Annotated in this window: 56 protein-coding genes, 2 tRNA genes and 3 pseudogenes (2 of these 61 only partly in view); 31 read left to right on the top strand and 30 right to left on the bottom strand. The window is 59.5% G+C overall.

Going from position 1 to position 55327, the window contains the following annotated elements:
• Together puuE and ACOQOQ_RS03880 are read left to right on the top strand one after the other, a co-directional pair.
• Positions 1–1132: the 3' portion of an allantoinase PuuE gene (gene puuE / locus ACOQOQ_RS03885; RefSeq protein ID WP_420568824.1), read on the top strand. Its footprint begins 281 nt before the window's first position; only the last 1132 of its 1413 coding nucleotides appear in the window; the start codon falls outside the window, past its left edge; its stop codon occupies positions 1130–1132.
• The gene (locus tag ACOQOQ_RS03880) at positions 1129–1614 is read left to right on the top strand and encodes an ureidoglycolate lyase (RefSeq protein ID WP_420568823.1); all 486 of its coding nucleotides are present in this window, start codon (positions 1129–1131) and stop codon (positions 1612–1614) included. The genes puuE and ACOQOQ_RS03880 overlap by 4 nt, the downstream gene beginning before the upstream one ends.
• On the opposite strand, the gene ACOQOQ_RS03875 is transcribed toward ACOQOQ_RS03880, so the two are convergent.
• The 7 genes from ACOQOQ_RS03875 to ACOQOQ_RS03845 all read right to left on the bottom strand — a co-directional run bounded on the left by ACOQOQ_RS03875 (position 1611) and on the right by ACOQOQ_RS03845 (position 8006).
• On the bottom strand, positions 1611–2429 hold the full coding sequence (locus ACOQOQ_RS03875) for a bifunctional allantoicase/(S)-ureidoglycine aminohydrolase (protein ID WP_420568822.1): 819 nt from the start codon (positions 2427–2429) through the stop codon (positions 1611–1613). The two genes, ACOQOQ_RS03880 and ACOQOQ_RS03875, sit on opposite strands and share 4 nt — an antisense overlap.
• Before the next feature lie 147 nt (positions 2430–2576).
• Positions 2577–3035 carry a globin family protein gene (locus ACOQOQ_RS03870; RefSeq protein WP_420568821.1) on the bottom strand — a complete coding sequence of 153 codons (459 nt, stop codon included), beginning with the start codon at positions 3033–3035 and terminating at the stop codon, positions 2577–2579.
• A gap of 4 nt (positions 3036–3039) precedes the next feature.
• Positions 3040–3477 carry a c-type cytochrome gene (locus tag ACOQOQ_RS03865; RefSeq protein ID WP_420568820.1) on the bottom strand — a complete coding sequence of 146 codons (438 nt, stop codon included), beginning with the start codon at positions 3475–3477 and terminating at the stop codon, positions 3040–3042.
• Positions 3477–4046 carry a Tll0287-like domain-containing protein gene (locus tag ACOQOQ_RS03860; protein WP_420568819.1) on the bottom strand — a complete coding sequence of 190 codons (570 nt, stop codon included), beginning with the start codon at positions 4044–4046 and terminating at the stop codon, positions 3477–3479. The genes ACOQOQ_RS03865 and ACOQOQ_RS03860 overlap by 1 nt, the downstream gene beginning before the upstream one ends.
• A gap of 50 nt (positions 4047–4096) precedes the next feature.
• Positions 4097–5584, bottom strand: a complete 1488-nt coding sequence (locus ACOQOQ_RS03855; RefSeq protein ID WP_420568818.1) for an ammonia-forming cytochrome c nitrite reductase subunit c552 — start codon at positions 5582–5584, stop codon at positions 4097–4099.
• 13 nt (positions 5585–5597) lie between these two features.
• Positions 5598–7604, bottom strand: a complete 2007-nt coding sequence (locus ACOQOQ_RS03850) for an FAD-dependent oxidoreductase (protein ID WP_420568817.1) — start codon at positions 7602–7604, stop codon at positions 5598–5600.
• Positions 7605–7929: 325 nt separating this feature from the next.
• Positions 7930–8006: transfer RNA gene (locus tag ACOQOQ_RS03845), tRNA-Arg, on the bottom strand.
• Between the two features lie 94 nt (positions 8007–8100).
• On the opposite strand from ACOQOQ_RS03845, the gene ACOQOQ_RS03840 reads away from it, so the two are divergent.
• Positions 8101–9123: a LacI family DNA-binding transcriptional regulator gene (locus tag ACOQOQ_RS03840; RefSeq protein ID WP_420568816.1), complete on the top strand. Its 1023-nt coding sequence runs from the start codon at positions 8101–8103 to the stop codon at positions 9121–9123.
• A 5-nt stretch (positions 9124–9128) separates the two neighbouring features.
• Here the strand turns inward: ACOQOQ_RS03840 and ACOQOQ_RS03835 are convergent, their stop codons facing one another.
• Both ACOQOQ_RS03835 and ACOQOQ_RS03830 read right to left on the bottom strand, forming a co-directional pair.
• Complete coding sequence (locus ACOQOQ_RS03835; protein WP_420568815.1) at positions 9129–9833, bottom strand: winged helix-turn-helix domain-containing protein; 705 nt, start codon at positions 9831–9833, stop codon at positions 9129–9131.
• The gene (locus tag ACOQOQ_RS03830) at positions 9805–10098 is read right to left on the bottom strand and encodes a hypothetical protein (RefSeq protein WP_420568814.1); all 294 of its coding nucleotides are present in this window, start codon (positions 10096–10098) and stop codon (positions 9805–9807) included. Before ACOQOQ_RS03830 ends, ACOQOQ_RS03835 begins: the two co-directional genes overlap by 29 nt.
• Before the next feature lie 184 nt (positions 10099–10282).
• On the opposite strand from ACOQOQ_RS03830, the gene ACOQOQ_RS03825 reads away from it, so the two are divergent.
• From ACOQOQ_RS03825 to ACOQOQ_RS03780, 10 genes and pseudogenes are all read left to right on the top strand, one after another.
• Complete coding sequence (locus ACOQOQ_RS03825; protein WP_420568813.1) at positions 10283–10771, top strand: hypothetical protein; 489 nt, start codon at positions 10283–10285, stop codon at positions 10769–10771.
• A 221-nt stretch (positions 10772–10992) separates the two neighbouring features.
• Positions 10993–11385: pseudogene (locus ACOQOQ_RS03820) on the top strand (transposase); the annotation flags it as partial.
• 399 nt (positions 11386–11784) lie between these two features.
• A complete protein-coding gene (locus ACOQOQ_RS03815; protein ID WP_420568812.1) occupies positions 11785–13188 on the top strand; it encodes an aldehyde dehydrogenase family protein in 1404 nt (467 codons plus the stop codon).
• Positions 13189–13263: 75 nt separating this feature from the next.
• Positions 13264–14274, top strand: coding sequence for a GlxA family transcriptional regulator (locus tag ACOQOQ_RS03810; protein ID WP_420568811.1), 1011 nt, complete (start codon positions 13264–13266; stop codon positions 14272–14274).
• Positions 14275–14292: 18 nt separating this feature from the next.
• Entirely contained in the window at positions 14293–14976 is a 684-nt protein-coding gene (locus tag ACOQOQ_RS03805; protein WP_420568810.1) for a DJ-1/PfpI family protein, read from the top strand.
• A 3-nt stretch (positions 14977–14979) separates the two neighbouring features.
• The gene (locus ACOQOQ_RS03800) at positions 14980–15339 is read left to right on the top strand and encodes a nuclear transport factor 2 family protein (protein WP_420568809.1); all 360 of its coding nucleotides are present in this window, start codon (positions 14980–14982) and stop codon (positions 15337–15339) included.
• 298 nt (positions 15340–15637) lie between these two features.
• Complete coding sequence (locus ACOQOQ_RS03795) at positions 15638–15778, top strand: hypothetical protein (protein WP_420568808.1); 141 nt, start codon at positions 15638–15640, stop codon at positions 15776–15778.
• Between the two features lie 251 nt (positions 15779–16029).
• Positions 16030–16662, top strand: a complete 633-nt coding sequence (locus ACOQOQ_RS03790; protein ID WP_420568807.1) for a TetR/AcrR family transcriptional regulator — start codon at positions 16030–16032, stop codon at positions 16660–16662.
• A 45-nt stretch (positions 16663–16707) separates the two neighbouring features.
• On the top strand, positions 16708–17541 hold the full coding sequence (locus ACOQOQ_RS03785; protein WP_420568806.1) for a CPBP family intramembrane glutamic endopeptidase: 834 nt from the start codon (positions 16708–16710) through the stop codon (positions 17539–17541).
• 4 nt (positions 17542–17545) lie between these two features.
• Positions 17546–18718: a serine hydrolase domain-containing protein gene (locus ACOQOQ_RS03780; RefSeq protein WP_420568805.1), complete on the top strand. Its 1173-nt coding sequence runs from the start codon at positions 17546–17548 to the stop codon at positions 18716–18718.
• 104 nt (positions 18719–18822) lie between these two features.
• Here ACOQOQ_RS03780 and ACOQOQ_RS03775 read toward each other — a convergent pair.
• Positions 18823–19453, bottom strand: a pseudogene (locus tag ACOQOQ_RS03775) (tyrosine-type recombinase/integrase).
• An 89-nt stretch (positions 19454–19542) separates the two neighbouring features.
• Complete coding sequence (locus tag ACOQOQ_RS03770; protein ID WP_420568804.1) at positions 19543–19767, bottom strand: hypothetical protein; 225 nt, start codon at positions 19765–19767, stop codon at positions 19543–19545.
• 110 nt (positions 19768–19877) lie between these two features.
• On the opposite strand from ACOQOQ_RS03770, the gene ACOQOQ_RS03765 reads away from it, so the two are divergent.
• Positions 19878–20801 (top strand): LysR family transcriptional regulator, encoded by a 924-nt coding sequence (locus ACOQOQ_RS03765; RefSeq protein WP_420568803.1) that lies wholly within the window; start codon positions 19878–19880, stop codon positions 20799–20801.
• Positions 20802–21357: 556 nt separating this feature from the next.
• Here the strand turns inward: ACOQOQ_RS03765 and ACOQOQ_RS03760 are convergent.
• From ACOQOQ_RS03760 to ACOQOQ_RS03750, 3 genes are all read right to left on the bottom strand, one after another.
• Positions 21358–22557, bottom strand: a complete 1200-nt coding sequence (locus tag ACOQOQ_RS03760; RefSeq protein ID WP_420566739.1) for an IS91 family transposase — start codon at positions 22555–22557, stop codon at positions 21358–21360.
• A 12-nt stretch (positions 22558–22569) separates the two neighbouring features.
• Positions 22570–23457, bottom strand: a complete 888-nt coding sequence (locus ACOQOQ_RS03755) for a tyrosine-type recombinase/integrase (protein ID WP_092465131.1) — start codon at positions 23455–23457, stop codon at positions 22570–22572.
• A gap of 317 nt (positions 23458–23774) precedes the next feature.
• Positions 23775–23850: transfer RNA gene (locus ACOQOQ_RS03750), tRNA-Lys, on the bottom strand.
• Positions 23851–24056: 206 nt separating this feature from the next.
• Here ACOQOQ_RS03750 and dapF point away from each other — a divergent pair.
• From dapF to ACOQOQ_RS03715, 7 genes are all read left to right on the top strand, one after another.
• A complete protein-coding gene (gene dapF, locus ACOQOQ_RS03745) occupies positions 24057–24854 on the top strand; it encodes a diaminopimelate epimerase (protein ID WP_420568802.1) in 798 nt (265 codons plus the stop codon).
• Positions 24851–26110 carry a tRNA (N(6)-L-threonylcarbamoyladenosine(37)-C(2))-methylthiotransferase MtaB gene (gene mtaB, locus ACOQOQ_RS03740; RefSeq protein WP_420568801.1) on the top strand — a complete coding sequence of 420 codons (1260 nt, stop codon included), beginning with the start codon at positions 24851–24853 and terminating at the stop codon, positions 26108–26110. Before dapF ends, mtaB begins: the two co-directional genes overlap by 4 nt.
• A 30-nt stretch (positions 26111–26140) precedes the next feature.
• Positions 26141–26761 carry an FMN-binding negative transcriptional regulator gene (locus ACOQOQ_RS03735; RefSeq protein ID WP_420568800.1) on the top strand — a complete coding sequence of 207 codons (621 nt, stop codon included), beginning with the start codon at positions 26141–26143 and terminating at the stop codon, positions 26759–26761.
• Positions 26762–26828: 67 nt separating this feature from the next.
• On the top strand, positions 26829–27431 hold the full coding sequence (locus ACOQOQ_RS03730; protein ID WP_420568799.1) for a glutathione S-transferase: 603 nt from the start codon (positions 26829–26831) through the stop codon (positions 27429–27431).
• A 268-nt stretch (positions 27432–27699) separates the two neighbouring features.
• Positions 27700–28260 carry a ubiquinol-cytochrome c reductase iron-sulfur subunit gene (gene petA, locus ACOQOQ_RS03725; protein WP_420568798.1) on the top strand — a complete coding sequence of 187 codons (561 nt, stop codon included), beginning with the start codon at positions 27700–27702 and terminating at the stop codon, positions 28258–28260.
• A gap of 12 nt (positions 28261–28272) precedes the next feature.
• Positions 28273–29586: a cytochrome b gene (gene petB / locus ACOQOQ_RS03720; protein WP_420568797.1), complete on the top strand. Its 1314-nt coding sequence runs from the start codon at positions 28273–28275 to the stop codon at positions 29584–29586.
• Between the two features lie 16 nt (positions 29587–29602).
• Positions 29603–30394 (top strand): cytochrome c1, encoded by a 792-nt coding sequence (locus tag ACOQOQ_RS03715; RefSeq protein WP_420568796.1) that lies wholly within the window; start codon positions 29603–29605, stop codon positions 30392–30394.
• A gap of 136 nt (positions 30395–30530) precedes the next feature.
• On the opposite strand, the gene ACOQOQ_RS03710 is transcribed toward ACOQOQ_RS03715, so the two are convergent.
• Positions 30531–31748, bottom strand: a complete 1218-nt coding sequence (locus ACOQOQ_RS03710; RefSeq protein WP_420568795.1) for an FAD-dependent monooxygenase — start codon at positions 31746–31748, stop codon at positions 30531–30533.
• 81 nt (positions 31749–31829) lie between these two features.
• Here ACOQOQ_RS03710 and ACOQOQ_RS03705 point away from each other — a divergent pair, with 81 nt between their 5' ends.
• From ACOQOQ_RS03705 to ACOQOQ_RS03690, 4 genes are all read left to right on the top strand, one after another.
• Complete coding sequence (locus tag ACOQOQ_RS03705) at positions 31830–33164, top strand: amidase (protein WP_420568794.1); 1335 nt, start codon at positions 31830–31832, stop codon at positions 33162–33164.
• A 118-nt stretch (positions 33165–33282) separates the two neighbouring features.
• On the top strand, positions 33283–34464 hold the full coding sequence (locus ACOQOQ_RS03700; protein ID WP_420568793.1) for an aminotransferase class I/II-fold pyridoxal phosphate-dependent enzyme: 1182 nt from the start codon (positions 33283–33285) through the stop codon (positions 34462–34464).
• A 17-nt stretch (positions 34465–34481) separates the two neighbouring features.
• Positions 34482–37358 (top strand): DNA translocase FtsK 4TM domain-containing protein, encoded by a 2877-nt coding sequence (locus ACOQOQ_RS03695; RefSeq protein WP_420568792.1) that lies wholly within the window; start codon positions 34482–34484, stop codon positions 37356–37358.
• A gap of 82 nt (positions 37359–37440) precedes the next feature.
• Positions 37441–38043 (top strand): LolA family protein, encoded by a 603-nt coding sequence (locus ACOQOQ_RS03690; protein WP_420568791.1) that lies wholly within the window; start codon positions 37441–37443, stop codon positions 38041–38043.
• A gap of 21 nt (positions 38044–38064) precedes the next feature.
• On the opposite strand, the gene ACOQOQ_RS03685 is transcribed toward ACOQOQ_RS03690, so the two are convergent.
• Entirely contained in the window at positions 38065–38655 is a 591-nt protein-coding gene (locus ACOQOQ_RS03685) for a transglycosylase SLT domain-containing protein (protein WP_420568790.1), read from the bottom strand.
• Positions 38656–38727: 72 nt separating this feature from the next.
• Positions 38728–39609, bottom strand: a complete 882-nt coding sequence (locus ACOQOQ_RS03680; protein WP_420568789.1) for an AEC family transporter — start codon at positions 39607–39609, stop codon at positions 38728–38730.
• An 85-nt stretch (positions 39610–39694) separates the two neighbouring features.
• Between ACOQOQ_RS03680 and hspQ the strand changes: the two genes are divergently transcribed.
• The gene (gene hspQ, locus ACOQOQ_RS03675) at positions 39695–40021 is read left to right on the top strand and encodes a heat shock protein HspQ (protein ID WP_420568788.1); all 327 of its coding nucleotides are present in this window, start codon (positions 39695–39697) and stop codon (positions 40019–40021) included.
• On the opposite strand, the gene ggt is transcribed toward hspQ, so the two are convergent.
• From ggt to ACOQOQ_RS03660, 3 genes are all read right to left on the bottom strand, one after another.
• Positions 40018–41595, bottom strand: coding sequence for a gamma-glutamyltransferase (gene ggt / locus ACOQOQ_RS03670; RefSeq protein WP_420568787.1), 1578 nt, complete (start codon positions 41593–41595; stop codon positions 40018–40020). The genes hspQ and ggt overlap by 4 nt on opposite strands.
• Before the next feature lie 168 nt (positions 41596–41763).
• Entirely contained in the window at positions 41764–42246 is a 483-nt protein-coding gene (locus ACOQOQ_RS03665; RefSeq protein ID WP_420568786.1) for an ATP-binding protein, read from the bottom strand.
• Positions 42247–42277: 31 nt separating this feature from the next.
• Complete coding sequence (locus tag ACOQOQ_RS03660) at positions 42278–42622, bottom strand: STAS domain-containing protein (RefSeq protein ID WP_420568785.1); 345 nt, start codon at positions 42620–42622, stop codon at positions 42278–42280.
• An 89-nt stretch (positions 42623–42711) separates the two neighbouring features.
• Between ACOQOQ_RS03660 and ACOQOQ_RS03655 the strand changes: the two genes are divergently transcribed.
• Positions 42712–43884, top strand: coding sequence for a thiolase family protein (locus ACOQOQ_RS03655; protein WP_420568784.1), 1173 nt, complete (start codon positions 42712–42714; stop codon positions 43882–43884).
• A gap of 51 nt (positions 43885–43935) precedes the next feature.
• On the opposite strand, the gene ACOQOQ_RS03650 is transcribed toward ACOQOQ_RS03655, so the two are convergent.
• Entirely contained in the window at positions 43936–44115 is a 180-nt protein-coding gene (locus ACOQOQ_RS03650; protein WP_420568783.1) for a hypothetical protein, read from the bottom strand.
• A gap of 308 nt (positions 44116–44423) precedes the next feature.
• Between ACOQOQ_RS03650 and rarD the strand changes: the two genes are divergently transcribed.
• Positions 44424–45320 carry an EamA family transporter RarD gene (rarD, locus tag ACOQOQ_RS03645; RefSeq protein ID WP_420569728.1) on the top strand — a complete coding sequence of 299 codons (897 nt, stop codon included), beginning with the start codon at positions 44424–44426 and terminating at the stop codon, positions 45318–45320.
• Here rarD and ACOQOQ_RS03640 read toward each other — a convergent pair.
• Positions 45313–45722 (bottom strand): annotated as a pseudogene (locus tag ACOQOQ_RS03640) (nuclear transport factor 2 family protein). The gene rarD and the pseudogene ACOQOQ_RS03640 sit on opposite strands and share 8 nt — an antisense overlap.
• 97 nt (positions 45723–45819) lie before the next feature.
• On the opposite strand from ACOQOQ_RS03640, the gene ACOQOQ_RS03635 reads away from it, so the two are divergent.
• Positions 45820–46473 (top strand): RluA family pseudouridine synthase, encoded by a 654-nt coding sequence (locus ACOQOQ_RS03635; protein ID WP_420568782.1) that lies wholly within the window; start codon positions 45820–45822, stop codon positions 46471–46473.
• Here ACOQOQ_RS03635 and ACOQOQ_RS03630 read toward each other — a convergent pair.
• Positions 46470–47495, bottom strand: coding sequence for a phosphotransferase (locus ACOQOQ_RS03630; protein ID WP_420568781.1), 1026 nt, complete (start codon positions 47493–47495; stop codon positions 46470–46472). The two genes, ACOQOQ_RS03635 and ACOQOQ_RS03630, sit on opposite strands and share 4 nt — an antisense overlap.
• A 73-nt stretch (positions 47496–47568) precedes the next feature.
• Positions 47569–49008 carry an aldehyde dehydrogenase family protein gene (locus ACOQOQ_RS03625; protein ID WP_420568780.1) on the bottom strand — a complete coding sequence of 480 codons (1440 nt, stop codon included), beginning with the start codon at positions 49006–49008 and terminating at the stop codon, positions 47569–47571.
• Between the two features lie 265 nt (positions 49009–49273).
• Between ACOQOQ_RS03625 and ACOQOQ_RS03620 the strand changes: the two genes are divergently transcribed.
• Complete coding sequence (locus ACOQOQ_RS03620; RefSeq protein WP_420568779.1) at positions 49274–49927, top strand: peroxiredoxin; 654 nt, start codon at positions 49274–49276, stop codon at positions 49925–49927.
• Positions 49928–50008: 81 nt separating this feature from the next.
• On the opposite strand, the gene pnp is transcribed toward ACOQOQ_RS03620, so the two are convergent.
• Entirely contained in the window at positions 50009–52138 is a 2130-nt protein-coding gene (gene pnp, locus ACOQOQ_RS03615; protein ID WP_420568778.1) for a polyribonucleotide nucleotidyltransferase, read from the bottom strand.
• Positions 52139–52387: 249 nt separating this feature from the next.
• Between pnp and ACOQOQ_RS03610 the strand changes: the two genes are divergently transcribed.
• On the top strand, positions 52388–52936 hold the full coding sequence (locus ACOQOQ_RS03610) for a hypothetical protein (protein ID WP_420568777.1): 549 nt from the start codon (positions 52388–52390) through the stop codon (positions 52934–52936).
• A gap of 64 nt (positions 52937–53000) precedes the next feature.
• Here the strand turns inward: ACOQOQ_RS03610 and rpsO are convergent, their stop codons facing one another.
• The 5 genes from rpsO to truB all read right to left on the bottom strand — a co-directional run.
• Entirely contained in the window at positions 53001–53270 is a 270-nt protein-coding gene (rpsO, locus tag ACOQOQ_RS03605; RefSeq protein ID WP_420568776.1) for a 30S ribosomal protein S15, read from the bottom strand.
• A gap of 136 nt (positions 53271–53406) precedes the next feature.
• A complete protein-coding gene (locus tag ACOQOQ_RS03600) occupies positions 53407–54363 on the bottom strand; it encodes a calcium-binding protein (protein WP_420568775.1) in 957 nt (318 codons plus the stop codon).
• Positions 54364–54424: 61 nt separating this feature from the next.
• Positions 54425–54736 carry a DUF5665 domain-containing protein gene (locus ACOQOQ_RS03595; protein WP_420568774.1) on the bottom strand — a complete coding sequence of 104 codons (312 nt, stop codon included), beginning with the start codon at positions 54734–54736 and terminating at the stop codon, positions 54425–54427.
• The gene (locus tag ACOQOQ_RS03590; protein ID WP_420568773.1) at positions 54729–55247 is read right to left on the bottom strand and encodes a DUF1643 domain-containing protein; all 519 of its coding nucleotides are present in this window, start codon (positions 55245–55247) and stop codon (positions 54729–54731) included. Before ACOQOQ_RS03590 ends, ACOQOQ_RS03595 begins: the two co-directional genes overlap by 8 nt.
• A 39-nt stretch (positions 55248–55286) precedes the next feature.
• Positions 55287–55327: the 3' portion of a tRNA pseudouridine(55) synthase TruB gene (gene truB, locus ACOQOQ_RS03585; protein WP_420568772.1), read on the bottom strand. Its footprint extends 871 nt past the window's final position; the window shows 41 of its 912 coding nt (coding positions 872–912); its start codon lies beyond the right edge, outside the window — the gene reads right to left on this strand; its stop codon occupies positions 55287–55289.

Raw genomic sequence — 55327 nt, 5'->3', positions numbered from 1 at the left:
TACCGTATACGGCGTGGCCACGGCCTTGGCTCGGTCCCCTGTACAGGTCGCTGCGATGACCGATGCGGGCTGGGAGATTGCCAGCCACGGCCTGAAGTGGGTCGAACACAAGGACATGGACCCCGAAGAGGAACGCGCCCAGATCCGCGAAGCGATCGAGCTGCATACGCAGGTTGTCGGCTCTCCTCCGCCGGGGTGGTACACTGGGCGCTGTTCAATGCAGACGGTGGAACTGGCCGCAGAAGAAGGGGATTTTGCCTATATCGCCGACAGCTATGCGGATGATCTGCCCTATTGGGTGCAGACTGGCGGCAAGGACCAGCTGATCGTGCCCTACACGCTGGATTGCAACGACATGCGCTTTGCCATCCAGGCCGGTTTCACCGAAGGCGACCAGTTCGAGCGCTACCTGATAGACAGTTTCGACACGCTCTATGCCGAGGGCCTGCAAGGGGCGCCCAAGATGCTGTCGATCGGCCTGCATTGCCGTCTGGTAGGGCGCCCCGGCCGTATGGCCGCGCTGAAACGCGCGATTGAGTATTTCCAGAGCAAAGAAGGCGTGTGGTTCGCCACCCGTGAACAGATCGCCCGGCATTGGGCGCAGGAACATCCGCCCGCTGCGGTGTTGCGGATTTCCCAGATGGCGCGCGACGCCTTCGTTTCCACATTCGGCGGAGTGTTCGAACATAGTCCCTGGGTGGCCGAACGTGCCTATGATCTGGAGTTCGGACCCAGCCATGATTGCGCAGCCGGGGCGCACAGCCTTTTGGCGCGCGCCTTCCGTATGGCCAGTGAAGAAGAGCGCCTGGGAGTTCTGCGTGCTCATCCCGATCTGGCCGGCAAGCTGGCCGCCGCAAAACGGCTGACGGCTGAATCCACGGCCGAGCAAGCCTCGGCCGGGCTGGATGCGCTGACAGATGACGAACGCGCCAGCTTTACCCGGCTGAATTCCGAGTACACGGAAAGGTTCGGGTTTCCCTTCATCATTGCGGTGCGGGACCACGATAAGGCGTCGATTTTGGCGGCGTTCCAGAGGCGGGCTGGGCAGGATCGCGCGACCGAATTTGCCGAGGCTTGCCGTCAGGTTGAACGCATCGCCGAATTGCGTCTGCAAGAGATTTTCAAAGCATGAGCCGGGTGATCAAAGCGCAACCCCTGACAGCGCAGGCTTTCGCGCCGTTTGGCGATGTTCTTGAGGCCTCAGGCGCGCCGGACAAGATCATTAACCAAGGCATGTGCGGCCGGTTTCACGACCTCGCGCAGATGGACTTTGCGGCTGGGCGCGCTGGCATCAGCCTGTTTCATGCCCAGCCGCGCGCGCTGCCCTACACGCTGGACATGGTCGAGCGTCATCCCCAGGGCAGCCAGGCGTTTTTGCCCATGTCTCAGGATTCGTTTCTGGTAATCGTTGCCCCTGATTTGGGGGATGCGCCCGGTCTGCCCGCGGCCTTTCTTACGCGTCCGGGGCAGGGGGTGAATTACCACCGGGGCACCTGGCACGGGGTGCTGACGCCGCTGGCCGCGCCGGGTCTTTTCGCGGTTGTGGACCGTATTGGGGAGGGCGCGAACCTGCAGGAACATTGGTTCGATCAGCCCTATCAGATAACGCTTTAACGCAGCTTCATGTGGCGGTTGACGTCCTTGTAAAGCAGGTACCGGAACCGCCCCGGTCCACCCGCATAGCAGGCTTGCGGGCAGAAGGCGCGCAGCCACATGAAATCGCCGGCTTCGACCTCGACCCAATCGGTGTTCAGCCGGTAAACCGCTTTTCCTTCAAGCACATAAAGTCCGTGCTCCATCACGTGTGTTTCCAGAAACGGGATCACGGCGCCGGGTTCAAAGGTGACGATGGTGACGTGCATGTCGTGGCGCACGTCCAGCGAATCCACAAAGCGCGTGGTCGCCCATTTGCCGTCTGTGCCGGGCATGGGATCGGGGGCGATGTCATTTTCGTTGGTGATAACGGGTTCGGGGATGTCGATGCCCTCGACCCGCTCATAGGCCTTGCGAATCCAGTGGAACCGAACGGGCGCATCCGAGGTATTGCGCAGCGACCAGGCGGCGCTGGGGGGCAGGTAAGCATAGCCGCCGGGGGTCATCTTATGGTCGTTGCCGTCCAACGTCAGGGTCAGCGTACCTTCGACCACGAACAGAACGGCCTGGGCATCGGGGTCGGATTCTGGCCGATCCGAGCCGCCACCGGGCTGCACCTCGAGGATATATTGCGAGAACGTCTCGGCAAAACCACTCAGTGGGCGCGCCAGCACCCACACGCGCGTGTCTTCGAAAAACGGGAGCGAGCTGACCACAATGTCCTGCATCGTCCCCGCTGGGATGACGGCATAGGCCTCGGTGAACACCGCCCGCCCGGTCAGCAGTTGATCCTGTCCGGGGTGTCCGCCCTTGGGCGCATAGTATTTCGGGGTCATGAGGGCTCCTGCAGGGTGTTTTCCCCACTATGGCTGAAGCGCGGGAAAGTTCCAGACGTGCAGGGCAGACAACAGTTTAAGGGGATTTTTGAAAGCTGACCCGCCCGGAGGTCACGGGCGGGTCAAAAGCGATAGGTTGCCAGAGGCTTACGCCCAGAATTTCCAGAACGGTTTCTTCGGCGCTGCGGTCTCATTCGCGGGGTAAGCTGCGGCGATCATGGCGCCGGCCAGGGTGGTGTAAGCACCGGTCCAGGCCTCTTTTACGTCAGGGGTGAAGGCATCGCCCAGACCCTTTTCCAGAGTGCGCAGCAGCGAAGCGCCGACCTTGTCGTAATCTTCGGGTTTGACGCCATAGTCGACGTGCTTGATCGCCAGTTGCTGCGCGACGGGCACGATCTTGTCCAGATCGCGCAGGCCATTGACCACAACGCCCAGGGTCGCCATCAGCTTGGATCCCTGGTCCTTCATGTTGGCGCCTTCGAAGTAGGGTTTTACCTCGGGGGCGGTTTCAAACAGGTCGCTATAGAAGATTTCCGCAGCTGCGTCCTTGATCGGCACAACCTTGGCAAAGCTTTCCTGAACCAGCGTGATTGCTTTCTCGTCCATGTTTCTAGTCCTTTGTTTTCATAGAGTTTGCGTAGTTTTCGGCAAGGGCTGCGCCGCCGCTTGCCCAAACCATGAAAGCGGTGGCGAGGCTGACCTCGGCATCGCTGAGATCCGAGTTGCCGCCGCGCGCAGGCATTTCGGTATATCTGGGTCCGATGAACCCCTCGATCGCATGGCCGGTCAGCACGTCCATTCCCTTTGCGATCCGTTTGTCCCAAGCCTTGGTCGAAGTAATCTTGGGCGCCCCGGTCAGCTTGTCTCCGCCGTGGCAATTCTGGCAGGTGTCCCCCCAAAGGATCCTCCCTTGGGCCAGCGCCGGATGGTCCGGCACGGGCAGGCGATCGACGGTGATGAAACCGTCCATCCCCTTACGCGTGGCGACCGGCTCTGCCATTGCTGGCAAAGCCGACACCAGTATCAGCACTGTTGCCGACAGCCGCATCAGTCCATCGGGATGCGGATGACAACGCCGCCCATGACGTCGCCCGCTTCGAAATCGTTCTTGGGCGTGTCTTTGTGGTTGTTGTGGCAGGACCAGCAGGCCTCGGCCACGGCGACGTCCGGGTAGACAGCGGTAAAGTAGGTCGTACCGCCCAGTTCTTCTTCGCCATAGAAGTTCTCACCGGGGTTGGCCGAGATATATTCCAGGCCTTCTTTTTCCATTGGGGTGGTGGGCGCGTTCTGTTTGTTGATCGGCCACAGCGACAGCAAAGAATAGCTGAATTCGTCGGTTTCTTCTGCCACCATTTCAGCGCCGAAGCGGAACATCTGTGCGGGCAGAACCAGCGCTTTTTCGTCCACGAAGTGCTCGGACGCGGTGATCACTTTTTCCTGCACTGCCAAGCGGTTAACGATCATGCGGGTATAGACCGTGCGGTCCGAGCTCATGACCAGATGCAGCAGGTCGGTGACGGTTTCGTACTCCATTCCTTCTGCGTTTGCGGGCATTGCGCTCATCGCGACGGCCCCACCAAGAATTGCGGCTTTGATTTTTGTGAATTTAGCACCCATATTCAGTTCTCCTGTTGTCCTTAGGGTTGCGGGTTGCGTGGCTCGGCCGGTCATTGGTTGGCGCCTTTCTCTGGCGGAGCTACGCGTCTTAACGCCCAGTCGATGCTTTCGACATGGCGATCGGGTTTGCCCATGAAATTCCGCTTGATCAGCTCGGGATCGGCCAGCGCGTCGATGGCAAATTCCAGGCTGTGACAGTCCATGCAGACTGGGCGGATCATTTTCGCATTCGGGCGAAGAGTGTCGTTCTGGTTATGGTTAGTGGTGACTTTGCCGCCGCGCTCGGTCTGAGGCATGTGGCAGGTGGCGCAGGTCACGCCCGAACCAGCGGGCAAATCACCGGCCAGTTCAGCCCGCCACAGATCGAAATGCGGGCTGGCCTTGTAGCTTTGGCTGTGCTCGTCCGCGTGGCAGGACAGGCAGCCATCGACAGCGGCGAACTTCAGGTCCTGCTCGTGCGGCTTGTGGCAGCTTGCACAGGTCAGATCCAGATCTTCCATATCGGGATGCAGCTTGACCCGGGCTTCGGCGGTGCTCATCTGGCCCGCGGGGCTGGGGTCGTCGATGAAACGCTCGATCGCGGCCACCAGTTCGGCCGGGGGTTTCTTCCAGCCCAGCTCTTTCAGAGCCTTCTTGACCTTGCGCGGCTTGGCGATTTCCGGGTGGCGGCGCATACCGTGACGGCCCAGGGAAAATGTCTTGCTCTCGGCCTTGTGGCAGCTTGCGCAGACAGCCTCGGCCGGGGCTTCGACCCATTTGCTTTCGATTTCTTCGGGGGTTTTGGCGCCTTTGGCGTGGCAGGTGGCGCAGCCCACATCGGCCGCCGCATGGGCCGAGGCTGCCCAATGATCGCCGATTTCAAGGTCGCGATATTCCTGCGGGGCGTCCAGCGCGGCCAGATAGGTGGCAGTGTCCACGGCAATGTCATCGTCCGCGCGGGCGACGGCGGCGGCGGCATGCATCGGGCTTTGCGACAGCCAGGGTTGGCCGGAATGTTTGACCAGGTAATCCTCGTACAGGGCGCGGTTGTCGTGGAAGTTGTGGCACCCGGACGAGGCGCAGGTGTCGAATTCCAGACCCGCGTGCGAGGCGCGGTTCTTGCGCACATCCTGTTCGCCTTCTGAATGGCAGGCCACGCAGAAGTCACCGGGTAGGGTGACCAGGCCGGCCAATGTCACCTCGGGCTGGTGCTCGATGTGGCACGAGGTGCAAAACCGCGCATCGATCTTTTCCCAGTACGAGGCCATCCGCGGGTTCTTGAATTTCTTGATCGGGTGGCTGTCATCGGCCTCTTTCAGCTCGGCCTTGTGGCAGCTCACGCAGGTCTTGTTGATGTCCTTGTTGATCTTTTTCTGATCCGAGAAATCGCCCGAGGTGTGGCAGGTCTCGCATGCCAGTTCGATCTGATGGTGCACGCCAGCGGTTTCACCGGGCAAAAAGGCAGTCCTGTCCCCGCCCAGATACAGGCGCGCGGCGAAGGCGCCGGCGATTGCCAGCGTTCCGATGATCCAGAGGCTCCAAAGTAGGGAAGTGCGCATTTATCGGGCCTGTTCAGAATGCATAGGATGCAAGGACGTGGAAAAGGATCAGCACTGGCAGAGGCCAGAGCGTCAGGATGTGCAGCCAAGTGGGCAGTTTGCGGGGTGGTTTGCGAGCAGTGCCGATGTGGCGGGCGCGCAGCTCATGGTCTCCGCCAGTGGCCAGGCCCGCGACCGAACCGATCAGGATCGCTCCGATGAAGAACACAGCAAGGATCAGGTTCCAGCCGCTGCCCATGTTGAACCCGGTATGGGCCAGCAACCCGGCCAGCGCGCCAAGTCCTATACCGATATGCACCAGTCGCCAGCCGTCAAAGCCGCCCAGGCGATCCATGAAACGAAAGCGTTTTCGCAGCCCGATCCCAAAGGCCAGCACGGTCAGGCTCAGCAGGATAAAGCCGCTGTATTGTTTGACGATATTGTCCTGCCATAGCCAGACGCGCAGGCTGTCGGCGTCATACGAGGTCGGCAGCGGCACATAACCAAGTAAGATCGGCACCAACGCGATCAGTGCGGCCAGCGTTGAAAAGCCCAGAACGGATTTCCACAGGGGCATCGGCTGGGGCTTGGCGCCCGCGTCAATCATCTCGGCCAGAAGGGGCACACAGGTGCCGCAAACGGTGCCGGCCCCGGTTTGGGCGCTGACCTCGGACGGGGTGTTGCAGCCGCCCGTCATGGCGCCGCGGATCTGTCCGCAGGTCACGCCCGTGCAGTTGCACAAGGTGGCGCTGTCGGGCATGTCTGCAGCGGCGTCTTCGGTGACCGGCCAGATCAGCCCGTTTTTGCGGAACCGATACAGCATCCACGGATATACGGTTGCACCTTGTTGCACGGCGTCCTGAACGCGGCTGGCCTGATCCCATTTGCCAACGGCCAGGGCACCCACGATTTTGCCCCGGTCGATGAAAATGCGGCGATAAAGGTCCCCCTCGTGCCAGACATGGCTGCGGACGTTGGCCTGAACCTCAAGCTGCTCGATGGCCCCAACCGAGAATACCTCGGCGCCGATAACCTTTAGCTTGGTGGTCGGGGCAGTGCCTTCGAAGGTGCCGGGCGTGCCGGAAATCGTATCAGCCGCGACCTGCGCCTGGGCATAGCCGGGCCCGACAAGGCCAAACAGCTGGCCGCGGTGCTCGGCGCATTCACCGACGGCGTAGATCGACGGGTCGCTGGTCTGCATCTGGTCGTTCACGGTAATGCCCGCGCCGATGTGCAGTCGCGCCTGACGGGCAAGTTCGATATTTGGGCGCACGCCAGTGCAAATGATCACGGTATCGCAATCCACCCGCATTCCGTCCGACAGCATCAGCCCGGTCACGCGATCCTCGCCTAGGATTTCCTTAACAGCGACGCCAGTACGGACGGTGACGTCCAGCTCTTCGATGTTCTTGGACAGTTGAGCGCCCGCGACCTGATCCAGTTGTCGCGGCATCAGGTGGGATTCGTGCTCGATCACTGTGACCTTACATTGGCGCTGGCGCATCCCGCGCGCAGCCTCGAGGCCCAGAAGACCACCACCAATCACTGCCACATGACGCGACGAGATTGACCGCGCAATCAGCGCCGAGGCGTCGTCAGCGGTGCGGAAGGTATAGACACCCGGAGTCTCGCGACCGGGAATGCCGGGGATGAAAGCGTACGATCCGGTGGCCATAACCAGCGTCTGGTACGGCCAAACCGCCCCCGAGGCCGTGGTGACCAGCTTGGCTTTCGGATCGACCTGCACGACTCTTTGACCGGAATGAAGCGCGTAAGGAAGATCGCTATCTTTCTGTTCCAGCAAGGAAATATCCGAGAATTGAACATCGCCCCCCAACAGCGGCGTCAGGCGCACGCGGTTATAGGGGGTGACGACCTCGGTGCTCAGGACGGTGACTTGCAGCCCGCGCTGAACCAGGTCCTGCGCAGCACGGATGCCCACTGGGCCCGCGCCAATTATCAATACCTGCGAGGCGGCCTGCGCCCCGTCGGGGGCGGCATCAAAAGAAACTTGCGTGGCTTGCGCTGCGGACGTTTGCATGACTTGCTCTCATAGCTCCGATCGCACCCCTTTGAGCGCGGTCGTATAGATCAGAAAGAGCGTCATTGCTCGGTCGTTGAGGTTCGTTACCTTGCCGGCGCCGTTGCCAGACTTGGCCTATTGGGCTGCCGGTGGGGGCGTTTTGTCAACGAAAGGCATCTGATTTTTCTGCAGCTGCACAATAGGCGCTTGAAATTCAGTCAAACGCGAAGAATTTGCACAAGCTTGCGGACAAAATTCAGGCATCTGGCAGTCATCGTTCGCTCAGAGGTGGTGTCTGATCGACTCGGTCCTGTCTAAAAATTCATGCGGAAATCCGAATGAATGGCGACCCCGGCAGGATTCGAACCTGCAACCTGCCCCTTAGGAGGGGGCTGCTCTATCCAGTTGAGCCACGGGGCCACGTAACTGCGTCTTAGCTTGATGCTGTCCCTTGAACAAGAGTCCGGGTTCGCGCTAACACTTGGGGACGCCTGTTTTAAAGGATCACGTTGATTTGAGCCGTACAGACCACCGACCACTAACACTGCGTGACGTCTCCGAGGCATCGGGGGTATCCGAAATGACCGTCAGTCGCGTGCTGCGGAACCGGACAGATGTCAGCCAGGCCACGCGGGAAAAGGTGCTGAAGGCCGCCAAGCAACTGGGATATGTGCCCAACAAGATCGCCGGGGCGCTGGCCAGTCAGCGGGTGAATCTGGTGGCGGTAATCATCCCGTCGCTTTCGAACATGGTTTTCCCCGAGGTGATGGCAGGCATCAGCCGCACGCTGGAAGACACAGGTCTGCAGCCCGTGGTCGGCGTGACCGACTATAGCCCCGAGAAAGAAGAGAAAGTCCTGTACGAGATGCTGTCCTGGCGACCGTCGGGCGTGATCATCGCGGGGCTGGAGCATTCCGACGCCGCCCGCGCCATGATGCGCGCTGCGGGCATCCCGGTGATCGAGATCATGGATGTGGACGGCGAACCGGTCGATAGCTGTGTGGGCATTTCGCACCGCCGCGCGGGCCAGCAGATCGGCGAGGCGATCGTGGCGGCCGGGTATAAGCGCATCGGCTTCATGGGGACCAAGATGCCGATGGACCACCGTGCCCGTAAGCGGTTCGAAGGATTCACCCAGGCTTTGGCCAAGGGCGGGGTCGAGGTTGCCGATCAGGAATTCTATTCGGGCGGATCGGCGTTGGCCAAGGGCCGCGAGATGACCGAGGCGATGCTAAGCCGCAATCCCGACCTGGACTTCCTGTATTACTCGAACGACATGATCGGCGCTGGCGGGCTGCTGTACCTGATCGAAAAGGGCTATGACATTCCGAACCAGATCGGTCTGGCCGGTTTCAACGGGGTCGAACTGTTGCAGGGCTTGCCGAAAAAACTGGCCACGATGGATGCCTGCCGATCAGAGATTGGTGAGAAGGCCGCGCAGATCATTCTGGACCGGATCGAAGGAGAAGGTTCCGGCCCCAGCCGTATCGCGCTTGAGCCCGTGATCTCGCGCGGGGATACCCTGCGCGAGGGGTAAAGCCGCTAGAGCATCTTGATCACGGATTTGTCCACCGACAGCATATAGCCCTTGCGGGCGATGTTCTTGACCAACAACTCGGATACCATTTGGTTGCCCAGCGTGTCGCGCAGGCGTTTGATGCGCGTGGCGCCTGCGCTTTCGTCGCAATCAGCGGCCAGGCGGCCCGAGATCATCGCCTCGATTTCAGCACCGGACAGCACGTCCTCGTCCATGCGGGCCTCGGCCAGAACCGACAGGGTCTCCATCGCGGCGCCGGTCAGTTTGAAGCCCATGTTGTTCAGGTAGACCGTATTTTCATCGCGAGAGATAAGCAGCGAGGAGACCTGAATGCCCGCGTGTTCAATCTGCGCCATCCGCCGGTTCATCGTGACCAGCGCAACAAGGAACACCAGCGCAGCAATCAGCATGCCTGTCGCAAAGACCAACAGGACGAAAATCACCACGCGGTAACTGGCCAGCGTGTCCGAAAATGCGGTGCCGGACTGGGCAAGGATTTCCAGAAGCTTGATCTCGGCTGGGCCGGTCAGCAGGTCATTTTCGATGAAAATCCGTTCGACCCGAGCGTTAAAGGCGTTGGCATCGGGCAGCGTCAGGAACAGAACGACCGCGGCCACCAGCAGAATGGCGACAATACAAGCGATGCCGATCACGACCAAACGACTGCCCGACCGCCGGATCTCAGAAGCGGAGGAAATACCGTCCTGCACTTGCTTTCCTTTCCTTCAGGCCATCCTTGTCGAAAACCGACAGGATATTAAGCAAAACCCACCCTTCGCGCGACAGGCGCGCCGCGACCTCAGAACGGGCGGCCCCGGCATCGCAGGGCCCCTCTAATCGGACCACACCGTAGTGCAGGCGCAAGGGGTTGTCTTGCTTAGCCTTGTAATCGGCGAAACATTTCTCACTTGCGGCGGCGGGCATGGCCGCGGCCAGCAGCAGTAAACTCAGGGGTATGGCAAGCATTTTCCTCATGACCCGACAATGCGCGGGACCAGCGCGATATTCAATAACCAAAGGGGTTTGCCGCGCGTGATATCGGATAGCAAAGCGGCGTTATTGAGCGATTTCACCCCCAGCGGCCAGGTTGGCCTTACACCGCTCGATGCGTCGCACCGCAAACGGGCAGGACATATGAAACCAACCGAGAGGATACACCATGTCCCGCAAATTCATCGCCTCGATCCTGGCGGCCTCGATCGCCGTGACCGGCCTGAGCGCCGTCCCCGCCAAAGCCGACAGCGACGACCTGGTCCGCTTTCTTGCGGGGGCAACCGCGCTGGTCATCATCGGCAAAGCGCTGGACGACAAGGATCACCACCGACCCGCACCGCAGCCAACTGTGCGCCCAGGCCGGGCCTATGATGACGACCGGGTCTATTTCGACCGCCGCCATGATCCCCGCAGCACCCGCGACTGGGATCACCGCTCGCACCGATTCAGCTTGCCTGCCCAATGTCGCCGTGTCTTTTGGACCCCGGATGGCAATCAGCGCTATCTGGCCCGCGGGTGCCTGCGTCGGAACTATGAATATGCCCACCGTCTGCCCAAGCACTGCAAGATCGCATTCTTCGAGAACAACAAGCGCAAAAAGGGCTATTCGATCAGCTGCCTGAAGGACAACGGCTACCGCATCTCGCGGAACTGAGTTCAGGCACAGGTTGCCCGGGTTCCCTTTCCCCGGGCCGCCTGACCCTCGATCAGCCCCAGCAAGGTGTTCCAGTTCGGTGGTTCGAGCACGGCCCGCACTTTGGCAGCGTTTGGGACTTCGATGGAAAATGACGGAGTAATCTGGTTGAGAACGAATGACCTGCCACGGGATTTTTCCTCCGTTTGGAACTAGAGTCCGCCCCAAGAAGAGGACGGACAATGAAGCGAACGAGATACAGTGAAGAGCAGATCATTCATTGCCCGCCGGGCGATCTGTGCTGCAAGCACGGGTTGTCGGAGGGCACCATCTAAACAAGGAAGGCCAAGTATGGCGGCATGACGGTTTCCGACGCGAAACGACTGAAGGCGCTGGAAGACGAGAATGCCAAGCTGAAGAAGCTGTTAGCCGAACAGATGCTCGACACTGCGGCGATGAAGGAACTTCTGGCAAAGATGCGGAGGCCCGACGTGAAGCGCGCCGCCGTCGCGCATCTGCGGCCGAGATGGGCCTGTTGGAACGGCGGGCCGATTGTCGGCGCGGACCGCAAGATGATCCCGTACCGGTCGGTCAGAGCCGCAGAGACGGAGCTGCACCAGCGGTTTCGGATCCTGAACGTGGTTGTCGACGTGACAAGGGAATGCTTGGCGGCGATCCCGGAAGGTCGATTTCGGGGCGGCGTGGCGGCTGTCGCTTGCTCCATTTGCGCCAACCGGCGTATCGATCCAAAGGGCTCGGGTCCCGAATGGGTGAAAGTTCAGTGGCAGGTCACAGTTTCAATAAATGGACTTTCAAGCTCTCAAAAACAGACTGTTGCTACCTATGACGGGCGCGTGCCCAAAAGGTTGGATGCTGCGCTCTTCCTGTGGGCCCATTTCTCGCAGGACCTACACTAGTATTGGCAGTTTTCGACGGCTCATTGTCATTGCTGCCAAAGATACAGATCTACAAAAATAACCTCCAAGGGAATTTGAGGCGCGTTTGGCGAGGCCTCGTCAGAATGGAGGAAAATCATGTCATACGGAATGATCATTGGTGGGGAAAAGCTTGCCGCAGCGGACGTCTTTGAAGTCAAGAATCCATCGACTGGAGTGCAGGTTGGAGAGGCCCCAAATGCTAGTTTTTCCGATCTGGATCAAGCGGTTACTGCGGCAGAGGTTGCATTTCAAAGTTGGTCAAAGCTGCCCGATGCTGAGCTGAAGGACTACTGCACGAAGATCACTGAAAAAGTAGGCGCGCATTCCGAGGAACTGGCCGCGTTGTTGACCATGGAACAGGGAAAACCGCTGAACGGACTTGGCTCACGGTTCGAGCTCGGCGGCGCTGGGGCTTGGGCTGGGCATACAAGCAGCCTCGATATGACAACCAAGATGATCCAGGATGACGATCAAGGACGCGTCGAATTGCTTCGCAAGCCCATCGGTGTGGTTGGGTCGATCACACCCTGGAACTGGCCAGTGATGATTGCGGTCTGGCATATTCTGCCCGCACTGCGCTCTGGCAACACTGTGGTATCCAAACCATCGCCAAATACTCCGCTGTCGACCCTGCGTATGATCGAGTTGATGAACGAGGTTCTGCCTGCGGGGGTTGTGAACTGCGTACCTTCGTCCGATGAAGGTGACAATATCGGTGCAGCAATGTCTGCCCATCCGGGCATTCAAAAGCTGGTCTTTACCGGTTCCTGCGCCACGGGGCAGAAGGTGATGATGTCAGCGTCCGAGACAATGAAACGCCTGACGCTGGAGCTTGGCGGCAATGACGCCGGGATCATTCTGGGCGATGTGAATGCCGAAGAAATTGTCGAAGGCTTGTTCTGGGGTGCGTTCATCAACAACGGGCAAACCTGTGCCGCGATGAAACGCGCCTATGTACATGCGGATGTCTATGACGATGTGTGTAATGCGCTGACTGAGTTTGCGAAGGGTGTCGCGGTGGGTGATGGCATGGACGAACACGCTGTCCTCGGCCCGGTGCAGAACAGGGCGCAGCACGACAAGGTCACGCGCCTTGTTGATGCCGCGAAGGGAAAAGGAGAAATTTTGATTGGCGGTGAAAGTGGTGACGGATTGTTCTATCCACCAACTCTTGTGGCAGGCCTGCAAAACGGCGATGCGTTGGTGGATGAGGAGCAATTTGGCCCCGCCCTTCCACTGATCAAATTCACCGACGAGGCCAAGGTGATGGCTGCCGCCAATGACAGCAACAATGGCTTGGGCGGGTCTGTTTGGACGCGCGACATCGACAAGGCGCGCAACATGGCGCGGGACATGGAATGTGGCACGGTCTGGATTAATTCCCATGGCGGAATCCGTCCCGACGCGCCCTTTGGCGGACACAAGGGCTCAGGCATAGGTGTGCAATTTGGGGAAGAAGGCCTGAACGAATACACCAATATTCAGGTGGTTCACGGCTGACCGGATGTTCGTTCTGGCAGAAAATGACGGTAGAAGTTCATTGCTGCCAAATTGAGCTATTGGGATATTACCATCATGCACACTTTCACCAAGCCCGCCGCCATCGCGCCATCCAAGCCCAAACGGGTTGTGATGCTAACATTTGAGGGAGCCAGCTCGCTGGACACTGTCGGACCGGTGGACGTATTGGCAGGGGCCCAGATGGCGTTTCAAACGTCCGCCCCGATTTACGAAATCGAGATGGTCTCGCTGAAGGGGGGGCTGATCAGCACAAACCCGGCTGGGGTGACAATCAACACCATCGCCCTTGCTGAACTGGGCGAAGGAAGCATAGACATTTTCTTGATCGCAGGCGGTGAAAACGCCATTGAAGTTGCCCGAGACGCTGACATGTGCGCTGCGATCCAAATGCTGTCCAAGCGCGCCACCCGCGTGGCCAGCATATGCACCGGGGCGTTTTTGCTGGCTGCGGCGGGGCTTCTAAATAACCGAAAAGCGACGACGCATTGGAACTGGTCGGACCAACTCGCTCGCGAGTACCCGGAGATCGAGGTCGACGAGGATAAGATCTTCGTTCAGGACGGCCATGTGTTTACTTCAGCCGGCATTACGGCTGGCATGGACCTTGCTCTGGCCCTGATCGAAAGCGACTTCGGGTCTGAAATCGCCCTGTCTGTCGCTCAGCTTTGGGTCATGTTCCTCAAGCGCCCTGGCGGGCAATCGCAGTTCAGCTCTTTCCTCCCGCCGTCCGAGGTCGCAACCGATCCAATTGCCAAGGTATTAATCTGGGCTCAGGACCACCTGGATACCGATCTGAGTGTCGAGGCGATGGCCGACCAGTGCTCGATGAGCCCTCGCAACTTCGCCCGCCGCTTTGCAGACAAGATTGGCAACACCCCGTCCAAATACATCGAAAAACTGCGTGTGCGTGCCGCAAGAAGCTACCTGGAAACAACTGACATGCCGATGGACCTGATTGCCTCGGCTACCGGATTTCAAAGTGCTGACCGGATGCGCCGCAGCTTCAATCGCATGCTCCACGTGAACCCGCAGGAATACCGCGAGCGTTTTCGTCTCCAAAACTGAAACCAAAGGAAGAAACCCATGACAGACAGACCCAAGAAAGTCGGAATTTACATTTTTGAGAACATGACCATGATCGACGGCTACGCGCCTTTGCAATTCTTTGCCATGGCACCTGGGATTGAGACCTTCACATTCTCCAAGACCACTGATCCGCTGTTGTGTGATGCGGGTGTCTACCTGACGCCGCAATACGGATTTGACGACTGCCCAGACATTGATGTTCTGGTCATGCCCGGCGGCGGCAATGTGCTGAAACAGATGCAGGACAAAGAGGTCATTGATTTTGTGCGCAAGGCGGGAGAGAAGGCGGACTATGTGACCTCAGTCTGCACCGGCTCATTGATCCTGGCGGAAGCGGGGCTACTCGATGGACACAAGGCTGCAACCCATTGGGCCTTTACTGAAGCGCTCTCCAACTTCCCCAAAGTCGACCAAGTCGATGAGCGTGTCTGCATTTCGGGCAACCGCATCACTGGCGGTGGTATGACCGCAGGCCTGGATTTTGCGCTGACTGTGATTTCCGAAATCATTGAAGAGCCAGCGGCGCATGTAATGCAACTCCTGTTCGAATACCGTCCGGCGCCGCCATTTAATTCGGGCGGACCCGAAACCGCTCCAGAATTCGCGGTACAAGCAATCCGTGGACAAGTCAGCCAATTGGCGGGCGACCTGTTTGAATACACCAAGACAAAGGCGGCCTGATCGATGAGCAGAACAGCAAATATCCAAGCGGTCAAAACCATCATTGCAGACTACATTAAGGGAACGGCCGACTCTGACCCGGCTTTGCTGAAATCTCTGTTCCACAAATCCGCCGTTATGTCTGGCTATCTCGGACCCGACCTGTTGCTGGGCGGCCCTCAGCCTTTCTTCGATGCAATCGCTGCGAACAAGGTCGGTCCTGATTATACAGCGGAAATTACGGAGCTTACAGTTACAGGCCGCACTGCCTCGGCCACAATAGTCGAGGACAACCTTTACGGCTTATCGTTCATCAACACTTTTCATCTGTTGCACATCGACGGTGCCTGGACGATTACGTCAAAGCTGTTCCATCACGATTGAGCTAGCCGGACTAACGACAGACTCGTCAAAAGCTGTGGGATCTCAATGCCAACCCGTTCTAGAAACACGAAGGGTCGGCATTGGCCTGCACCGCCACAATCTGGGTCGAATTTTTTGCTGCTAGGGTTCACCAATGTCAGCTTTTCTTGCTATGGCTCCGGCTGCTTACCCCAGAGATATGATGATTTCCCAACTATGCAAATGCTGCTATCTGCGCTTCTCTGAAATCTGCACTGATCGCAGCATCGCCCTATTCAACTGAGCGGATTCGAGGGTCCGCTCTTGGAAAGAACGACGCTTGGCGGCACGACCCGAGGATGAGGGCCAGGGAGACTGGTTGGAAGAAGAGTTCCGCGACCATCCGGGTGTGGATTTCTTCGACTTCGAGACTGGGCAGGCGATCAGTGTGAAGACGCTTGATCTGGATGCCTACACATAACTGCACCAAATCCTCGCAGATTTCCGGGACGTTATCTTCGGGCGCTGGCAAGAAGTGATGTGGTTTCCATGGTTGACCCTCCGGTCCACCATGCCCATCCCAGCCGCAACCCAATGTTGCTGATCGACGGGATCACAGAGCCAGTTTGATCCCTCGGATGCCAGTTCAGCATCGGAGTGTCTTTCGAGCAATTGATTGGCTTGACTGACTGACGGTCAGTCAGTATGAAGAGTGAGAATTGGAGACTACCCATGGCACGGATCGTCAAAGACCCAGAGGAACGGCGCGCAGAGATCGTCGAAACAGCCGACCAGCTTTTTCGTCAGCATGGCTATGCGAAGTGTTCGGTGGAGATGATCATTCGTGAGATCGGGGTCGCCAAGGGGACGTTCTATTACTACTTCAAGTCGAAGCCCGACATCCTTGAAGCCATTGTCGACAAGACGCTGAGCCAGATCGTTGAAATGGCGAAGGGCGTCGCAGAAGAACCATCTCTCACTGCGATGCAGAAGATGGAAGCGCTACTCGGCAACAGTCACATCGGCGGTGACGACAGCCTGGAAGTGGCGGAGATGCTGCATCTTCCTGAAAACAGGGAACTACACGAACTCACCAATATTCAGACCGTCCTCCAACTCTCGCCAATCCTTGCGCAGATCGTTGAACAAGGGATCGGGGAGGGTGTCTTTGAGGTCGAGAGGCCATTGGAGACCATCCAGTTTCTTTTCACCGGCGCTCAGTTCCTGACAGACGGGGACATGTTCGGATTCAGTGACGCCGAACTCCGCACACGCCGCTTGGTGATGCAAACAATCATAGAAAAAGCACTTGGCGCGACGCCGGGAAGCTTTGACTTCATGAACCACTTTCGGGCTGTGGAGTAGAGGCATGAGCAGGGAAACACATTTCAACAACTGGGGGATTTTCCCATGGAAGATATTGCTGCACCGACCCGGGCCTTCTCGGTCCCATCTTATGCTCTGATAGGGTTCTTTCTTCTGACGTTCGCCATCACTTGGGGCCTCGTCGGAATGTACATTGTTGCACCTGACTGGTCGTCCTCGACGTTTGGAGAGATCAGCGGATCGCACCCGTTCTTCTTTCTCGCAACATGGGCACCGGCGATCTCGGCTTTCTTGCTTGTGCTCACCTTTGGCGGTGTTGCGGGCCTCAAAGCCTTTCTATCCCGGCTCTTCCTATGGCGATTGTCTTCGCTCTGGGTGGTCTTCATCCTGATCGGCATCCCCGCCTGCTTCTTGATCGGGTCGTCTCTCAAGTCGGGCCCGCTTCTTGCGCCCATTCCGCCCGAAGGCGTCGGCGCAATGATCGCTATCACCTTCATGATGCTCTTCTTGGGTCCGATTGAAGAGTTTGGCTGGCGCGGCGTGGTTCAGCCCATCCTACAACGTCACATGGCACCTCTTTGGGCGGGCATGATCATAGGGACCATCTGGGGCGTCTGGCACCTTCCGGCGTTCTTCCTGTCTAGCACGGTATTCGCCGGGTGGAACTTTTTCCCGTTCTTGATCGGCAACATCACTCTGGCAGTCCTTGTAACACCAATCTTCAACTCAAGCCGTGGCAGCCTCCTTTGGCCCATGCTGTTCCACTGGCAACTAATCCTTCCGATCTGGCCGGACGCTCAACCCTACGATACGTGGCTTCTGCTTGTCGTGGCCTGTGCTGTGGTCTGGTGGAACCGAGAGAGCATGCTGACTCAAAACGGTGCGATGACCGAGGTCATTCCCGGGGACGTAGGGTAGGCCAATGATATCCCTCTTTCGTGCAACTGCGGCCCTTTCTGCATGTCTTTTGTTTTTTGTCCAAGCGGCGAGCGGGGACCCGTCTGACCCGGACGCCGAAGTGCAGGTACTGTTGGAATCCTTCCGCAAAGCGTACGGGTTTCCAGGTGCGACAGTCGCCTATGCCGCCCCTGACGGGAACGTTCGAAGCTATGCCGTGGGCCACTCGGATGTCGAGGCGGGCATTCCGATGACGCCCGAAACCCGGATGCTGGCTGCCAGTATCGGCAAAACCATCTGGGGCGCTCTCGTTCTATCCCTTGAGGCAGATGGGCTGATCAGTCGATCCGACTTGGTGTCGGAACATCTCGGAGAACAGCCTTGGTTTGATCGTGTCCCGAACGCGGCTGAGATAACGGTTGGTCACCTGCTCAGTCATACGTCGGGGCTACCGGATCATGTCCACATGGATGGAGTTGCGACCGAGTTGATCGCGATGGGTCGCTTGAACAGGTTCGATCCAACCGCCTTGGTCTCCTTTGTGTTGGATGAACCAGCACTCTTTGAGGCCGGGACTGCATGGAGTTACACCGATACCGGTTACATTCTGTTGGGTTTGGTCATGGAGGCTGCGACGGACGCAAGTGTGTTCGAGCTCGCCGCTGAACGCCTACTCGTGCCGCTTGGCCTTGCCGCTACTGTGCCATCGGACAAAACGATGCTGGACGGCCTCGCCGTTGGCTATACCATCGACAACAATCCTTTCGGCCTCGCGCCCCGGACAATGGATGACGACGGTCGACTGAATTGGAACCCAGTGATCGAATGGACAGGAGGTGGATTTGCCTCCACCTCAGCGGACCTTGCTCTATGGGGGCATGCGTTGTTCTCCGGCACTGCGATGGACGCGGACTATTTGGGCCCTTTGTTGGACGGGGTGGTTGTCCATCCGGATGCCCCCGGCGTGTTCTATGCTGCTGGTATTGCGATCTATAAGGAGACACCGCGCGGTCCCGTCTACGGTCACGGCGGCTGGATTCCGGGCTACGTCTCAAGCCTCAGGCATTATGCGGACCACGACCTCACGATTGCTTTCCAGATCAATACCGACGTTGGTGTCGTGGACGATAGCATCGATCTGGTCCCGGCCCTCGAGGAGGCGCTTGCACGTTTGCTCATTGGAGCTCTGGAGCAATAAGAGAACACTAGGGTTGCACTGTCCGCTTTGGGGAAGCCGCAATGCAGCAAAGATTTGCAAGCCCAAAGTCAGCTTGGGGCCATCCGAGAAGACGGCCCATGCCTTTAGATTTCAATAGCTTCGGCGATGGCCAGCGCATCTTCAAGTTCAACGCCGAGGTATCTGACAGTGCTGTCCATCTTGGTATGCCCCAACAACAGCTGGACTGTCCGAAGGTTGCCCGTTTTCTTGTGGATTTGGGTCACCTTCGTTCGCCTCATCGAGAGCGTGCCACAGGCGCTGGCCTCCAGATCAATGGATGTCACCCAGTCACGTACAATCCGCGCGTACTGCCGGGTCGAGATGTGAAGCCGTTCGTGAAAGCGCCCAGGCCAGAGGTATTCGGATCCGACCATGAGCGGCTCCCGCATCCACCTTGCCAGGGATGCACGCGTGCCTTCTGAGGTTTCGAAGCGGACGGGTTTCTGGGTCTTGCTCTGCAGTACCGAAGCGCGTTCCTTGATTTGGCCTGACGCCATGATATCGACCACCTTCATCTTCACCAGTCGCAGCCGCATAGCTTGCCGTCGATCGCAAGATTGAAGAGGGCCAGATCACGATGGTTTTCGGCTAGCTCCAGCCGCACTCTGATCGCCCACACGTATTTTGGCTTGAGCGGCCGTTTTTGACCGACGATCCGGCCTTTGTTTTTGGCCGGGCGCAGCGCGCGGATGGCGGTAAGCTTGGTGTTTCCATAATAGGTCCTCCATCCACCACGCCCACCCACATCGATAACCCGACGTTGACGATGCATCATATTACAGGATTGCCGCTGCTTGATGGCCTCAAATGCCCGAGAAATCAGAAAGCGCGTTCTCAAGACGTTTCCGTGATGCACCCGATAGGTGTTTTTTTCCAGCAACAGAAACTTCGTCTCGGGCTCTCGCAACCGCATCAGAATAAGCTGTATCGGAGTGTGTCGAGATTGCACGGCGATTTAGCCTGCTTTTTATGATGGACAGAAAAAGCAGGGCGGTGTGGACAGTCGGTGCGGCGGTCTCGATGGTCATTTTTCGGTCCTTTCATTTTCGTTGACTTGACCATTGCACCGTCACTAAAATTGAACAATCAGGCCAAACTGGACTTGGCGTTCGAAAATTTCAATCTGGGTTGATACGGCATGTCACTTCCACAGGACATTCTCAAGCTGGACTTTGCGGCGCTGCGGACCTTCCGACTTGTCTACCAGAAGGCTTCTTTTGCAGCGGCGGCAGATGAACTGGGGATGAACGCCTCCTCAATCAGCTACACGATTGACCGGGTTCGAAAGGCGGCAGGCGATCCGCTTTTCGTACGTCAGGGTGGCGGCATTGTGCCGACTGACCAATGTCAGAGCCTCCTGATGCATGTAGAGCGCATTCTCACCGAGGCTGAACTCATTTCAGGAGATGACAATTTCGACCCGGCCAAAGCCGAGGCTGAGATCACGATTCTGAGTGCGACCTATGCCAATCAAGTCATTTGGCCTCAAGTGATCCAGCGCCTTCGCCAGGAGGCCCCGGGGGTAAAACTCTTTTTTCTTTCGGGGTATCAGAATTTGCCGGAGACGTTGTCACAAGGCAAGGTAGACATTGCCCTCACGGTAGGCACTGTTGATGTCAGTGGCATTCGTGTACTGAAAAGCAACCTGCGCGACATGCATGTCTGCATGATGAATCCTGCCCACCCGTTGGCCTCGAAAAAGGTGCTTACGGTGGAGGATTACGTCAGTGTTGGCCACATCCGGTTCGAGCCTTTTCCTGGCTGGCTACAAGCCCCAATTCGCTACGCGGTTGAGCAGGGGTTCAACCCGGAAAGGGTGATCGCGTCCGACGTTGCCCAGGACCTTCCGCATTTCGTCCAAGGGTCTGATCTGCTCGCAGCATTGCCCAGCAGACTAGCTTGGCCGTGGCGCGACCGCCTGGCGCTTCGGCCATTTGATTTCCCGACACCGATAAGGAATTCGATGTTCTGGTCTGAAGCCACGCATCGCTCGCCCGTAAAGGCATGGTTGCGCGGTCTTATTCTAGAAGAAGTGGAAAAACTACCGGAACTACGGTTTTGACGGGGTGCAAGACCGATTAATACCCAAACGGTTCTGCCATGGGCAGAAACCGCCGTTCTTGACAGTTACTGCAAGCAGCCATTGGCGCGGTCGCAACGAAAGGCAGCAAAGTCCCGCAGGGCAGACCTTCAGGTGTTGACGGTTTTTTGTTTCTGTAGCGAATGACCGGAATGCGGGCTGCGACTGCAGCATTCTGAATGCCCGGCGATGGCAGCTTTGGTGAAGGTTTTCTGATGCGGGTCGCGGCGTAAGGTTGGCGCCTTGGCGGGCGGACGACCCGCGTTGGAAAACCTCCCAAGGACGAAGCCGCGAGGGTCTTGGTGAGACTATGGGGAAAGAGCGCCGGCGGTTGATGCGACGGCGATTTCAGCGGGCCGTTTCACGTTTTTCACGGCGGTGGACACGCGGGCTTCCCAGTCCAGCCGCCAAGCGCTAACCGTCGGACTGTGTGCATGTGCGGTCTGGAACCGCGCTGGTACCTGATCGGCGCAGGTGGCTTGGGCCGGGCCTGCATGGAGCTGCCAGCATGGGTTTATGATCTTTGCGAGGCGTTCGGTCATGCGGCCTGCTCCCTTGGTGGCGCGCGCGACATCGGTTTTTGCCCACGACGGAAGATCTCGATGATACGCATGGGTCCGCCGCAGCATGGGCAGGGTTCACGCAGCGTAAGAGGGGCAACCTCTGGCTCAAGATCGTGGTTATCCGCCTGTTCCACTGGCTGGACGCAGAGCAGCGCGCGGATTTTGGTGAGGTTCGCTTTGCGGACACCGCTGGCCAGCAGGCCGTAATGGCGGATGCGATGGAACCCATCGGGCAGGACATGGATCAGGAAGCGGCGGATGAACTCGGGTGTGGCAAGGCGCATGATCTTCTGGCGATCGCCATTTTTGATGCGATAATCCTTCCAACGGAAAGCTACAGTGTGGGCATCCGCGCTGACCAAGCGATGGTTCGAGATCGCTACCCTGTGGGTATAGCGGCTCAGATAGGCAAGCACGGCCTCTGGGCCGCCAAAGGGCGGTTTGGAATAGACCACCCATTCGGATTTACGGAATGGGGTGAGCCAGGCGGTAAAGGCATCCGGCCGGACCAACCGCTCCAGGTCGCCATAGAAAGCCAGGTCTCCGGCTTGGTGCAGCGCCATCAGGCCGTCCAGAAAGAGGCGGCGGAACAGGCGGGACAGCACGCGCACATGCAAGAAGAACCCGGGCTTGCTGGCGACCCACCTGGTGCCGTCCCTCGACAGACCGCCGCCGGGCACGATCATATGGATATGCGGATGGTGTGTCATGGCAGAGCCCCAGGTGTGCAAGACGCTGGTCAGCCCCACCTTCGCACCCATGCGTTTGGGGTCGGCGGCAGTGGTCATGACCGTTTCCGCCGACGCTTTGAACAGCAGCGCGTAGACCGCCCTCTTGTTCCAATAGGCGATTTGCGCGATCTCGGCGGGCAGCGTGAACACGACGTGGAAATATTCCACGGGAAGCAGGTCCTCGGCGCGGGCCTCAATCCAGTCTCGCGCCGTCGGCCCCTGACACTTCGGGCAATGGCGGTTCTTGCAACTGTTGTAGGCGATGTGATGGTGGCCGCACTTGGTGCAACCGGCCACATGCCCGCCGAGCGCGTCGGTCCGGCAGGCTTCTATCGCTGACATCACCTTGAGTTGCGAGAGGCTGACATGCCCGGCATTGGCCTGCCGCCACGCAGGACCATGGGCACGGAAGATGTCAGCGATCTCTAGCTTTGGCCGGGGCACCCCGACAGCCAATCACTCCAGACTTCGCTTCACAGTCTGGTCCTGCAGCTTGGCCAGCATCTCGTAGGGGCTGACCGTGTCGCGGATCGTTTTGGTGGCGACGTGGGTATATTGCGCCGTCGTGGTGAGCTTGGCGTGACCGAGCAGCACCTGGATCACCCGCACATCCGTGTTGGCCTCCAACAGATGTGTCGCGAAACTGTGCCTCAGCGTGTGCAGTGTTGCCGGTTTGCTGATGCCAGCCATGTGCTTGGCTGAGGTGAAAGCACGGTTCAACTGCCTCGGCGAAATCGGGTTGATCTTTGGCTTGCCCGGGAACAGCCAGCCTTCCGGGCGGGCCTCGCGCCACCAATCACGCAACAGATTCAGCAAGCCCGGGGACAGCATGACCTTGCGATCCTTACGCCCCTTGCCCTGCTCGACATGGATCAGCATCCGGTCGCTGTCGATATCACCGATCTTGAGATTACAGACTTCCGCTGCCCTGAGGCCGGCACCGTAAGAAATGCTGAGCGCCGCCCGATACTTCAGCCCTGGCCCGGGTGCCGCCATCAGGATGTCGGACACCTCCTCGACGCTGAGAACGATCGGCAACTTCCGCGGTTCGGTGCGGAATTGCATATAGCGCTTCATCTCCTCCCGCCCGCAGGTCATGCCGAAGAAGAACCTGAGCGCCACGATCCGCGCATTGAAAGTTGACGGCGTGACCCCTGCGTTGGTCATATGAAGCTGATAGGCGCGCAGTTCCTCCGGCGTTGCGGTATCAGGCGAATGGCCAAGGAATGCGGTGAAGTCTTTGATCGCTCGGATGTGGGCTTTCTGAGCTTTGTCGCCCATGCCACGGATACGCATGTCTTCGACCATCCGCTGACGCAGCGGGCTTACTCTCTCCTCTGTCATGGAAACCTCCTGTCTAATGATTGAGAAGGCCCCAATCGTCCGGCAGGTCATCAAAATCGCAAAATGCGCACTGATTTGGTCAGGTCACCACACCAACCAAAGGCGCCAATGCCGCGGAGCGGCTTAGTCCTTGGGCCGTTCACGCTTAACTGCGCTTAGATAGATATCTAGAATCACCGTTGCAGAAATTGGCAGGATGGCTCTAGTTGCTGAAAAGCAACAGGAGCCTCTGCTTGCACAGCGCTCCCACGTAAACCCAAATCACAAAACTCTTCAAGTTTCTGCCAACATAAGGCTTTGTTTTTATTTGGTTATAGTGGTGAGCCGTGAAGGATTCGAACCTTCGACCCACTGATTAAAAGTCAGTTGCTCTACCAACTGAGCTAACGGCCCACTGTGGAGGCAGCTTCTAGAAACTGACGCCCATAGGGTCAACCCAAAAAAGCCGCCTTTTTGAAAGTTTTTCGATTCTTATCAAGCACGTCCAACAAAACAAGGGGCAGGGTGCGTGAACAAACTTTGGGGCAAGTCTGGAAACGCTGGGGAATCGGGCGTATATCGGCGCGATGGAAAACTCTGCGGACACCTCACTACCGTTTATGAAGATGCACGGGCTGGGCAACGACTTTGTCGTTGTGGATGCGCGTGCGCATGCGGTGCCGCTGCCTGCAGATCTGGTGGTGGCGATTGCCGACCGGCACAAAGGCGTTGGCTATGATCAGCTGGCCGTGATCGAGAACGGTGCGGGCGATGCGCATCTGGTGTTTTATAACGCGGATGGCTCGACCTCGGCGGCGTGCGGGAACGCCACGCGCTGCATCGCGCGCTATCTGTTCAATGAGACAGGCAAAGACAGCCTGCATCTGACTACTGATCGCGGCGATCTGTTTGCCGTGGATGCGGGCGACGGGCTGACCTCGGTCAACATGGGGCAGCCGCAGTTGCTATGGAACGAGGTGCCGCTGGCCCGTGAAATGGACACGCTGGAGCTGCCGATTGATGGCGCGCCGACGGCCACGGGCATGGGCAATCCGCATTGTACCTTCTTTGTGGATGATGCGGAGGCCGTGGATCTGGAAACCCGCGGCGCCGAGATTGAACATCACCCGCTATATCCCGAACGCACAAATGTGCAGTTCGCCAGTGTCATTGGCCCCGATCATCTGCGCATGCGGGTGTGGGAGCGCGGCGTTGGGGTCACTCTGGCCTCGGGCTCGTCGTCCTGTGCGACGGCTGTAGCCGCTGCGCGCCGGGGGTTGACCGGGCGCAAGGTGCAGATTGATCTGGACGGCGGCACGATCTGGATCGATTGGCGCGAGGATGGCGTCTGGATGACCGGGGCCACGATGCATGTGTTCACCGCGCAGCTGACGCCCGAGTTTCTGGCCTCGATATGACCGCGAAACCCCCCGTTTTCACCACGCTCGGGTGCCGTTTGAACGCGTACGAGACCGAGGCGATGAAAGACTTGGCGCAAAAGGCCGGGATCGAGGGCGCCGTGGTTGTAAACACCTGTGCCGTGACCTCCGAGGCCGTGCGCAAAGCGCGTCAGGAAATTCGCAAGCTGCGCCGTGAAAACCCTGACGCCAAGCTGATCGTCACCGGCTGCGCCGCCCAGACCGAACCCGAGACCTTCGCCAATATGGACGAGGTTGACGTGGTCATCGGCAACTCTGAGAAAATGCAGCCTGAAACGTGGGCTGCCATGGGTCCCGATTTCATCGGCCAGACCGAGCGTGTTCAGGTCGATGACATCATGTCCGTCACCGAAACGGCGGGACACCTGATTGATGGCTTCGGCACCCGCAGCCGCGCCTATGTGCAGGTCCAAAACGGCTGTGATCATCGCTGTACGTTTTGCATTATTCCCTATGGCCGCGGCAACTCGCGCTCCGTGCCTGCAGGCGTGGTGGTCGAGCAGATCAAACGGCTGGTCGACAAGGGTTTTAACGAGGTGGTGCTGACCGGGGTCGATCTGACCTCGTGGGGCGCTGATCTACCAGCTGAGCCGAAACTGGGCGATCTGGTCATGCGCATCCTGAAACTGGTGCCGGACCTGCGGCGCCTGCGGATCAGCTCGATCGATTCGATCGAGGTGGACGAAAACCTGATGCAGGCCATCGCGACCGAGCCGCGCTTGATGCCGCATCTACATCTGTCCCTGCAACACGGCGACGATCTGATCCTGAAACGGATGAAACGCCGCCATCTGCGCGACGATTCGATCCGTTTCGCCGAAGAGGCGATCAAACTGCGCCCCGATATGACCTTTGGTGCCGATATCATCGCTGGATTTCCCACGGAAACCGACGCGCATTTCGAAAACTCGCTGAAGCTGGTCGAGGAATGTCAGCTGACCTGGCTGCACGTATTCCCCTACAGCCCGCGCCCCGGCACGCCCGCCGCGCGGATGCCAGCGGTTGATGGGCGACTGATCAAGGCACGGGCGGCTGCGCTGCGCTCGGCCGGGCAGCGGCGTGTCGATCTGCATTTGCAGCAGCAGCTTGGGCGACGTCACAGCGTGTTGATGGAAAACCCGCTGATGGGCCGCACCGAACAGTTTGCCGAGGTGCATTTCACCGCGCCACAAACCGAGGGTGCGATCGTCGAGACCGTAGTTTCCGGGCGTGACGGAAACCATCTGCTGACCTAAACTGCGCTTAGCAGCGCAAAGGACAGCCCCATGCATCCCAATCCGACCTTCCGCAAGCAATCTGACGCCCGCAATCTGGCCTTCGCATCTGACATGGGTGTGGGCACGCTGGCGGTGAACGGCCCGGACGGGATGCCCCTGATGGCGCATGTGCCTTTCGTGATCGAGGGTGAAACGGTGCTGTTTCACCTTGTCCGCTCGAACCCCGTTGCGCGGGCTTTGGGGGACGGCGTTCCCGGCAAGATGTTCGTGCAGGGGCCGGGCAGCTATGTCTCGCCTGATTGGTACGGACTGGAGGATCAGGCGCCCACCTGGAACTATATCGCCGTGCATCTGGCCGGAGAGGTGCGGCAACTGCCAACCGAGCAGCTGCGAAGCGTGCTGGATCGTCTGTCCAACCATTTTGAATCGCAGCTTTTGCCCAAGCCGATCTGGACGGCCGACAAGATGAGCGAGGACCAGCGCAGCAAACTGATGCGCCAGATTGTTCCTTGCGTGTTGGCGATCTCGGATATTCAGGGCACTTGGAAGCTGGGCCAAAACAAGCCTGACAATGCAAGACTGGCAGTGGCCGACGAATTGCCCAAGCATGGGCTGGGGATGGAGCTGGCGCAACTGGCCGATCTGATGCGAAGCCCTCCTTCTGAATGAAGGCTTGAACGATGGACAGGGCGGCGGCCTGCGCCTAGGCTCGTGCCCGGAGCATCAGGAGGGACCCATGCAGCTGATTTATTCCGGCGCCTCGCCGTTCGCACGAAAGGTAAATGTGATCCGTCACGAAACCGGGATGGTGGACGATATCGAACTGGTCGAAGTGATGACCACACCGGTGTCCACCCCGTCCGAAGTGCGCGCCGCCAACCCGATGGGCAAGATCCCCGCCCTGATCCGTCCAGACGGGCCTGCGCTGTATGACAGCCGGGTGATCTGCCGCTATCTGGATGACCGCGCGGGAGCGGGGCTTTATCCTGACGCCGAGCTTTGGGAGGTTCTGACGCTAGAGGCCACGGCCGACGGGTTGTTGGATGCGGCCGTTCTGATGGTCTATGAGGGGCGAGTTCGGCCCGACCACCTTATCTACAGCGAATGGGTCGAGGCGCAGTGGGGCAAGGTGACCGGAGCCCTGGATGCGCTGAATGACCGCTGGATGAGCCACCTGCGAGGGCCGATGAACATGGGCCAGATCGCGGTGGGCTGCGCGCTGGGCTATCTGGATTTCCGCCACGGAGCGCGCAACTGGCGTGAAGGACGTGGTGACCTGGACGATTGGTATGCGGTTTTCTCGGAACGCGACAGTATGAAGGCCACGGCTCCGGCCTGAATGGCTCGAATCACGGGACAGGCGCATTTGGCCAGGGGAAGGCCTCCGCTGGGCCTGTCAGGGCTATTTCCCGGCCGTTTTCATGATCGAAATCCCTGTATTCAAGCGCGACACATGCGCACCTGTTGCAATTGGGGCACCCCTGCGCGGCATTGTCTGCTGGACTGAACGGGAATCCCCGGCTAAACAGCGCCTCGGTACGGCTGCGTTTTTTTCGCGGCCCCATGTCGTATAGGCCGTTTTCGGTCAAAGAATTGGAGAAAACCTCGTGTCCCACGCAGAAGATCACGAAGGCACCCGCAGGGATTTCCTGTACTACGCCACCGCAGGTGCAGGTGCCGTGGCGACCGGTGCCGCCGTTTGGCCGCTCGTCAATCAGATGAACCCCTCCGCAGATGTGAAGGCGCTGGCCTCGATCCGTGTTGATGTCTCGGGCGTTGAAACCGGCTCGCAGCTGACCGTTAAATGGCTGGGCAAGCCCGTCTTCATCCGCCGCCGGACCGAGGAAGAAATCGCCCAGGCCCGTGCTGACGATGGCGCGACCCTGATCGACCCGATGTCGCAGAACGCCAACAACCCGACGGCTGACGCCTCGGACGCCAACCGCACCCTGGACGAAGCTGGCGAATGGCTGGTGATGATCGGTGTTTGTACCCACCTGGGTTGCGTTCCGATCGGTAACGGTTCTGGCGACTTTGGTGGCTGGTTCTGCCCTTGCCACGGGTCGCACTACGACACCTCTGGCCGTATCCGCAAAGGTCCCGCACCGCGGAACCTGGATGTACCTGTCGCTGCGTTCGAAGACGCAAGCACGATCAAACTGGGATAAGGAAACGCGAACATGTCCGGTATTCCGCACGATCATTACGAGCCCAAAACGGGCGCCGAGAAGTGGCTGCATTCGCGCCTTCCCATCGTGGGCCTTCTCTACGACACCATCATGATCCCCACCCCCAAGAACCTGAACTGGATGTGGATCTGGGGTATCATCCTGACTTTCTGCCTGGCGCTGCAAATCGTCACCGGCATCGTTCTGGTGATGCACTACACCCCGCATGTTGACCTGGCCTTCGCCTCGGTCGAGCACATCATGCGTGACGTTAACGGTGGCCACATGCTGCGCTACCTGCACGCCAACGGCGCATCGCTGTTCTTTGTTGCAGTGTACCTGCACATTTTCCGCGGCCTGTACTACGGTTCCTATAAGGCACCCCGCGAAATCACCTGGATTATCGGTATGCTGATCTATCTGGCGATGATGGGCACCGCGTTCATGGGCTATGTTCTGCCTTGGGGTCAGATGTCCTTCTGGGGCGCGACCGTGATCACCGGCCTGTTCGGCGCAATTCCCTTCATTGGTGAGCCGATCCAGACTTGGCTGCTGGGTGGACCGGCCGTGGACAACGCCACGCTGAACCGCTTCTTCTCGCTGCACTACCTGCTGCCCTTCGTGATTGCTGCGCTGGTCGCCGTTCACATCTGGGCCTTCCACACCACCGGGAACAACAACCCCACCGGTGTTGACGTGCGTCGTGGCTCGAAAGAAGAGGCCGCCAAGGACACCGTTCCGTTCTGGCCCTACTTCGTGATCAAGGACGTTTTCGCCCTGGCTGTTGTTCTGCTGGTCTTCTTCGCCATTGTCGGCTTCATGCCGAACTATCTGGGTCACCCCGATAACTATATCGAGGCAAACCCGCTGGCGACGCCTGCGCACATCGTGCCTGAATGGTATTTCCTGCCCTTCTACGCAATCCTGCGCGCCTTTACCGGCGACGTTTGGGTGGTGATGTTCGCCAGCTGGATCACCGGCGGCATCGTTGACGCCAAGTTCTTTGGTGTTCTGGCGATGTTCGGCGCCATCGCCGTGATGGCTCTGGCCCCTTGGCTGGATACGTCGCGCGTGCGTTCGGGCCGGTATCGTCCGATGTTCAAGTGGTGGTTCCTGCTGCTGTGTATCGACTTCATCGTCCTGATGTGGGCCGGTGCAATGCCTGCCGAACCGCCGTACTCGACCATTTCGCTGATCGGCGCGACCTATTGGTTCGCCTACTTCCTCGTCATCCTGCCGCTGCTGGGTGTGATCGAAAAGCCGACGACTCCGCCGGAAACGATCGAGGAAGACTTCAACAACCACTATGGCAAACCTGCTGAATAAGTGAGGAAACGGGATAATGTTTAAGAAACTAGCGACTTCCGCAGTTGCCGCCCTGACCCTTTCGGCTGGCGCTGCAATGGCAGCCGGTGGCGCAGGTCACGTGCATGATGTGGACTTCTCGTTCGAGGGTCCGTTCGGTAAGTTCGACCAAATGCAGCTGCAACGCGGCCTGCAGGTCTACACCGAGGTGTGCTCGGCCTGTCATGGTCTGAAATTCGTGCCGATCCGCACCCTGGCAGACGAAGGCGGCCCGCAGCTGCCTGAGGACCAGGTGCGCGCCTATGCGGCTCAGTTCGACGTCTATGACGAAGAGCTGGAGGACGACCGTCCCCGCAAGCCGGCCGATTTCTTCCCCGAAGGTGGTGATCCCAACGCGCCTGACCTGTCGCTGATGGCGAAGGCACGCTCGGGCTTCCACGGCCCTTATGGCTCGGGCATGAATCAGCTGTTCAAAGGCATCGGTGGCCCTGAGTACATCGCTTCGATCCTGACCGGTTACACCGGCGAGGAGAAAGAGGAAGCCGGCACCACCTTCTATGGCAACACTGCCTTCCCCGGTGGCTGGATCGCCATGGCGCCCCCGCTGGCTGGTGAGGATGTTGAGTATGCCGACGGTCACTCGAACGAACTGCACCACGAAGCCGAAGATGTTGCGGCCTTCCTGATGTGGACTGCCGAGCCCAAGATGATGGCACGCCAGCAGGTCGGCTTTGTCGCCGTGCTGATGCTGACCATCCTGTCGGCTCTGCTGTACCTGACCAACAAGAAAATCTGGGCCCCCGTCAAGAAAGCCGCCAAGAAAGGTTGAACCTGACGAACCCTGAGACAAGCGAAAGCCCCGCCGGTTTGGCGGGGCTTTTGTTATTTTGCGGTGCGCCTTCGGCGCGCTGGATATCTCGTCCTTGGCCTGCGGCCGCGTCCTCGGGATCGGTGCGGAGGAGAGATCAGCGCATCAAATCGGGCAGGTCGCCGTTCAGGCCGGCGGCCTCGCGGATGAAGGTGCGGCGCAGGCCGGGCAGAGCGTTGACCGCGCCCATGCCGACGTCGCGGGCAAGGCGCAGCAGCGGGTTGTCATTTGAGAAAAGCTTGTTCGTCAGGTCAGTGGTCAGGGCCAGGGTGGACGTGTCGAAGCGGCGCCATTCCTGGTAGCGGTCCAGAACCAGTTCAGAGGCGTAATCCTCGCCGCGTTGCAGGGCGTGGGTTAGCACATGCGCCAAGGCGCCGACGTCGCGAAGGCCTGCGTTCAATCCTTGCCCGGCAATGGGGTGCATGCCGTGGGCAGCATCCCCGATCAGGGCCAAACGGTCCCCCGTGAAGCTGTTCGCGACGGTCAGGTTCAGCGGATAGGTAAAACGTTTCCCGACCAGGCGAATTTCGCCCAGGAAATCTCCGAAACGGGGGCGTAGCACCTGGATATAGTCTTCGTCCGAGAGGCTTTGAAAAAGCGCTGCGTTTTCATGCGTTTCAGACCAGACAATAGAAGACATGTTGCCCGGTAGCGGCAGGATCGCCAGCGGGCCGGGGGGCATGAAGAACTGGTGCGCGACGCCGCCGTGGGGCAGGTCGTGTTCGATTGCGCAGACCAGCGCAGTTTGGCCGTAGTCCCAGCCGCTGCGCTTGATCCCCGCGCGTTCGGCGGTGCCCGAGCGGCGCCCATCTGCGCCGACCAGCAGTTTGCCGCGCAACTCGCGACCCGAGGCCAGCGTGACCGTGACACCGGTGGTGTCCGCCTGTTGTGCCGTGACGGTTTCGCCATTCAGCACGGTGATCAGGTCGCTGGCTTCCATTGCATCGGCCAGTGCGCGGCGCAAGAAGCGGTCTTCGAGCATGAAGCCCATGGGGCCTTCTTCGATCTCGGCATGGTCGAAATGAAGGAAGAACGGGGACAGGGGCCCCTCGCCAGCGCGCCCGTCGCTGACCTTGATCTCCAGCATGGGTTGCGATTGCGGGGCGACGGCGTTCCACACACCGATTCCCGCAAGCAGGCGTTTCGAGGCCAGCGCCAGCGCATAGCCGCGTCCGTCGAAATTGTCTTCGATCTGTGTGCCGCCGGGCAGGGCGTCAATCACGGTCGAGCTTAGCCCGGCTTTGGCCAGGGCAAGGGCCAGCGCAGGGCCGTTTAGCCCGCCGCCGACGATCAGGATGTCGCTATCAATCTTCATGGGCCAAATATGGCGCGTGATCCGGGATTGTCCATGCGCCGCGCTGCCGCTACCGTGCGGAAAACAGCAGGGGTGTTGGGAATGAACGATTGGCTGTGGCAAAGCGCAACAGAGCTGGGGCGCGGGATCGGTGAGGGCGCGATTGACCCGGTTGCGTTGACGCGGACCTATCTTGAAGCGATCGATGCGCACCCGTTTCGCGACCGGATATATTCTGCCGTGACCCACGATCGCGCCATGGCCGAGGCCGAGGCAGCGGCGACGCGCGCCAAGGCCGGATTCCGGTTGTCACCCATGGATGGCGTGCCGATCAGTTGGAAAGACCTGTTCGATTCCGCCGGCACCGCGACCGAGGCAGGCTCGGCCCTGCTGAAAGGGCGCGTGCCGGACGCCGACGCCTGGGTTCTGCGCAATGCGACTGCTTTGGGGCTGGTCTGCCTGGGCAAAACCCACATGAGCGAGCTGGCTTTTTCCGGGCTGGGGCTGAACCCTGTGACGGAAACCTCGCCTTGCGTGAACGATCATGACGCCGTGTCGGGTGGGTCATCGTCTGGGGCGGCAACTTCGGTGGCGTTTGGGCTGGCGGCTTGTGGGATCGGCTCGGATACGGGTGGATCCGTGCGGGTACCTTCGGGGTGGAACGACCTTGTGGGGCTGAAAACCACCGCAGGGCGCATTCCGCTGAAGGGTGTCGTGCCGCTGGCCAAGGCCTTTGATACGATCGGGCCGCTGTGCCGCTCGGTTCCTGACGCAGCGATGATGCTGGCCATGCTGGAGGGCGGTGAACCCGCCGATCTGCGTGGCGCCAGCCTGAAGGGCAAACGCTTTGCCGCATTGCAAACCGCCGTGCTGGACAACATCCGCCCCGAGCCGCTGGCTGCTTATACCCAGGCGCTTGAGAAATTGCAGGAGGCCGGCGCAACCATCGAACCGCTGGACATCCCCGAGGTTATTCCCGCGATGCAGCGCGCGACGCCCCTTTTCGCCGCCGAAGCCTATGGCGAGTGGCGCGAAGTGATCGAGGCCGCGCCTGACCTGATGTTCGATCGGATACTGGAGCGTTTCCGCGGCGGGGCGGCCCTCAGCGCCAGCGATTACACCAGCGCCTGGACCGGCTTGAATGCGGCGCGGGCACAGTGGGCGCGGCGCGTCGCCGGATTTGATGCGGTCCTGTCGCCGACCTCTCCGATCCTGCCACCGAATGCGAAGCGGCTGATGGAGGACCAGGAATATTACGTGTCCGAAAACTTGCTGGCCTTGCAAAATACCCGTGTCGGAAACCTGATGGGGCTGTGCGCGGTGACTCTGCCGACGGGTGTGCCATCCTGCGGGATCACGCTGTACGGGCTGCCCATGCAAGAGGAACGGCTGCTGCGTATCGCGGCCGCGGCTGAACCCGCCCTGCGCGGGGCATAAGCCAAAAAACAACAGTCTCGAAAGCCTTTACGCTGCTTTGTCTGGACGAAGCGCGCCTTGTTTTGTACTCTGATCGAAACGGGGCGTGAATGATCCCGATGATTTGAGGCAGTGTCAGATGTTTCCCGAGCGGTTCTCCAACCTACCGGCTTATGCGTTCCCGCGTTTGCGCGCCCTGTTGGACGTGCACGAACCGGGTGGTCCGGTGATGCATATGACGATCGGCGAGCCGCGCCACGCCATGCCCGATTTTGTCACCCGTATCATGGCCGCGAATATCGAGGGTTTTGCCAAGTATCCGCCCAATGACGGAACGCGCGGTCTGCGCGGCGCGATCACCGGGTTTCTGGATCGCCGCTATGGCGTGAAGCTGGACCCTGAAACGCAGGTGATGCCCCTGAATGGCACCCGCGAGGGGCTGTATAATGCCGCAATGGCGCTGATCCCCGAACAGAAGAACGGCCAGACGCCAGCGGTTCTGATCCCGAACCCGTTTTATCAGGTCTACATGATCGGCACGATGTCCGTCGGGGCCGAGCCCGTGTTTGTTTCAGCGACCCGCCAGAACGGCTATATGCCCGATTACACGTCGCTGCCCGCCGAAGTTCTGAACCGCACGGCGGCAGCCTATATCTGCTCGCCGGCGAACCCGCAGGGGGCGGTGGCAACGCAAGAATACTGGGCGGACCTGATCCGGCTGGCCGAAAAATACGATTTCCAGATTTTCGCGGATGAGTGTTACTCGGAGATCTACCGCAACGATCCACCTCCGGGCGCGATGGAGGTCGCGGCCGAGCTTGGCGCTGATCCCGAACGCGTGGTGATTTTTCATTCGCTGTCGAAACGGTCGAACTTGCCGGGGCTGCGGTCGGGATTTGTGGCAGGCGGTCCGGAAAGTCTTAGTCGGATCAAGCAGTTACGAGCGTATTCGGGCGCGCCTTTGCCGCTTCCTATCCAGCAGGTCAGTCAGGCAGTGTGGGAGGACGAGGCGCACGTGATCGACAGCCGCGCGCTGTATGGACAGAAATACAAGGTGGCCGATCAGGTGTTCGCCGGCATTCAGGGCTATCAGGGCCCCGAGGCTGGGTTTTTCCTGTGGTTGCCTGTCGAAGATGGGGAACAGGCTGCACTGAAGGCCTGGACCGAAACGGGTGTCCGGGTCTTGCCGGGCGCCTATCTCAGCAAGGATGTGATCGGGGAACAAAACCCCGGCGCAGGATATATCCGGGTCGCAATGGTGGCCGAGGCAGAAGAGATGCGCGAAGGTTTGATCCGCCTGCGCGATTGCATCTACAGGTAAAGATAACGAGGGCAGGAATGGCATTTCAAACCAGAGGACGAGACCCACTGTTCGACAGTGACATGCAAGCAGCCATCGAAAAGCGCGGCAAAGAGCTGATCGGCATCGCCTTGGTGGTGCTGGGCGTTGTCGTGGTGGCGATGCTGGGCAGCTACAGCGCCGATGACCCTTCGTTCATGCTGGCCACGGACGCGCCGGTGCAGAACCTGATGGGGCGGCTTGGGGCCTCGATCGCGGCACCGCTGATGATGATCGTGGGGATGGGATCCTGGGGGCTGGCGATTGCCCTGCTGGCCTGGGGATTCCGCTTTGGCCTGCATTTGGGCGAGGGTCGCGCCTTGGGTCGTGTCATCCTTACGCCGATCTGGATGGCGGGCATTTCCGTCTATGCCGCGACTCTGGCACCCGGTCCCGAATGGGGGCAGGGCTTTGGTCTGGGTGGTCACTTCGGTGACACCGTTCTGGGCGTTTTGCTGAACATCCTGCCGTTCAGCATGGCCTTTGGAATCAAGATGTTGTCGCTGGTATTCGCCGTGCTGATGTTGGCCCTTGGCGCTTATGTGCTGGGCTTCAACTGGCCCGAGATCAAGCGGTTGTTCCGCTATCTGATGTACAGCGTTGTGATGGCCTATGTGCTGCTGCTGAACGTGTTGGGCCGCAGTGCAAGCGGTGCCATCAGTGCTGCGCAAACCATGCAGGCCCGTAAACGTGAACGTGCCGAGCGTCGTGCCGCTGCCCCGGTCGAAGCTTCGCAAACTCTGTCCGAGGAATGGGTAGAACCCTTCGATCAGCCCTATGCCGCCGAAGAATGGGACGAGCCAGCGCCCGAGCCGCAAAAGCCCAGCCTGCTGTTGCGTGTTCCCGGCCTGATCCGCCGCGCCGACCCGATGCCCGCGCCCGAGCTGGTGGACCCTCAGCCCACTGTCGCGGCCATGCCCGTGCAGGGGGACGACCGCATCAAGGCCAAGATCGCCGATGTGATCCGCAATCGTGCCGAAGCCAAACCCGAGGCCGCCGCACCCTTGACCCGTGGCCGTGGACGTGGCCCCGATGCGTTGTTGCTGGACACGTCGACGCCCGCAGGCCTGCCGCCCGAGCCGCCGCTGACAGCCTCGCGTACGGTCATGCCCGAACCCGAGGCATTCGACGCGCAGCCTGAATATCTGGATGATCTGCCGACCGAAAATATCTTTGATACCCCGGCCGACCCGACCCCACACGAAGCCTTGCCGCAAGTTGACGCGCTTTCAGTGCCGATCCCGGTCGAGCAGCCGCGCAAGGTGATGGTCAAACCGTTGAACCGCAAGCCAATCCAGCCTTCGACCCGGGCAAAGAAAGAGGCGCAGCCTTCGTTGCAATTTGACGAAACGGCTGTGGAATTCGAGCTGCCTCCGCTGAACCTGTTGACCAACCCGGCCAATATCCAGCGTCACCACCTGAGCGACGAGGCGCTGGAAGAAAACGCGCGGATGCTGGAAAACGTGCTGGATGATTACGGTGTGAAGGGCGAGATCGTCAGCGTTCGTCCCGGCCCCGTCGTCACCATGTATGAGCTGGAACCCGCGCCGGGCCTGAAAGCCAGCCGTGTGATCGGTCTGTCCGATGACATCGCGCGCAGCATGGCGGCCTTGTCCGCGCGTGTGTCCACCGTTCCGGGGCGCAGCGTGATCGGGATCGAACTGCCCAACGAGAACCGCGAGAAAGTGGTGCTGCGCGAAATCCTGTCCGCGCGGTCCTTTGGCGATGCGAATATGAAACTGCCGCTGGCCCTGGGTAAGGATATCGGCGGCGAACCCATCGTGGCGAACCTGGCTAAGATGCCTCATTTGCTGATCGCGGGGACCACGGGGTCCGGTAAGTCGGTGGCGATCAACACGATGATCCTGTCGCTGCTGTATCGTCTGCCGCCCGAAGAATGCCGCATGATCATGATCGACCCCAAGATGCTGGAGCTCAGCGTTTACGATGGCATTCCTCACCTGCTGAGCCCAGTTGTGACCGACCCGAAAAAGGCGGTCGTCGCGCTGAAATGGGTCGTGGGCGAGATGGAGGATCGTTACCGCAAGATGTCCAAGATGGGCGTGCGTAACATCGACGGGTATAACAGCCGCGTCGCGGACGCGCTGGCGAAGAACGAAACCTTCAGCCGGACGGTGCAGACCGGATTCGACGACGAAACCGGCGATCCGGTGTTCGAGACCGAGGAAATCACCCCGGTCAAGATGCCCTATATCGTTGTTGTCGTTGACGAAATGGCTGACCTGATGATGGTCGCCGGCAAAGAGATCGAGGCCTGCATTCAGCGCCTGGCGCAGATGGCGCGGGCCAGTGGCATTCACATCATCATGGCGACGCAGCGTCCCTCGGTCGATGTGATTACCGGTACGATCAAGGCCAACTTCCCCACGCGGATCTCGTTCCAGGTGACCTCGAAAGTGGACAGCCGGACAATCCTTGGCGAAATGGGCGCTGAACAGCTGCTGGGCATGGGCGACATGCTGTACATGGCGGGGGGGGCGAAAATCACCCGGTGTCACGGCCCGTTTGTCAGCGATGAAGAGGTCGAGGAAATCGTCAACCACCTGAAATCTTTTGGCCCACCCGATTATGTCGGTGGCGTGGTCGAAGGGCCGGATGACGACAAGGCCGACAATATCGACGCTGTGCTGGGTCTGAACACGGGTGGCAATACGGATGGCGAGGACGCGCTGTATGACACCGCCGTGGCCATTGTGATCAAGGATCGGAAATGCTCGACCTCGTATATCCAGCGGAAACTGGCGATCGGTTACAACAAGGCCGCGCGTCTGGTTGAGCAAATGGAAGAAGAGGGCCTTGTCAGCCCCGCAAATCACGTTGGCAAACGCGAGATTTTGGTGCCCGAGCAGCAATAAGCGGCGCTTGGCCCATCGCCTTTTTGTGAAGCCCCGCCCCGTGTAATTGCCGGGCGGGGCGTTTATCTTGGGAGGCATGAAAATGCTTCGTTTTACCCTGGCCCCGGTTCTTGTGGCCCTTGCCAGCCCGGCCTTTGCCGATCAGCTGAGCCTGAAACAACTGTCTGACCATCTGAACAGCTTCCGCTCGGCCGGGGGTGAGTTCACGCAGATCAATGACGATGGCTCGATCTCGACCGGTCGAATATTCATCAAGCGGCCCGGCAAGGCGCGGTTCGAATACGACCCGCCCAACCAGGCGCTTGTGATGGCCGGGCAGCGGTCTGTTGCTATCTTCGACCCCAAGGGCAACACCGGCCCCGAGGTATACCCGCTGAACCAGACGCCCTTGTCGGTGATCCTGCGCGAGACTGTGGACTTGAACGACTCGGAAATGGTGGTGGATCACAGCTTTGACGGGACGGCCACCACGGTCACCGCGATGGACCCCGAGAACGCTGAATACGGCAACATCCAACTGGTGTTTACCGATAACCCCGTGCAGCTGCGCCAATGGGTGATCAACGACCAATCGGGCGGGGCGACGACAGTTGTGCTGGGGCAGATGACCTTTGATCCCAAGCTGCGCAACCGGCTGTTCGACATCAACGCTGAAATCGAAAGCCGGCAGGGCAACAAGTTCTAAGGGGGCGTCCTGCCCCCAGGCTTAACGCAACCGGCGGGGGCAGGTGGCCAGCTGGGCTTCGTACATGTCCGCACGCGACTGCACTTGCGACGAGATCCGCATCAGCCAGCTTTTGCGGCGATAGGTCCCGCGCGAATAACCCGTCTGACCTTCGTGATAAGCAAGGTATTGGTGTTGCGCGTTTGACAGGGGCACGCCGTTCCGCTCGCGGGTTTTGTTCATGTACCAGCCCATGAAATCTGCGGCGTCATGGATGTTGTGTCGCCGCGCGCCATAGCTGCGGGTGGCGCGTTTATACTCGTCCCAGGTGCCGTCGATCGCCTGCGCATAGCCATAGGCCGAGCTTTGACGCCCCATCGGGATCACGCCCAGCACGAACTTATAGGGTGTACGCGCGTTGCCGACGAATTTGCTTTCCTGATAGATCGTGGCCATCTGCACGTGGACGGGCACGCCCCAGCGGCGCTCGGCTGAACGGAAGGCTCGGCCATATTTCGGGCGCTGATCCAGAATCGAGCATGCGTTGTCCAGATTGCGCGGGGCCGAATAATTCCCCCCGCCGCAGGATGCCAGCAGCAAGACCATGATCATGACGCGAAGAGTTCTGCTCATCTGCCTCTCGCTTTCTTTGTTTTTTGGCATTTTACCGAAAAAACTGGCCAGAGGAAATGACTATTCAGTGGGTCACAGCAGCACGGCCAGCATCACGGGAATGGCGATCACGGACATCAAGGTCGAGACAACGACAAGCCCCGCAACCGAGTCCGAATCCGCACCGTATTTTTCGGCCAGTAGATACGAGGTCACGGCGACCGGGGTCGAAAGTTGAATCACCAGCACCGCGAATGCCGTGTCATCCAGTGCGAACATGCGTCCTACGACCCAGGTCAGGCTGAAACACAACACCAGCTTGGCCGCCGAAATCCAGATGGCGCGCCCCAAATGGCCCGGCGTCATCCGCGCCACCGCCACGCCCAGGGTGATCAGCATGATCGGAATGGCGATCTGTCCGATCAGGTCCAGCGCGTTGGTCAGGAACTGCGGGGTCTGCCAGCCTTGCCACAGGAATATGCCGCCCAACACCGTCGCGCCGACTAATGGTTCCTTGACCACTTTCAACAGCGATCCGCCTCCGGCCACCAGCCATACTCCAAAGGTGAAGGACCAGATCGCCATCACGGCGAACACAACAACGGCGTAACCTAATCCGACCTGACCGAATGCGAACAGCGCCAAGGGCAGGCCCAGGTTGCCCGTATTGCTGAAAATGATCGGCGCAAGGAACGTGCGCACGTCCAGCCGGGTCAGTTTGACCAGCAGGTAAGCCCCAATCGAGACCGCTGCATACGCCGCAACCGAAGCCAGTGACAAAGTGGTTAAGGCCTGGGGATCGATCTCGGTTTTCATCAGGGCGGTGAAGATCAGGCAAGGCACCGCAAGGGTCATCGCCAGCCGAGTTACAAACTCGACCCGATACTCGAATCCGGCCTTTACCCAGGCAAATCCGACCGCGGCCAGAATGAAAACGGGTGCTGTGATTTCCAGCACTGTTATGGCAAGGTTCACAGACTGTTTCCCCCAAAATGCCGCCAATTCATGGACAAATACATGGGTTTAGGTCTATCCATGACCAATGGGGGCTGCAACGACCATGCTTAAGACACGCGCGAAATATCATTTGGGCCAGATTGTCCGGCACAAGAAACACCCCTTTCGCGGGGTGGTTTTCGACGTGGACCCCGAATTCAACAATACCGAGGAATGGTACCACGCCATTCCCGAGGACGCTCGCCCCTCGAAAGAACAGCCCTTCTATCATCTGCTGGCCGAAAACGACCAAAGTTATTACGTGGCCTATGTGTCTGAACAGAACCTGATCGCCGACTATTCAGGCGAACCGGTCAGCCATCCGGACATCCCCGATCTGTTTGGTCCGTTCGAGGACGGGCTTTATCCACTGCAGTTCCAGCTGAATTAATACCCCAGCGCGCAGCCGTCCTTGCGCGGGTCCGAGCTGCCCTCGAGTACCCCGTTGTCGTGAATCCGAATCGCCTGAGCGCCGCCAATCGGTTGTTCGGGGATAACGATCTTGTGGCCCAAATCCGCCAATTCTTGGCGCACGGTGTCGGAATAGCCCCTCTCGATACGCAGCTCTCCGGCATCGGGGAAACAGCGGGGGGCGTCGATTGCCGCCTGCGTATCCATCCCGAAATCCACAATGTTCGAGATAAACCGCGCATGCCCATTGGGCTGATACGCGCCGCCCATCACGCCAAAAGGCATGATCACACGGCCATTTTGCGCAAGCATCCCCGGAATGATTGTGTGCATCGGGCGTTTACCGCCGCCCAGCTCGTTCGGGTGGCCAGGGGTCAGGTTGAAACCAGCACCGCGGTTTTGCAGCAAGATCCCGAATTTAGGGCTGGCGACACCCGAGCCGAACCCGCTGAAAATCGAGTAAATCAACGAAACGGCCATGCGATCGCGATCCACGACCGTGATATAAATCGTGTCCTTGTGCACCATTTCGGTCAGCGGTTGAGCTGCGGCCAAAGCGCGTTTCGGGTCGACCAAAGCGGCCAGTTTTTGCGCGGTTTCCGGGGCCAGCATATGTTCAAGACGGGTCACGTGATCGGGATCAGCAAGGAAACGGTTGCGTGCGTTGTAGGCCAGTTTCGCGACTTCGGCGTCGATATGCGCGCGTTCTGCACCAAAGGGATTCATCCCGGCAATGTCGAAATTTTTCAACATGTTGAGCATCAAAATGGCCGTGGCGCCCTGGCCGTTCGGGGGGTGTTCAAGCAGGTCGATCCCCTTGTAGTCCCCGGTGATCGGCGTGGTTGGTGTGCATCGCGTCGCGGCGAAATCCTCAAGCGTGTGAGAGCCGCCCAAGGCCTGCAATGCGTTGACCATATCCTCGGCGATTTCGCCTTGGTAAAAGGCATCGCGCCCCTTCGCAGCGATGCGGCGCAAGACTTCGGCCTGACCCGGCGCGCGGAATATCTGGCCTGGCCTGGGGACAGCCCCGTTTACCAGATAAAAATTTTGAGCGGTCGAATTCAGGCACCGTGCGGCCGTAGGCCAGTCCAGCGCGACCCGCGGGGCGACGGGCACACCCTCGTCGGCGTAGTGAATGCTGGGGGCCAGAAGGGTGTCGATCCCCAATTTTCCCTGCGTTTCCGCAAGATGGCAGAACGCATCGATCGCGCCGGGGATGGTGATGGACTGCACGCCGGTTCTGGGGACACTAGAGTGTCCGTCAGCGCGCATTTTCGCCGCGCTTGCCCCTGCCGGCGCGCGCCCGGATCCATTCAGACCGTCCACTCGGTCTGTGGCAGGATTTGAGGTCAACACAAAGCAATCGCCGCCAATTCCGGTCATCTGTGGCTCGCAAATCCCCAGAAGGACAGCGCCGGCTATTGCGGCGTCCATGGCGTTGCCACCGCGCTCCAGAATGTCGATGGCAGTTTTGGACGCCAACGGGTGCGAGGTCGCACACATTCCGTTCGTGGCGAAAACTGCTGATCGGCCGGGTTGGTGAAAATCGCGCATATGCAGGCTCCCTCGTTCCAACGGAACTGTAGTATGGGGTCTGCTTATGTCCATGAAAATTATGGAGTTTAGCCTCGACGCCGCGTACTGGGTGGGGGCTGTAATCACACGGCGCCGAGGGAAGCTCTTGCAGCTACAAGGCCGTTATCGCGTTTGTTTCAGGCGCCATTATGGGTGGAATGGGGCATTTCTGCGGCGTGGTGACCGCTGTTTCTGGTTGCTTCCGCGCGGGACAGTCATGCGCAGGCAGTTGGTCTCTCCTACGCGTTGGTAGGAAAGGTGTGAGCTCATGGTCTGAATCATCATCCAACCGAAGCCGCCCTCGGGCAGGTCTTCAAAGGCAACATCAAGATCCGGGCCATTTCGCTTGGCGAACACGTGCACAGGAACCGGAACGCCCTTGTCCAAAATGGTTATGTCGATGTCTTTTGCCGCGCATTTTACCCGCAACTCGACATCGCCGCACCCGATGTCGGCATAGGCATGTTCGACAACGTTATTCAGGGCTTCGGCCAGAACGATTTCGGTCCGACCGACTTCTTCTTCATCCAAGCCCCAATTGCGCAGGCTGTCGCCCACGGCCACCAATGCCTTGCGCACCGCCATCTCAGAGGCAGGAAAGTGGGTTTTGAACTCGTGCGGAACGTTCATTGTGTGTCTTGTTCCTTGCGAGGTTTCCTGATCACGCTCGGTCAGCATTCAACGTGTATGCCTCTTCGACCGATCCGTGGATGGTGAACACCGTGTCCATTCTTGTCAGGCGGAAAACCTTGTCGACATTGGGCATTAGGCCCGCCAGGTGCAGGCGCCGGCCTTTGCCCAGCTGCTTCATCGCGGCGACGATGGCCCCCAATCCGCTGGAATCGATGAATGAAACTGCACTGAGATCAAGCAATACCTCGTCCCTGCTGTCCTCGGTCATCTGCCGCATTTGATCCTTGAAGGCGATGGCAACGGCGGCGTCAATGCGCGATTCATTGATCATGATGACCTGAAAGCCCCCTTGATCGGCACTGGACATCTGCATTGAAAATCCTTTCACTCTGTCGACGCAGGGAAACGCTAGACCCAAATCGTTACCAATCGGTATGCAAGAGTGGTTGAGGAGGAAATCAGATGAAAACAGTCGTAATCGCAGGGGCTTCGCGCACGCCGATGGGAGGATTCCAAGGAATTTTTGACGGGATCGAGGCAGCAACGCTGGGCGGCGCCGCGATTCGCGCCGCTTTGGCTGACGCTGGCACCGAAACAGTGGACGAGGTTCTGATGGGCTGTGTTTTGCCTGCGGGCCAGGGCCAGGCGCCCGCGCGCCAGGCGGGGTTCGCCGGAGGCCTGGGTGAAAACGTGCCTGCGACCACGTTGAACAAGATGTGCGGCTCGGGGATGAAGGCGGCGATGATGGCCTTTGACCAGATCGCTTTGGGGCATGCGGACACGATGATTGCGGGCGGCATGGAAAGCATGACCAACGCCCCGTATATCCTGCCCAAAATGCGAGGCGGCGCCCGGATCGGTCACCAAGAGGTCAAGGATCACATGTTCCTGGACGGGCTTGAAGATGCATATGACAAGGGTCGCCTGATGGGCACCTTTGCCGAGGACTGCGCCGAAGCGTTCCAGTTCACCCGCGAGGATCAGGACCAATACGCCATCGGCTCGTTGGACAACGCGCTTGAGGCCGAACGCAGCGGTGCTTTTGATGGCGAGATTTGCTCGGTCGTGTTGCATACCCGCACCGGCGAGGAAATCATCACCCGCGACGAGCAGCCTGCCAAGGCGCGGCCCGAAAAGATACCGATGCTGAAACCTGCTTTTCGCAAGGATGGGACAGTGACAGCGGCGAATTCGTCTTCGATCTCGGACGGGGCGGCGGCGCTGGTGCTGGCGTCCGAGGAGGCCGCCGAGGCGCAGGGCCTGAACATCCGGGCCCGGATCATGGGGCACGCCAGCTATGCTCACGCGCCCTCGCAATTCCCGACGGCCCCGGTGCCCGCAGCCCGGAACCTTCTGGATCGTCTGGGTTGGAGCGTCAGCGACGTCGACCTGTGGGAAGTCAACGAGGCCTTCGCCGTGGTTCCCATGGCCTTCATGAAGGAAATGGGCATCCCCCGCGATATCGTGAACGTCAACGGCGGCGCCTGCGCGCTTGGTCACCCGATCGGAGCGTCAGGCGCACGGATCATGGTCACCCTTCTGAACGCGCTGGAAAAGCGCGGCTTGAAACGCGGTATTGCGGCGATCTGTATTGGTGGCGGTGAAGGCACCGCCATCGCGATCGAACGCGTTTAAACGATCTGGGCGGGGTTCGCGCCCCGTCCTTTGCCGTCCCCCTTTCCGGCCTCAGCCGAACCGGGCCAGCTGGTCCAGCTGCGGCGCTTGTGTGCACCACTTATCTTCGATCTGGGTCCAAACCGCATCCCGCTCGGTGGCGTGGATGGTGATTTGTTCGGCCTGCACCGAGATTACCTCGGGGTCCAGCAGGTTTAGAAACAGTGCAATCGCTTCGGTAGACAGACACATGGCAACTCTCCTTCGCTTTACTTCAGCGACACAGAGCGTCCTCCGGCACCCTTGCCGGGAACAAAACTACGGGGTCAATTCGCGATTCTGTCCATCAAGAATGCTGCGTCGCAGCAATTTTTCGAAGAAAACGCGGGTTTTGCTGAAGTTCTAGGCAAATTGGCCATGAAACTACTGAAAAACCACCGACGGCACCGTACGGTGCGGTGCCCGGCATGGCCGCCACCCGCTGGAATTGCCGTAACGTCTATTGGCCCCCGCGTTTCTACGGCCTTTTCGTCCGTTTTACGCTGGGATACCAGAGCGGGATGAGCGTTCAGGAAAATCAAGACAGCCCGCGCGGCTTGGCCTTTGCCATTTCGGCCTATGTCATGTGGGGATTTTTGCCGCTGTACCTGAAGGCGATGGATCACATCCCCGCCCCAGAGGTCGTGGTGCATCGGGTGATCTGGTCCGTGCCAATCGCTGCGGGTTTGTTGATCTATCTGGGCCGGACAGGTGATTTGCTGACGGCCCTGCGTACGCCCAAGATGTTGGCCATGGCCTGTGTAACGGCGGCGCTGATTTCGCTCAACTGGGGGATCTACGTGTGGTCCATCGCAGCCGAGCGGACTTTGGACGCGGCCCTTGGATACTATATCAACCCGCTGTTCAGCGTTTTCCTTGGGGCTGTGCTGCTGCGCGAGCGTTTGAACCGACCGCAATGGGTGGCTGTCGCACTTGCTGCGCTTGCTGTCGGGGTGTTGTGGTTCGACCAGGGCTCGTTACCCTGGCCGGCGCTGGCGCTGACAACCTCTTGGGGGTTTTACGCGTATTTCAAAAAGTCGCTGCCCATCGGCCCGAACCAGGGGTTTTTGCTGGAGGTTCTGATCCTGCTACCGCCCGCACTGGCGTATCTGGCCTATCTGACTGCCACGGGCCAAAACCATTTCGGCAGCTCGGCCCCGGACACCCTGCTGTTGCTGGGCGCTGGCGTTGTGACGGCGGTGCCGCTGATTACCTATGCCAACGGGGCTAAACTGCTGCGCCTGTCGACCATCGCGGTGCTGCAATACATCGCGCCCACGATGATCTTTCTAAACGCGCTTTTCGTGTTCGGAGAGCCGATGGGCCACGCCCGTATGATCGCCTTTCCGCTGATCTGGGCGGCGCTGGTGGTCTACTCGGTTTCCTTGTGGCAAGAGCTGCGCAAACGCCCTAGCTAAGCGCGTCGCGGAATTTCAGGAACCGAGCATCGGTCATCACCCGCGCGTTCATCGCGTCGCGCAGTGCCCCGATCGAGCTGTGCGGACGCATGACCACCTCGAACACGCTAATCAGCCCGTCATCGTCTAGCGTGATAAGGTCAACGCCCACGGCGTCGCGATCTCCGATCTTGCATTGAAACTCCAGCGCCCAATCGTTGCCCTCTCCCATGATGCGACGATAGCTGAAGTCGGAAAATACTTGCCCGACATGGCCCAGAACGGCGGCCACTGGTTCGCGCCCTGTCCATGTTTTCCAATAGGTCGGGGGCAGGAATTTCACGTCTTCGGCCAGAATGGTGCCGATCAATTCGTCCTGACCCGAGGCCACGATTTCGTCATGCGTTCGATAGTTGGGTGCATTGGCTCCTCCGTTTTGTAGATGGTGACAGGCAGGCGCCCGTTGCGGCAAGCGTAACGTCGGGTTGCACCGTGGCTTGCCTGCGCGTAAGTCGGCCCTATGACGTTCAGCACTGAATATACTCCACCCACCGACCCGCTGGAGATCCTGCACGAAGATCATCAGATCATAGCGGTGAACAAGCCCTCGGGGCTGTTGTCGGTGCCCGGACGGGGCGAGCATCTGGCCGATTGTCTGCTGACACGTGTCCAGGCCGCTTTCCCCGAGGCGCTTTTGGTGCATCGGCTGGACCGGGATACCTCGGGTGTGATGGTGTTCGCAATGACGCCCCATGCGCAGCGCAGCCTGTCGATGCAGTTCGAAAAGCGTACCACCCGCAAAACCTATGTGGCCCGTGTTTGGGGTAGGCTAGAGCCGAAATCCGGCACGGTTGACCTGCCGCTAATCGTCGATTGGCCCAATCGCCCGCGCCAGATGGTGGACCATGAAAATGGCAAGCCTGCGGTGACCGATTGGCGGGTGATGAAATACGGTGAGGGTGAAACCCGTGTGCGACTGTTTCCCAAAACCGGCCGCAGTCATCAGCTCAGGGTGCACATGCTGGCGCTGGGGCATGTGATTCTGGGCGATCCGCTGTATGCGACAGGTGCAGCGGCCGAGTTCCCCCGCCTGATGCTGCATTCCGAGGAGCTGCGGATCAATCACCCCGACAGCGGCGAGGGGATGCGGTTCCGGGCCAAGGCCCCGTTCTAGCGCATCGAGCGATCTGTCAGGTTCAATCGCCCGGCCACGATTGGTTTCAGCGTGGCCTCAAGCGCAGGATCGTCGCCGCGGAGCTGCTCCAGCTCATCCAGACGGTTGGTGGCGATTAACTCCAGCAAAGCGACCCGTACTGCGCCTTCGGCATCGCGGGGCAGGGCGGGAACTTGTTGGCACAGGTTCGGCGCGGGATCACAATCAGGCATCTGCCACCCCTCAGGCGCCTCGACAAAGGCATATAGGCCCGCGCCACCGGCCGGCAAAGCATAAGAGGCAAAGGCCACGTCGCGCGCGCCCGCACCGATCAGCGATTCCCGAATTTCCGGCCCGTCCTCGGTGATCCGGTTCTCGGTGCCTTCCCCATCGGACCAGTTCATCAGGCTGCGGGTCACGAAATTGTACAGACGCTTGCCCGTGGCCATCCAAATCCGCGAGGGCAGCGATTTGCGCGACACCAGTCGCCATTGCGCAGGCGTCAGCAGATCGGGGGCATACTTGCGCTTTTGCTTCAGCATGTGCCGCAGATCCTCGCGTGCGGCGATGCGAAACAGTTTTCCCTGACGCCGGTGCACACTGGCCAGCTGGAAATCAATCACGCCCGCGCGGCCGTCTGGCAGCATCAGCCAGTTCTGAGGCTTGGCGATATCGTTGTGGCACACCCCCCGGCGGCGCATCTCGCGCAGCAGGCGGGCGGCGTCGCGATACCACTCGGGGGTGCTGGGTTTGGCTAGGTGCAGGGGTGTGCCCTCGCTCCAGACGCGCAAAATCCCGCTTTTGTCGGCCTCCAGCAGCACCGGAACACCTTCGATCCCCTGCACGGCACGAAGGCCCCGCGCCTCTTTGCGGGCCAACAGTTGAGAGATCGCGCGCGCCCACCAAGGGACCCCGTCCAAACGGCGCAGAACGACCTTGACCTCTGGATCATCGGCCAGATGTCCCATGATGGTCTCGGAAAACACATCGCGTTTCAGCACCGTGTCAGGCACGAAACGTCGGATCGAGCGGTCGTTAGCCACAAAGGCCCCCGTTAAAAAGAAAATCCGGGGCCGTGATAGCCCCGGATCGAACCATGTTGCAATGGCGTTGCGCTTATTCGGCGGCCCAACCGGCCACGGATTTAACCTCGAGGAAGTCCTCGATGCCCCAAACGCCGCCCTCACGGCCGTTGCCGGATTGCTTCATTCCACCGAAAGGCGCACCAGCGCCGCGGCTTTGGCCGTTCATCTCCACCATCCCCGAACGCAGCTGCAACGCCACCCGGTTTGCCTTGCCGCCGTCGGTGGTCTGAACATAGTTGGTCAGGCCGTAAACCGTGTCATTGGCGATCTCGATTGCCTCTTCCTCGGTTTCAAAGGGGATGATCGACAGCACGGGGCCAAAAATTTCCTCGCGCGCGATGGTCATTTCGTTGGTGACGTCAGCGAACACAGTGGGACGCACAAAGAAGCCTTTGTTCAGCCCGTCGGGGCGGCCCAGACCACCAGCGACCAAACGCGCGCCTTCGTCGATACCCTTCTGGATCAGGCCCTGGATTTTGTTCCACTGCGCCTCGTTCACGACGGGACCGATATGGCGGCCGGACTCGCTGGCGGGGCCGACGGTGACCTTGCTGGCAACCTCGGCAGCGGTCTCAACCGCTTGATCATATACGTCTTTCTGAACCAACATGCGGCTGGGCGCGTTGCAGGACTGGCCGGTGTTGTTCATCATGTGCAGCACACCGCGTTTCACGGCCTTGTCATCTGCGTCGTTGAAGATGATGTTGGCGCCTTTGCCGCCCAGTTCCAGGTGAACACGCTTTAGCGTCAACGCCGCGTTCTGCGAAATCGCGATGCCAGCGCGGGTCGAGCCGGTGAAGCTGACCATATCCACATCTGGATGCCCGGACAGCGCGGAACCCACGCCCATGCCGTCGCCGTTTACCAGGTTGAACACCCCTTTGGGGAAGCCCGCTTCGTCCATCATTTCGGCGAACAGGACAGCGTCCAAGGGGCTTTCCTCGGACGGTTTCAGCACCATGGTGCAGCCTGCAATCGCCGCGGCGACAACCTTTAGCGTGACCTGATTCATCGGCCAGTTCCACGGCGTGATCAGGGCGCAAACGCCGACCGGCTCATAGACAATCCGATCGTTCGGAGCGTGATCACCCAGCGGGCGAATGAACTCGAACCCTTTGGCAGCGCGCAAGAAATTGCTGATGTGCCATGTACCTGCGCCCACCTGAGAGGTGTTGGACATGTCGATCGGCGCACCCATCTCAAGGCTGATCGCCGCGCCCATTTCGCCAGCGCGGCGTTTGTAGATTTCCAGCAGCTTTTCGACCAAAGCGATCCGCTCGGCCGGGGGCGTGGCCATCCAGGCCGGAAAGGCAGCCTTGGCCGCAGCGACGGCCTTGTCCGCGTCCGCCTGGCCGCCCAGCGAGATTACTGCGCATGCCTCTTCGGTGGAGGGATCAATCACCGCGCAATCGCGGGATTCCACAGGGTCCACCCATTCCCCGTTGATATAGAACTGTCGTTTCTCGATCATTGTTTTGACCTCCAAAAGGGTTTCCCGTCCCGCGGAGTTTTGCCGTTATGCAGGTTTCTGGCCGCAGCGTCGGCGCGCAGTCTGTCAGCGGTTGAAATCCAGCGCAAGGGGGTCTTCGATATGTTACGGCATGATTTGATCAAATTAACGCGTGCGGCATTCTGTCCGGTCTGCCGGAAATTGGAACGACATGGGTTTAATATCCCAATCTAGAACCAATCTAATTTTCAGAATATATTTGTGACCAAGCAAAAAGGAAACCGAAATGGGCCTTCGCATCAACGACATCGTTCCGAACTTCACTGCCGAAACTGACCAGGGGACCATCACCTTCCACGACTGGATTGGTGACAGCTGGGCAATCCTGTTCTCGCACCCCAAGGATTTTACTCCCGTTTGCACCACAGAATTCGGCGCTGTTTCGCAGCTGGCCGACGAATGGGCCAAGCGCGACACCAAGGTGATCGGCCTGTCCGTCGATGGCACCGAGGAGCACGTGAAATGGAAGTCGGACATCGAGGGTTTCTCGGGTGCGCCAGCAGGGTTCCCAATCATTGCGGACGAGTTTCTGGAGGTGTCCAAGCTGTTCGACATGCTGCCAGCCGAAGCTTACCTGCCTGACGGGCGCACCGCTGCCGATTCGGCCAGCGTGCGTTCGGTCTTCATCATCTCGCCTGACAAGAAGGTGCAACTTATCATGACCTACCCGATGTCGGTGGGCCGGAACTTTGCCGAGGTGCTGCGCGCCTTGGACGGGCTGCAAAAAACCTTTGGCGCCCCGCTGGCCACCCCGGCCAACTGGACCGCAGGTCAGGATGTGATTGTTGCCCTGTCGCTGTCCGACGACGAGGCCCGCGCCAAGTTCGGCGACGTGGACATCAAGCTGCCCTACCTGCGCACCATCAAAGATCCTGCCTGATCACACAGCGCAACCTTCACCAAAAAGCAAAAGCCCCGGTCAGATGACCGGGGCTTTCGTTTTCTCAAAGGCAGGTGACGATTATTCGTCGTCTTCCTTTTTAGCTTCTTCGCCGGTTTCCTGATCAACGACTTTCATCGACAGGCGAACCTTGCCGCGATCGTCAAAGCCCAGCAGCTTGACCCAAACCTCTTGGCCCTCTTTCAGGACGTCCGAGGGGTGGTTCAGGCGGCGGTTTTCGATCTGGCTGACGTGCACCAGGCCGTCGCGCTTGCCAAAGAAGTTCACGAAGGCGCCGAAATCGACGATCTTCACGACCTTGCCTTTGTAGATCTTGCCTTCTTCGGGCTCGGCCACGATCGAGTAGATCATGTCATAGGCCTTCTGGATGGCTTCGCCGTTCGGGCTTGCGATCTTGATGATGCCGTCGTCGTTGATGTCGACCTTGGCGCCCGACACTTCGACGATTTCACGGATGACCTTACCGCCCGAGCCGATCACTTCACGGATCTTGTCGGTGGGGATCTGCATGGTTTCGATGCGCGGAGCATGGACGCTGAATTCGGCGGTGCCGGACAGCGCTTTGTTCATCTCGCCCAGGATGTGCATCCGGCCCTCTTTGGCTTGTGCCAGGGCTTTCTCCATGATCTCGGGCGTGATGCCCGCGACCTTGATGTCCATCTGCAACGAGGTGATACCAGCCTCGGTACCGGCCACTTTGAAGTCCATGTCGCCCAGGTGGTCTTCGTCACCCAGGATGTCGGTCAGAACGGCGTAAGAACCGTCCTCTTCCAGAACCAGACCCATGGCCACACCGGCAACGGCGGCCTTCAGCGGAACACCGGCGTCCATCATGGACAGCGAGCCGCCACAGACCGATGCCATCGAGGACGAACCGTTCGATTCGGTGATCTCGGACACCAGACGCAGGGTGTAGGGGAAATCGGTGGCCGAGGGCAGAACTGCCTGCAGCGCACGCCATGCCAGCTTACCGTGGCCAATCTCGCGGCGGCCGGGACCACCCACGCGACCAACTTCACCAACCGAGTAGGGTGGGAAGTTATAGTGCAGCATGAAGTTCGATTTGAAGTTGCCGTGCAGCGCGTCGATGAACTGTTCGTCATCGCCGGTGCCCAGCGTGGTCACGACCAGACCCTGGGTTTCCCCACGGGTGAACAGCGCCGAACCGTGGGTCCGGGGCAGCAGGCCGGTTTCGCATTCGATTGCACGGACCTGATCCAGGGCACGGCCGTCGATACGCTTGCCTTCTTTCACGACAGTGCCGCGCAGAACCGAGGATTCCAGCTTTTTCAGGGCGGCGCCAAGGTTGGCGTCTTCCAGCTGTTCTTCGGTCAGGCCGGCCTTGATGGCCTCTTTGGCGGCGGAAACTGCAGCAACGCGCTCTTGCTTGTCGGTGATCGCGTAAGCGTCGCGCATGGCGGCTTCGCCAGCGGCTTTGACGACGTCGAACAGGTCCGAATAATCGGGCGCGACGAAATCGAAGGGCTCTTTCGCGGTCTCTTCGGCCAGTTCGATGATCAGGTCGATCACCGGCTGGATCTGCTGGTGAGCAAAGTTCACGGCGCCCAGCATTTCTGCTTCGGTCAGCTCGTAAGCTTCGGATTCCACCATCATCACAGCGTCTTTGGTGCCAGCGACAACCAGGTCCAGGCGCTGTTCAGGGTTGTTGCGCAGATCGTGCATGTCGTCGACCGACGGGTTCAGCACATAGTCGCCATCAACAAAGCCGACGCGTGCGCAGGCGATCGGACCACGGAACGGAGCGCCCGAAATGGTCAGAGCAGCCGAGGCAGCGATCATCGCCACAACATCGGGATCATTTTCCAGATCGTGGCTCAGCACGGTGCACATCACCAGAACTTCGTGTTTGAAGCCAGGAACGAACAGCGGGCGGATCGGACGGTCGATCAGGCGTGCAGTCAGGGTTTCTTTCTCGGTGGGGCGGGCCTCACGCTTGAAGAAACCGCCGGGCACTTTACCGGCCGCATAGTATTTCTCTTGGTAGTGAACCGTCAGCGGGAAGAAATCCTGCCCGGGTTTGGGTTCCTTGGCGAAGGTCACGTTTGCCATGACGCTGGTTTCGCCCAGCGTGGCAATCACGGAACCGTCTGCCTGACGGGCAACCTTGCCCGTTTCCAGTGTCAGCGTTTCATCGCCCCACTGCATGGATTTGGTCGTTACGTTGAACATCATCGTATCCTTATAGGAGCACTCGCGGGCCCTCCCGCGTCTCCTGTTTTCATGGCGGCCCCATTGCCGCCGACCCCAATCTTTCTCATGCGCCCGGAGTCAAAGGCGTCACGTCTCAGATAGGGGGGCCATACAGCAGTTTCGCTCGTTTTAAAAGGACGGAATCGTGGGGGTTTGACTTGGGTCATTGCGCGCAATTCCAAGAATTCAGGACAATTACGCGTGATTCATCACAAGGAGGAGGGAGCCATGAAACGGATTTTGACCACCATTCTGGCATTGGTTTTTGTGTTTGATTTTATGGGTGCCGTGGCGCCGGTTTCGGCGCAGCCAGCGGATACGCGCAGCAGACAAATCGCGAAATATGGCGATTGGCGGGTCGTACAAAAGCGCGGGAACTATGCCATCGTCGGTTCGGGAAAAACCGGAAGCTACAAGGTGTGCAGCGCCGTCTTTTTCGGTCAGAACGCACAGTTGGAGTTCGAGGTTAAGAACGACCAGGCTTGGGGGGTTTATGTCGGCAAGAAGGGATGGAGCTACCAGCCGCATCGCGCGAAAATGGCGCTGCGCGCCGGTGGCAAGACCATCCGGCTGATGGGGGTTTATGGCGGGTCCATGATCTCGGCTGCCAGTCACGATTTGATGGCGGGGCAGCGGGTTCCGCTAAGCACGCTGAAATCGCTGGTGGCGCAAAAGGCCAATATCAGTGTTCTGGATAAATCAGGGCGGAACTTGGTGACATTCGCCGCCAAAGGAAGCGATCTGAGCCAGGCCTTGGCGCGCGCCCAGAAGTGCTAGTTAGGCGAAAAGCAAAACGCCCGCTCTGACGAACGGGCGTTTCCAAAAACAAGTACCTAAGGTCTTAGCGGCGGATGCCCAGACGCTTAATCAGGTCGGCATAGCGTGCTTCGTCCTTGCCTTTCAGGTAGTCCAGCAGCTTACGACGCTGGGCGACCATCATCAGCAGGCCGCGACGGCCGTGGTTGTCTTTTTTGTGAGTCTTGAAGTGCTCGGTCAGGGTCGCGATGCGCGAGGACAGGATAGCAACCTGTACTTCGGGCGAACCGGTGTCACCTTCTTTGGTGCCGAACTCTTTGATAACGCGCGCTTTTTCTTCAGCAGTAATCGACATCGGGGTCTCCTTTAAGGTTAAGGGTGAGGGCACAAGCCGGGATGTCGTCCAGCAGGGTCCATGGAGGTATCAGCCCAAGATTCCCCGGGCGGATGCGGGCGTATACGTAGATTCCCCTGAAAAGGAAAGGAAAAAGTCAGATCGGTCGGGCGATCAGGGCGATGTCAGCAACCGTCAACCCCGCGCCCCCGTTGACCGTAGCCACTTGCTGACCGTTTACTAGAATTGCCACGTCGCCGGTGGCTTCGTCAGGCTCGGACAGGGTAACGTCTGGGGTGGGGCCGGTCGGGTCGTCCAGTACCACGGCGATCTGGTCCGCGTCGGGGTCAAAATCCAGAACGGTCGTGGGGCTTTCGACCCAATCGCCAACCAGGATCAGATCATTGCCCTGACCGCTGTGGATGTAGTCACCACTGCCGCCGATAAGGGTATCGTTCCCCTCGCCACCGTTCAAAAAATCCATTTCCGAGTCGTCGTCGCCCACGATCAGGTCATCGCCCACACCGCCGAACAGCGTGTCCTGACCCGCGCCACCGGCAAGTGAATCATCGTCCAGATCGCCATGCAATGCGTCATTTCCCGAACCGCCGAACAACTGGTCATTTCCTGCGCTGCCTACAAGGCTGTCGTCCCCATCGTTGCCGTACAGAGTGTCATCATCGTTGTGGCCGAACATCTGGTCGTCACCGTCGCCGCCGAAAAGGCTGTCGTTACCATCCTCGCCGTGCAGCGTGTCGTTGCCCATGCCGCCCTGAACAGTATCTTCGCCCTCGCCGCCGTGTAGTTCGTCATCGCCTTCCAGCCCGGCGACGACATCGTTACCGGCATAGCCGTGCATGCTGTCGTCACCTTCTCCACCTGTCAGAGTTTGATCGTCCTCGGTTCCTGCAATGACCTGATCACCAACAAGGTCGTCTTCGGAGCCACCGAGAACATCGTCCAGACCGGTGCCGACATTGGTATCATCGCTTGCGTCTTCGCCGGTCTCAACCTCGGTATCGGGGGGCAGGTCATCTTCGTCTGCTCCAAGATCCAAGCCGATCAAGGCCGCCCCAGCCGCCATCAAGCCCAACAGTCCAGCAATCATCATCATCATGGCACCCACGGATTTTCCCAACCCAAGTAGCGCATGCCAGGTGTTGAATTTGCAACGATTATTCAGGGGTTTGGTTAACACTCTCTTGGCTGCCAACAGCGCGTTCAAACTCGTCGGCCAGCTGCGCGGCCCAGTCGCCGATGATTGGCAGAAACTCGAATTGCGACAGCCACCACGCCAGGATCGAGACCAAGAAGGTCGCGCCCAGAACCGAGCCAAGTCCAAACGCCAGACCGCGGCCAAATTGGAAGAGGATCAGCCTTAGGGTCGAGTTCTGAACGGCGATGAACCGGTGGCTGTTCAGCTTTTCAACCTCGCGGGTCAGGTGGCGCAGGGCCTCTAGCGTCTCTTTGTCGGTCTGATCATTCATCCGGCATGTTCCAAAGCTGTGGCTGTTGGGTATAGGCAATATACAGCGGATGCTTGGGGTGCCCCGCCTTGGTCAGGCCCAGATGATGGATCGGGCGCCCTGTGCCACGCAGCAGCCGCGCGATATGAGGGCCCTGATCCAGGTGTTCGCCATGGGTGCCCCAGGCGGCAATGATTTGATCGGCCCAGTGACAGCCATCTAGAATCGTCTGGTCATTCGCTGGGCCCACCGGATCGGCGGCGGCGCGCATGGCCCGCGGGTCGGTGTCGCGCCAGGCAAAGATGTTTGTCACACGAAAGGCGCCAAAACCCAGCGCCCGCGCGCGACGTTCGCAGCGTTCAACGGTGGGGTCATTCTGAACCTCGGTCGCGGTGGACGGGTTCAGCATCACGAACAACGCCTTGCGCCCCGCCGTGTCCCAGATGCGGGTCAGCTCATAGCGGTATTTCTCGCAATCCGAATAGACGGCGGTCGAGTGGGCGTCGCCCTTTTGAAACTCACGCGTGATCATGGCCTGTTTGTGCCCGCGCACGCGGCGCAGCGCAAGCCGTCAATCCAAGTTGAAGACGCGATTGGGGTGCAGCTCTGCGC

Origin of the sequence: Thalassovita sp. (assembly GCF_965218685.1) — a bacterium.
Lineage (GTDB): Bacteria > Pseudomonadota > Alphaproteobacteria > Rhodobacterales > Rhodobacteraceae > Thalassobius.
The sequence above is the reverse complement of the archived record's forward strand: the minus strand, read 5'-3'. Positions and strand labels throughout refer to the sequence as shown.

What these genes read in the sequence shown, in the direction of transcription:
- pnp (WP_420568778.1), bottom strand. Translation starts at nt 52,138, where the DNA reads ATGTTCAACGTAACGACCAAATCCATGCAGTGGGGCGATGAAACGCTG.
- ACOQOQ_RS03825 (WP_420568813.1), top strand. Translation starts at nt 10,283, where the DNA reads ATGTCCCGCAAATTCATCGCCTCGATCCTGGCGGCCTCGATCGCCGTG.
- ACOQOQ_RS03595 (WP_420568774.1), bottom strand. Translation starts at nt 54,736, where the DNA reads ATGAATGATCAGACCGACAAAGAGACGCTAGAGGCCCTGCGCCACCTG.
- hspQ (WP_420568788.1), top strand. Translation starts at nt 39,695, where the DNA reads ATGCTTAAGACACGCGCGAAATATCATTTGGGCCAGATTGTCCGGCAC.
- ACOQOQ_RS03800 (WP_420568809.1), top strand. Translation starts at nt 14,980, where the DNA reads ATGAGCAGAACAGCAAATATCCAAGCGGTCAAAACCATCATTGCAGAC.
- ACOQOQ_RS03655 (WP_420568784.1), top strand. Translation starts at nt 42,712, where the DNA reads ATGAAAACAGTCGTAATCGCAGGGGCTTCGCGCACGCCGATGGGAGGA.
- ACOQOQ_RS03860 (WP_420568819.1), bottom strand. Translation starts at nt 4,046, where the DNA reads ATGGGTGCTAAATTCACAAAAATCAAAGCCGCAATTCTTGGTGGGGCC.
- ACOQOQ_RS03805 (WP_420568810.1), top strand. Translation starts at nt 14,293, where the DNA reads ATGACAGACAGACCCAAGAAAGTCGGAATTTACATTTTTGAGAACATG.
- rpsO (WP_420568776.1), bottom strand. Translation starts at nt 53,270, where the DNA reads ATGTCGATTACTGCTGAAGAAAAAGCGCGCGTTATCAAAGAGTTCGGC.
- ACOQOQ_RS03710 (WP_420568795.1), bottom strand. Translation starts at nt 31,748, where the DNA reads ATGAAGATTGATAGCGACATCCTGATCGTCGGCGGCGGGCTAAACGGC.
- ACOQOQ_RS03610 (WP_420568777.1), top strand. Translation starts at nt 52,388, where the DNA reads ATGAAACGGATTTTGACCACCATTCTGGCATTGGTTTTTGTGTTTGAT.
- ACOQOQ_RS03705 (WP_420568794.1), top strand. Translation starts at nt 31,830, where the DNA reads ATGAACGATTGGCTGTGGCAAAGCGCAACAGAGCTGGGGCGCGGGATC.
- ACOQOQ_RS03665 (WP_420568786.1), bottom strand. Translation starts at nt 42,246, where the DNA reads ATGAACGTTCCGCACGAGTTCAAAACCCACTTTCCTGCCTCTGAGATG.
- ACOQOQ_RS03695 (WP_420568792.1), top strand. Translation starts at nt 34,482, where the DNA reads ATGGCATTTCAAACCAGAGGACGAGACCCACTGTTCGACAGTGACATG.
- ACOQOQ_RS03785 (WP_420568806.1), top strand. Translation starts at nt 16,708, where the DNA reads ATGGAAGATATTGCTGCACCGACCCGGGCCTTCTCGGTCCCATCTTAT.
- ACOQOQ_RS03600 (WP_420568775.1), bottom strand. Translation starts at nt 54,363, where the DNA reads ATGATGATGATTGCTGGACTGTTGGGCTTGATGGCGGCTGGGGCGGCC.
- dapF (WP_420568802.1), top strand. Translation starts at nt 24,057, where the DNA reads ATGAAGATGCACGGGCTGGGCAACGACTTTGTCGTTGTGGATGCGCGT.
- ACOQOQ_RS03790 (WP_420568807.1), top strand. Translation starts at nt 16,030, where the DNA reads ATGGCACGGATCGTCAAAGACCCAGAGGAACGGCGCGCAGAGATCGTC.
- ACOQOQ_RS03865 (WP_420568820.1), bottom strand. Translation starts at nt 3,477, where the DNA reads ATGCGGCTGTCGGCAACAGTGCTGATACTGGTGTCGGCTTTGCCAGCA.
- ACOQOQ_RS03770 (WP_420568804.1), bottom strand. Translation starts at nt 19,767, where the DNA reads ATGACCATCGAGACCGCCGCACCGACTGTCCACACCGCCCTGCTTTTT.
- ACOQOQ_RS03735 (WP_420568800.1), top strand. Translation starts at nt 26,141, where the DNA reads ATGCATCCCAATCCGACCTTCCGCAAGCAATCTGACGCCCGCAATCTG.
- ACOQOQ_RS03830 (WP_420568814.1), bottom strand. Translation starts at nt 10,098, where the DNA reads ATGAGGAAAATGCTTGCCATACCCCTGAGTTTACTGCTGCTGGCCGCG.
- ACOQOQ_RS03590 (WP_420568773.1), bottom strand. Translation starts at nt 55,247, where the DNA reads ATGATCACGCGTGAGTTTCAAAAGGGCGACGCCCACTCGACCGCCGTC.
- ACOQOQ_RS03635 (WP_420568782.1), top strand. Translation starts at nt 45,820, where the DNA reads ATGACGTTCAGCACTGAATATACTCCACCCACCGACCCGCTGGAGATC.
- rarD (WP_420569728.1), top strand. Translation starts at nt 44,424, where the DNA reads ATGAGCGTTCAGGAAAATCAAGACAGCCCGCGCGGCTTGGCCTTTGCC.
- ACOQOQ_RS03715 (WP_420568796.1), top strand. Translation starts at nt 29,603, where the DNA reads ATGTTTAAGAAACTAGCGACTTCCGCAGTTGCCGCCCTGACCCTTTCG.
- ACOQOQ_RS03755 (WP_092465131.1), bottom strand. Translation starts at nt 23,457, where the DNA reads ATGACAGAGGAGAGAGTAAGCCCGCTGCGTCAGCGGATGGTCGAAGAC.
- mtaB (WP_420568801.1), top strand. Translation starts at nt 24,851, where the DNA reads ATGACCGCGAAACCCCCCGTTTTCACCACGCTCGGGTGCCGTTTGAAC.
- ACOQOQ_RS03875 (WP_420568822.1), bottom strand. Translation starts at nt 2,429, where the DNA reads ATGACCCCGAAATACTATGCGCCCAAGGGCGGACACCCCGGACAGGAT.
- ACOQOQ_RS03690 (WP_420568791.1), top strand. Translation starts at nt 37,441, where the DNA reads ATGCTTCGTTTTACCCTGGCCCCGGTTCTTGTGGCCCTTGCCAGCCCG.
- ACOQOQ_RS03620 (WP_420568779.1), top strand. Translation starts at nt 49,274, where the DNA reads ATGGGCCTTCGCATCAACGACATCGTTCCGAACTTCACTGCCGAAACT.
- ACOQOQ_RS03660 (WP_420568785.1), bottom strand. Translation starts at nt 42,622, where the DNA reads ATGCAGATGTCCAGTGCCGATCAAGGGGGCTTTCAGGTCATCATGATC.
- ACOQOQ_RS03850 (WP_420568817.1), bottom strand. Translation starts at nt 7,604, where the DNA reads ATGCAAACGTCCGCAGCGCAAGCCACGCAAGTTTCTTTTGATGCCGCC.
- ACOQOQ_RS03815 (WP_420568812.1), top strand. Translation starts at nt 11,785, where the DNA reads ATGTCATACGGAATGATCATTGGTGGGGAAAAGCTTGCCGCAGCGGAC.
- ACOQOQ_RS03685 (WP_420568790.1), bottom strand. Translation starts at nt 38,655, where the DNA reads ATGAGCAGAACTCTTCGCGTCATGATCATGGTCTTGCTGCTGGCATCC.
- ACOQOQ_RS03730 (WP_420568799.1), top strand. Translation starts at nt 26,829, where the DNA reads ATGCAGCTGATTTATTCCGGCGCCTCGCCGTTCGCACGAAAGGTAAAT.
- ACOQOQ_RS03880 (WP_420568823.1), top strand. Translation starts at nt 1,129, where the DNA reads ATGAGCCGGGTGATCAAAGCGCAACCCCTGACAGCGCAGGCTTTCGCG.
- petB (WP_420568797.1), top strand. Translation starts at nt 28,273, where the DNA reads ATGTCCGGTATTCCGCACGATCATTACGAGCCCAAAACGGGCGCCGAG.
- ACOQOQ_RS03855 (WP_420568818.1), bottom strand. Translation starts at nt 5,584, where the DNA reads ATGCGCACTTCCCTACTTTGGAGCCTCTGGATCATCGGAACGCTGGCA.
- ACOQOQ_RS03700 (WP_420568793.1), top strand. Translation starts at nt 33,283, where the DNA reads ATGTTTCCCGAGCGGTTCTCCAACCTACCGGCTTATGCGTTCCCGCGT.
- ACOQOQ_RS03870 (WP_420568821.1), bottom strand. Translation starts at nt 3,035, where the DNA reads ATGGACGAGAAAGCAATCACGCTGGTTCAGGAAAGCTTTGCCAAGGTT.
- ACOQOQ_RS03625 (WP_420568780.1), bottom strand. Translation starts at nt 49,008, where the DNA reads ATGATCGAGAAACGACAGTTCTATATCAACGGGGAATGGGTGGACCCT.
- ggt (WP_420568787.1), bottom strand. Translation starts at nt 41,595, where the DNA reads ATGCGCGATTTTCACCAACCCGGCCGATCAGCAGTTTTCGCCACGAAC.
- ACOQOQ_RS03780 (WP_420568805.1), top strand. Translation starts at nt 17,546, where the DNA reads ATGATATCCCTCTTTCGTGCAACTGCGGCCCTTTCTGCATGTCTTTTG.
- ACOQOQ_RS03650 (WP_420568783.1), bottom strand. Translation starts at nt 44,115, where the DNA reads ATGTGTCTGTCTACCGAAGCGATTGCACTGTTTCTAAACCTGCTGGAC.
- ACOQOQ_RS03765 (WP_420568803.1), top strand. Translation starts at nt 19,878, where the DNA reads ATGTCACTTCCACAGGACATTCTCAAGCTGGACTTTGCGGCGCTGCGG.
- ACOQOQ_RS03810 (WP_420568811.1), top strand. Translation starts at nt 13,264, where the DNA reads ATGCACACTTTCACCAAGCCCGCCGCCATCGCGCCATCCAAGCCCAAA.